Origin of the sequence: Reyranella sp. (assembly GCF_052439685.1) — a bacterium.
GTDB lineage: Bacteria > Pseudomonadota > Alphaproteobacteria > Reyranellales > Reyranellaceae > Reyranella.
Map to the genome: position 1 here is coordinate 110,152 of NZ_JBQVQG010000005.1, position 55,920 is coordinate 166,071.

Genomic DNA, 55,920 nt, shown 5'->3' on the forward strand with positions numbered 1-55,920 from the left:
ATGCATTTCACCTATCGCTTCTGGAATCCCATCAGGAAGAAATCCGGTTTCTCCTGGGAAGAGGCTGGCCGCGACGAAGACGACAGGTGGCCGTTGCGGGGATCGGTGCGCGCGGATTTCGCAACCCAGGATTCCGACGCCAGGGCATTCGTGGATACCGTTGTGCCCGTCGCCGAGGCATGCTTCCCAGAGCCTGCATAAGAGAGGAAGCGGATGCCACGCACGCGTTACCGCTGGTTCATCGTCTTCCTGCTGTTCGCGATCACGGTCGTGAACTACATCGACCGCGCCGCCCTCTCCTACGCCATCCCCATGATCCAGCGCGATCTCGGCCTGTCGCCGGCGGAGACCGGCGGGATCCTCGGCGCCTTCGGCCTGGGCTATGCCGTCACCACCCTGATCGGCGGCTTCGCCGTCGACCGCTATGGCGCCCGGCTGGTGCTCACGATTGCAGCCGTGCTGTGGAGTCTGTCCATCGGGGCGACCGCGCTGGCGACCAGTGTCACCATTCTCTACGCGGCCCGTGTGCTGCTGGGTGTCTCGGAAGGCCCCAACTTCCCCGCCCTGACCGGCGCGGTCAGCCACTGGCTGTCGCCGCATGAGCGGGCGACCGCGCTGGCGAATGCGCTGGTGGCCGTGCCTCTGGCACTGGCGATCGGCGGGCCGCTGGTGACGGTGCTTCTCGGCTGGCTCGACTGGCGCCTCACCTTCGCCGCCCTGTTCGTTCTGTCCGCCGGCTGGATCCCGCTCTGGTACTTCTTCTTCAGGGACGACCCGTCACAATCGCGCTTCGTGAACGCAGCCGAACTGGCCCATATCCGCAAGGCCGATCCCGGTGTCACGGCCGCGCCGCACGCCGTGCTGAAATCCTGGCCCGAGCCCGGCGTGCTGAAGGAACTGCTGACCAACCGCACGCTTCTCGCGAATTACTGGGCGTTCTTCGTCTTCGGCTACTTCCTGTTCTTCTTCATGAGCTGGCTGCCGAGCTACCTGGAGCGCAAGTACGGGCTGAACCTCGCCGCCGTCGGCCTGTTCTCGGTCCTGCCCTGGCTGTCCGCCGCGTTCCTGCTGTGGGCCATGGGTCGCTGGTCGGATCATCTGCTCAAGACCACGGGCAGCATGCGCATCTCACGCTCTTACCTGATCGCCGGAAGCCAGTTCGTGGCGGCCGTCGCGGTCATACCGGTGGCGCTCACCGACAACCTCACCGTCGCCATTGCCGGCATCACCCTGGCCGTCGCGGCCTCGATGGGCGCCAACGCGGCCTACTATGCGGTGAACGTCGACATCGTGCCGCAGCGGGCCGCGACGGCGCTCGGCATCATGGATTTCGCCTTCGCCATCGCCGGCTTCCTGGCGCCCGCCATCACCGGCTGGGTGCTGAACCTGCGCGGCTCCTTCGCCGACGGCTTCCTGCTGATGACCGCGCTCGCGCTTTCCTCGGTGATGGTGGTCCTTCTGTTTCACCATCCCGACCGCGACCGCGCCAGGGTCTGAGGATCAACCCTCGCGATACCAGTTCGCGAGGTCCCACGTGTTGTTGTCCCAGCCGCTGATCTCGAGCGCGAGGTCTGAGGCGGCAGCGGCGGCGTTGGGCCGCATGACCAACGGGATCACCACGTAGTTCTCGATCACCAGCTCGTTGCACCGGATGAGCAGGGCGGCCCGTTTCACCGGGTCGAGCTCGACCTGGGCCGCCTTGTGCGTCTCGTCGTATTCCTTGTTCTGCCAGCGCGTGATGTTACGGCCCTGCCACTTGTTGTCCTTCGTGGCGGCCTCCCAGGAGCAGAACTGGCGCAGGAAGACCTCGGGATCGGGCGCGTTCATGCCGTTGCTGTATTCCTGAAGGTCGGCATAGAACTTGGTGTAGGTGTCGGGATTGGCGACGTCGGAGGAGAAGAACACCGAGGCCGTCACCGACTTCAGCTCCATGTCGATGCCGGCCCGCTGCGCCGCCTGCTTGATGATCTGCTGCGTCTTCTGGCGCGGCTGGTTGATCGAGGTCTGGTAGACGAACTTCAGCCTCTTGCCGTCCTTGACCCGCACGCCGTCGGCGCCGCGCACCCAGCCGGCCTTGTCGAGCACGGCATTGGCCTTGTCGACGTTGAACTCGTAGGACGTCCTGGTCGAGCGGAAGCGCTCGGGGTTGTTGATGTAGTTGGCCGTCGCGATGCCGATGCGGCCGTAGATGTGGTCCTGGACCGACTTCTTGTCGACCACCAGCGAGAGCGCCTCGCGCACGGCGCGGTCCGACAGGACCGGATGCTTGGTCTTGAGGCTGGACCGCTCGCCGTCGACCTCGGTCCACGGATCGGTGGTGTTCAGCTGCATGTGCTCGATGCCGCCACCCAGGGTGACGATGACCCGTCCCTTGCCGCCCTTCTCCATGCGCACGAGGATCTCGTCCTCGACCTGCAGGTTCCAGGCGAAGTGATATTCGCCGGTCTGCAGCACCGCGCGCGCCGCCGACACCGCATCGCCGCCGCCCTTCATCTCGATCGCGTCGAAATGCGGCCGGTTGGGTTCGTGATAGTCGGTGTTGATCTCACCGGTGACGAGATCGCCCGGCTTGAAGTCCTTGAACTTGTACGGACCGGTTCCGACCGGCTTCAGGTTGGTCGGCGCCTCGCGCGATTTCGCACCCCTGTAATCGCCGAACAGATGCTTCGGGATGATGCAGCCGGCCCAGCCGACGAAGGTATCGGCCCAGAACGGGGTCGGCTGCTTGAACCTCACACGCACGGCATGGTCGTCGACCTTCTCGACCGTGACGTCGCGATAGGAGCCGTTCGACACCGTCGCCGTGGCCGGGTCGCTGGAATATTCCCAGGTGAAGACGACGTCGTCCGCGGTGAACGGCCTGCCGTCGTGCCAGCGCACGCCGCGCTTCAGCTTCCATACGACCCAGAGGCCATCCGCCGACAGCGTGCCGTCGGCGCGGTTGGGGATCGCGGCCGCGAGCTTCGGCCTCAGATTGCCGTCACGATCCCACGCCGCCAGCGGCTCGTAGAAGATCCGCGAAGCGTCCTGGTCCTTGGTGCCGACCGCGAAGTGCGGATTGAGGAGCGTCGGTCCCTGCCACCACATCACCTTGAGCAGGCCGCCGCCACCGCGCCTGGTGGGCTTGTAGACCGGCCTGGATTGCGCCACCGCCAGGCCGGAGAGCGCCAGCAGCTGGGTCGCCATCGGCGCGGTCAGGCCCGCCGCCGTCAGGCGCCGGATGAAGCCGCGGCGCGACAGGCGGCCGGCTTTCACCTTGTCGACGAGACTCCTCAAGCCACGCTCGTTCATCGATGCCTCCATCGCGATCGTCGAAGCTACCCTGGCGCTCCTGCTATGCTGCAAGATGCGTGCAATTCGATGGGAACAGCCGGAGCCGGCATCGTCAACCGCGATTGGGCAATCGAGGACACAACATGATCAATCCGACGAGGGCCATGAGCCTGTGCGCCGCTCTGGCCGCCACGCTCTCCAGCCTCGTGGCAACCGTGTCTCTCGCCGCGGACCCGCCCGCCAAGGACTGCAATCAGGAGCCGGACTACAAGGAAATGGTCGTGTGCCATACGCGTGACACGGAAACGAACATCGCCAAGGTCGCGCAAGCGTACGAACTGCTCATGAAAAGACTGGGCACCTCGCCCGCCGCGGAAACGCTCGGCCAATCCCAGAAGGCCTGGCTCGAATATCGATCCAGCTACTGTGACTTCATGGCCTTGGCGAACGAGGGCGGCAGCATCGTGCGGCTGACCCGAGTCAAATGTTACGGGGCCATTGCGAAGGCCCGCCTGCATGAGCTCGAATACCAGGTCGACTGCAAACAAGGTGACTTCGGCTGCTTCTGGCAGCGCTGAACGCCTTGATTACCCGTCAAGTCTGCGCGATACCCGCGCGCCCCTGGCCTTCCACCGGCGGGGTGCGCGGAGGTCCAAACCCCGCGCCATCGACCTGACCCGGAGTCCACATCCATGACCGACACGACGACCGCCGCCGCCGGCGCGCCCAACCCGCATCTCGCCGCTTACGAAGCGCGCGGCCTCAAGGGCCGGATCCTTTCGGGGGTGCAGCCCACCGGCAATCTCCATCTCGGCAACTATCTCGGCGCGATCCGCAACTTCGCGCGCCTGCAGAACGACTACGAATGCCTCTACTGCGTGGTCGACCAGCACGCGATCACCGTGTGGCAGGAGCCGGCCCAGCTCGCCGCGCAGACGCGCGAGATTGCCTCGGCCTTCCTCGCCGCCGGCGTCGATGGCACGAAGCAGATCGTGTTCAACCAGTCGATGGTGCCCGAGCACGCGCAACTCGCCTGGATCTTCAATTGCGTCGCCCGCATGGGCTGGATGAGCCGCATGACGCAGTTCAAGGAGAAGGCCGGCAAGGACCGCGAGAACGTGTCGCTCGGCCTGTTCGCCTATCCGGCGCTGATGGCGGCCGACATCCTGATCTACAAGGCCACGCACGTGCCGGTCGGCGAGGACCAGAAGCAGCATCTCGAGCTGACGCGCGACATCGCCATCAAGTTCAACAACGATTTCACCCAGCCCGACTTCTTCCCGATCACCGAGCCGCTGATCTTTGGCGCGGCGACGCGCGTCATGAGCCTGCGCGACGGCACCAAGAAGATGAGCAAATCCGATCCGTCGGATTACTCGCGCATCAACCTCACCGACGATGCCGACGCGATCGCCCAGAAGATCCGCCGCGCCAAGACCGATCCGCTTCCGATGCCCGACACGCTGGAAGATGCCGAGAAGCGGCCGGACGCCGACAATCTGCTGGGCATCTATGCTGCCCTCGCCGACCAGGAGAAGGACGCCGTGGTCGCCCAGTTCGCCGGCAAGCAGTTCTCCGAGTTCAAGACGGCGCTGACCGAGCTGGCGGTCGCCAAGCTCGGCCCGATCGGCGCGGAGATGCAGCGGCTGATGAAGGACCCCGGCCATGTCGACGGCGTGCTGCGCAACGGCGCCCAGCGCGCCCGCGCCATCGCCGCGCCGATCCTCGACGAGGTCTACCGCGCGGTCGGCTTCCTCAAGCCGTAATCGTCAGCCTTCCATGCGCGTGAGGGCCCACTTCACGGTGGTGCCCTCCGGTGGGACCTGGCCAACCAGAACGATCTGCTCGGTGCGGCGCACGCGGCCCTCCTCGCCGAGATAGATGCTCTCGGCCAGGCCGATGCCCGCGCCGGTCGCGCGCAGCCGCCAACCGCGACCGCTCGGCAGCCGCATCAGGACGGCCTGCCCGCTCTGAGCCAGGGTCGCCTTCACCGTCGGATGCAGGTGGAAACGCACGATGTAACGCCGGTCCGGCACGGTGACCGGCCGGCCCTCGTAGCCCAGGAACGAATCCTCGCCGCGCAGGTCGCCGCCGTCGGGCGACAGCCACAGGCGCCGGCGATGGATGATGCCGTAGAGCGAGCGGTAGCCGTCGTGGCACATGTCGAGCCACTGGGCGCCGGCATCGTCGGCCCGATCGATCAGCACGTTGCCCGCCCGATACTCGAGCGCGCCATGGTTGGTGATCTCGGTCGAATTGACGTCGTCGACCACCGCCGTCGAATGCGCAGCCGTGAAGCGCATGAAGTGCTGCCAGTCGCGCGGCGCACCGGGATAGGTGCCGCAGTTCACGACCAGCCGCTCGTGCGCGGCGCTCATCTCGAAACTGAGCGTGCCCGCATGGGCGATGCCGTCCATGCCGCGGCCGGGCGGACTGCCGGCATCGGCGATCACCAGCGAAGTGCCGGCGGCCAGCCGCTGAAAGCCGCTCGCCAGCGCCATCGCAGGCGCGACCTCGCCCGAGCCGGTGCGCGCCAGCGCGAGATCGATCAGGCGGCGGTCGCCCTCCCACGTGCCGTTGAAGAGGGCGAGACCCCCGTCGCCGTGGCGGAAGAAGCGCAGCATCGGCGCCATGCGGTCGATCGCGGCGACCAGTTCGGCCGGGGCTCGGCGCTCGGCCGAAGCGAGAGCCGCCCGCACGTCGATCAGGTGGCGCAGGACGGTCAACTGCAGGTGGGGGGCGCGTTCCGAGACGATGCCGTCGTGCAGCACATAGCGCTTCACGAACTTCGAAAGCCGCGTCAGCGACTGCTCGAGGCTCTTCTCGAAATGCTTACCGTCGCGGATGAAGGCCAGGTCGGCGTAAATCAGCGCCTTGTACACGGCGATCGCCTCGTGGCCGATCATGCCGCGGCGCGCGATGCGGCGCAGATGCACGCGCTGACGACCGAGCGAGAAGACGAAGCGAGCCGCGAAGCCAGGATCGGCCGCCGCCGCCATCCATTCGTAGTGCCGGATCCAGGCGACCATGCGCGCCGCCAGCACGTCGCGCTTCCAGGTCACCGGCGACCAGCGCCATTCGCGGTTGGTCCAGTCGTCGACCAGGCGCACCGCGAGCGTCGCACCGTGCGGATCGCCATTGTCGCGCAGGTCGCGCAGCCAGCCGAAGCCGTTCAGCGCATCGAGCCAGAGCGGGGCAGCACCGGCGCGCTGCCATGGCGGATCGTCCGAATCGGGCAGTACCGTGCCGGCGGTGCCGCCGGCCGCGAACTCGCCCGTTTGCAACAGGCGTTGCCCGGCCACCGGATCGCCCGGCCAGGAATCGGCGGCGACGGCGAAGAAACTGCGAGGAGTGGCGTAGCCTAGAGTCAGGGAATAGAGGGAGGAGCCGAGAAGCCAGCGGCCGAAGGCGCGGCGCTCCCCTTTCGCGCCGGCAGACGGGCGGGTCGGAACCGAGCGGATCGGGCGGGCGCCGGAGACCAGAGGTTCCCCGTGCCGTCGTGTGTCAGCGACCAAGGTCATCTTTTCGTTCTTTGGCCCGGGGACTCGAGCAGCCGGGCGGTGGAGGGGTTTGGGATATTTTAGCCCAGCCTGAGCCCTCTGGCGATGGCCCGGTGGGACTTGAACGCCGGCCCTTGCATCCCAAATTCATTCCAAGGGAAGGCCCGCATGGGATTCCCTGCCACTCGCTCCATGGGAGGGGGGTCATATGAGTCGCGTATCGATGTTCAATTCGCCCTTGTTACTGGGTTTCGACCAGCTCGAACGGACGCTCGATCGGCTGGCCAAGAATGCCGAAGGCTATCCGCCCTACAATATCGAGCGGATCGGTGAAAACGGTCTGCGGATCACCCTTGCCGTCGCCGGCTTCACGAGCGACGGGCTCACCATCGAACTCGTCGAGAACCAGCTGACCGTCCGCGGACGGCAGGCAGACGAGGGTGGCCGCGTCTATCTCCACCGGGGCATCGCCGCCCGCCAGTTCCAGCGATCCTTCATGCTGGCTGACGGAATCGAGGTAACGGGCGCCCGTCTCGACAACGGACTTTTGTCCATCGACCTGGTGCGACCGGTCCTCGAACCCCGCATTCGAACCATCCGCATCGACGCCGGCGGCCCGGCCGGCGGTGCGGACCAGACGATCGATATCACCGCGCGTCGCAGCCGCTGAGACGGAGCGCGTTGACGCTGCCAAGGAGGTAGCCATGGAAAACGATGTTGTGATGTTCACCCCTCTCGCCGACGAGGCGTTCCTCAGCCTGGGCGCCGAGCACATCGCCTATGTGAAGGAGATCAGCCTGCCCGATGGCGCCCACGCCATCGGCATCTTCTCCGCCGACGGCAAGCCGATGGCTTCTGCCCCGTCGGTCGAGATCGCGCAGGCGCTGATCCGCCAGCACGAACTGGAGCCCGCGCTCGTGCACTGAGGAGTGGCTTCGGAAATCTGAAGGACTGGCGGTTCAGGCCGCGCTCTGGGCCTGGACCGTCTCGATCAGCAGCGCGTAGAGCGCTTCGGGATTGTCCGTCGCCCGCAACTTCTCGACCAGGCTGCGGTCGCGCAGCAGGCGCGACACCCGCGCGAGGGCCTTGAGATGATCGGCCCCGGCGCCTTCGGGCGTCACCAGCAGGAACACGATGTCCACCGGACGCTCGTCGATCGCATCGAAATCGACGGGCTGGGCCATGCGGGCGAACAGGCCGAGGGGTTTCGTCATGGTCGACAGGCGACCGTGCGGAATGGCGATGCCGCCCCCGATGCCGGTCGATCCCAGACGCTCCCGTTCGAGCAGGCGGTCGAACAGCTTGCGCTCGTCGACGTTGAAAAGGCCAGACGCACGGCTGGCGAGTTCTGCCAGCAACGCCTTCTTCCCGGTTGCCTTGGCGCTGGCCAGGACGGCATCCGGGCCGGTCAGCAAATCGGCGATTTCCACAATGTCACCAATGGGTTAGCGAGCGCGAACTTTGGCGGCCCGGCGAGGGGTGCGCCCCTATAGGCGCCTCCCCCGACCGGGTCAAGCCGTGGTTCGGAAGCACGCTGGCCCGCCTGGCGGCCGTCAGTCGGCCGGACCCGTCATCGCCTGCGCAGCGATGGCGGCATTGGACAGGACCGAGGGGATCTGGCGGCTCATTCCCAGGCGGCCGAGGCGACGGCGCTCGGCCGACGAGGGAATGCGCATGGCCTCTCGGTACTTGGCGACCGTGCGGCGTGCGATCTCGATGCCCTCGCCCTTCAGCAGGTCGACGATGCGATCGTCGCTGAGCGGCTGGTGGGCATTCTCGCCGCCCACGAGAAGCCGGATGCGCGACCGCACCGATTCCGAGGAGACGACGACACCCGGCGTGCGCGCCGGCAGCGCCGAAGTGAAGAAGTACTTCAGCTCGAAGATGCCGCGCGGCGTGTTGATGTACTTGTTCGAGGTGACGCGGCTCACCGTGCTCTCGTGAAGCTCGGTGGCGATCGCGATGTCGCGCAGCACCAGCGGCTTGAGCGCGCTGACACCATGGCGGAAGAACCCGTCCTGCTGCCGCACGATCTCGCGCGCGACCTTGAGGATCGTGGTGGCCCGCTGCTCCAGCGTCTTCACCAGCCAGTTGGCCGTCTGGAACCGTTCGGCGACGAAGTCGCGGTCGGGCTTGCCGCGGGCGCCCTTCATCAGCGTGGCGTGGTAGTTGCGGTCCACCAGCACCTTGGGCAACGCATCGGTGTTGAGCTCGATGTGCCAGCCTTCCTCGCCGGTCTCGGGATCCTTGGCCGGCGTCAGGTAGAGATCGGGCTGCACCGGCTGGATCGGCTCGAAGTCGAAGGCCTGGCCGGGACGCGGGTCGAGCGTGCGCAGCTCGGACAGCATGTCGCGCAGATCCTCGTCGTCGACGCCGCAGCGGCGGCGCAGCTGGCCCAGCTCGCCCGCGGCGACCAGATCGAGATTGTCGAGCAGCGCCTTCATCGCCGGGTCGAGTCGATTGCGCTCGGCCAGCTGCGCCCCCAGACACTCGGCGACGGTGCGCGAGAACAGGCCAGCCGGCTCCATCTGACGCAGGCGCGCCCAGATCTTCTCCACGACCGCGATGTCGGTCGCGACGGCTTCGGCCACGGCGGCGGGCTCGATGCGGCAGTAGCCGGCCTCGTCGAGACCCTCCGCGATCTTCAGGGCGATGCGGCGCTCCGCCGGATCCTGGAACAGGATTTCGAGCTGCTCGAGCACATGGACCGCCATCGACCGCGGACGTTCGGCCACGAAATCGAGAGCGTCAGGCGCATCTTCGCGCTGGCCGACACGGCTCGCGGCGGCATCGCCGCCCCGGTCGGCATGTTCGCGGGACCAGCGATCGTCCGCCTCGGCGAGGGCCGGTGCCGCGGCCGCCAGGGCGTCCGCCGTATCTCCGCCGGCCTCCAGGACTGGAGCCTCGTATTCGGCCGCCGGGCCCTCGTCGGAAGCTCCCTCCGAGAGCAGCGGATTCTTTTCCAGCTCCTGTTGAATGAACGCCGCCAGCTCCAGGTGCGAAAATTGCAGCAGCTTGATGGCCTGCTGGAGCTGTGGCGTCATCGCCAGGGTCTGGCGTGACGCAAGGATTAGGCTCGGACCAATACGCATGACACCCCACCCCTGAAGGTCGCTGGACCTCCCCGATGGGCAATCTAGAGCAAGAACCGTGCCAATGTCAGCACGGGCGAGCTCTCAGTGCGCGAATATGTCGGTTTCAGGCCACCCGGCAACGTCCAGACGGGCGCGGGTGGGCAGGAAGGCGAAAGCGGCCTCCGCCAGTTCGCGACGCCCTTCGCGCTCCAGGAGCACGTCGAGCTTGGCCTTCAGCGCGTGCAAATGCAGAACATCTGAAGCGGCGTAGGCAAGTTGCTCGTCCGTGAGGCTGTCAGCGCCCCAGTCCGAGGTCTGCTGCTGCTTGGAGAGATCGACGCCGAGCAGTTCCCGGCACAATTCCTTCAGACCGAAACGATCGGTGAAGGTGCGGACCAGCTTGGCCGCGATCTTGGTGCAATAGACGGGCTCGCAGCGCACGCCCAGCGAATGCTCGAGCACGGCGATGTCGAAACGGCCGAAATGAAAGAGCTTGAGCACAGTCGGGTCGGCGATCAGGGCGGCGAGCCGCGGCGCCTTGGCAGCACCCTTCGGCGCCCCGCGCGGAATCTGGACCAGATGGGCATTGCCGTCACCGCCCGAAAGCTGAACCAGGCAGAGCCGGTCGCGATGGGGATTGAGACCCATGGTCTCGGTATCGATCGCTACCACCGGGCCAAACGAAACGTCCGCGGGAAGATCGCCGCGGTGAAGGCTGATCGCCATTATTGGGTGCTCCGACTGACCTGCATGGTGCCCAGGAGAAGACTCGAACTTCCACGCCTCGCGGCGCTAGTACCTGAAACTAGTGCGTCTACCAATTCCGCCACCTGGGCACGGCATGCGGTCTAGTGCGGGCGCTGAGTTAGGGCCGTGCCGCGCCGATGTCAACCTCGCAGGACGCTCCCGCTACACTTGCGAGCACGCTTCGCCCTTGAACCTTCATGGGTTTGGGCTATAGGCAGCATCCATGAGCATCAAGCAGGTCACGGTCTTTGGCGGCAGCGGCTTCGTCGGCCGCGCCATCGTGCGGGCACTGGCGCAGGACGGATACCAGATCCGCGTGGCCTGCCGGCGCATCGAGCTCGCGGAGCGGATCAAGACCGCGGGTGATGTCGGCCAGATCACCATCCTGCGCACCAACCTGCGCAATCCCGCCTCAGTCGCGGCCGCCGCCTCCGGCAGCCAGGCCGCGATCAACGCCTCCGGCATCGCCTTCCAGCGCGGCCGGCAGCGCTACGAGGCCGTCCATGTCGCGGGCGCGCGGGCGATCGCGGACGCCGCCAAGGCGGCGGGCGTGCAGCGCCTGGTGCACATTTCCGGCATCGGCGCGGACCAGCGCAATTCGACGAACAAGTATGTCCGCTCCAAGGTCGATGCCGAGGATGCGATCATTGCGGGCTTCCCGGATGCCACGATCCTGCGCCCGAGCGTGGTCTTCGGGCCGGAGGACGTGATGTTCAACCGCATGGCACAGATCGCCGCCAAGGCGCCGTTCGTGCCCGTGGTCGGCGACGGCTCGGCCAAGGTCCAGCCGGTCTATGTCGGCGATGTCGGCGCCGCTGCCGTGGCGGTGCTGGCGCGGCCCGAAACCGCCAAGACCGTGTTCGAACTCGGCGGCCCGCGCGTCTACACTTATCGCGAGATCGCCGCCCTCGTGCTGCGCGAGATCGACCGCCACAAGCGCATCGTCGGCGTCCCGGCCGGCCTGATGAAGATCGCGGGGTTCTTCGCGGAATTCCTGCCCGTACCGCCGCTCACCCACGACCAGGTCGACCTTCTGGTCGCCGACAACGTCGCCCGACCCGGCGCGCCTGGACTTGCCGAACTCGGCATCGCGCCGACCACCGCCGAGGCCATCCTGCCGATGTACCTCGACCGCTACCGCATCGGCGGCCGCTACAACCGCCACGCTCCCGCCTGACATCAAAATAAAGGCGTCATCGATGCCGTCTATGCTTGCCCAGAGCCATTAGTCCATTTTCGGTATCATTTACCTGCGGATCTCTCGGTAACATTCCAACGAAGGCGAATCTCTCACCGCACTACCGCTTATTAGGTCAATAATATTGACTAACGTTTCGCGGCATGATTTAACGTGTGCAAGAACGCAGCAAAGGCGCGGTCGGCGCGCTTCTTGCGTAATAAAATTTCACAATTTGTCCGAGGAGGCCGGGGATGGCCGAGAGGATGCTGAAGTTCGTCGGAACGCCGCAAGCCATGCCCGACAAGCGGCCGGCAGCCGAACGCCGCCGCGACTTCGACGAGATCTATGAGGGTTTCGCCAAGGAAAAGGCGGCCGAGCAGGCGGCGCGCTGCTCGCAATGCGGCGTGCCCTTCTGTCAGATCCATTGCCCGCTGCACAACAATATCCCCGACTGGCTGAAGCTCACGGCCGAAGGCCGGCTCGAAGAGGCCTACGAACTCTCCTCCGCGACCAACAATTTCCCGGAGATCTGCGGCCGCATCTGTCCGCAGGATCGGCTGTGCGAAGGCAATTGCGTCATCGAGAAGGGATTCGAAGCGGTCACGATCGGCTCGGTCGAGAAGTACATCACCGACACCGCCTGGCAGCGCGGTTGGGTGAAGCCGATCCAGCCGCGGCGCGAGCGCTCCGAGAGCATCGGCATCGTCGGCGCAGGCCCGGCCGGCCTCGCCGCGGCGGAGCAGCTTCGCCGCAAGGGCTACCAGGTCGCGATCTACGATCGCTACGACCGGGTCGGCGGGCTGCTGATCTACGGCATCCCGAACTTCAAGCTCGAGAAGGAGATCGTGCAGCGCCGCGAAACGCTGCTGCGCGACTCGAAGGTCACCTTCCACCTGAACTGCGAAGTCGGCCGCGACGTTTCGCTGGAGGAACTGCGCGCGCGTCACGGCGCCGTGCTGATCGCCACCGGCGTCTACAAGGCGCGCGACATTGCCGCCCCCGGCGTCGGCCTCGCGGGCATCGCCCCGGCGCTCGACTATCTCACGGCCTCGAACCGCCAGGGACTGGGCGACACCGTTCCCGCGTTCGAGTCGGGCACGCTGAATGCCGCCGGCAAGAACGTCGTCGTGATCGGCGGCGGCGACACGGCGATGGATTGCGTGCGCACGGCCGTGCGCCAGGGCGCCAAGTCGGTGAAATGCCTCTATCGCCGCGACCGCGCCAACATGCCGGGCTCGCAGCGCGAGGTGAAGCACGCCGAGGAGGAAGGCGTCGAGTTCGTCTGGCTGGCCGCGCCGCAGGCCTTCCTCGGCAAGGACAAGGTGAGCCACGTCCGCACCGTGCGCATCCATCTCGGCATGCCCGATGCCTCGGGCCGCCAGACCCCGCAGGAGATCCCCAACAGCCACGTCAACATCGAGGCCGACCTCGTGTTGATGGCGCTGGGCTTCGATCCCGAGGACCTGCCGGCGGCAATGAGCGCGCCGGACCTCGGCGTCACCGGATGGAACACGCTCAAGATCGACTGGAAGAGCATGATGACCAGCCTCGACGGCGTGTTCGCCGCCGGCGACATCGTGCGCGGCGCCTCGCTGGTCGTCTGGGCGGTGCGCGACGGCCGCGATGCCGCCGAGCGCATCCACGCTCACCTGACCACCAAGGCGCTGGCCGCTCAGCGCATCGCCGCGGAGTAGACCATGCCGAAGGTCTATGACTTCACCGGGTCGGGCAACGGCTACAAGGTGTGGCTGCTGATGTCGCAGCTCGGCGTGCCGTTCGAGCGCATCGAGTGCGATATCCTGAAGGGCGAGACGCGCACACCCGAATTCCTGGAGAAGAACCCGAACGGCCGCATCCCGACGCTCGAACTCGAGGACGGCACCTTCCTCTTCGAGTCCGGCGCGATCCTCTGGTATCTCGCCGAGGGCACGGCCTTCGCGCCTGCCGACCGGTTGTCGCGGGCGAAGACGCTGCAGTGGATGTTCTTCGAGCAGTACAGCCACGAGCCCTATATCGCCGTGGCGCGCTTCTGGAAGCACTTCCTCGACAAGCTGTCACCGCAGCAGGAAGCGAACCTGCCCGACATCATGAAGAAGGGCCATGCCGCGCTCGAGGTGATGGAGAAGCACCTCGCGACCCGCACGTTCTTCGTCGACGACCGCTATGGCCTCGCCGACATCGCGCTCTATGCCTACACGCATGTCGCCGACGAGGGCGGGTTCGACCTGGCGCGCTATCCGAACGTCACCGCCTGGCTGGCCCGCGTGAAGGCGCAGCCCGGTCATGTCGCGATCGATCACGAGTTCTAAATCGAGGGAGACGAAGAAAATGCCGATGATCAATGTCCAGATGTTCGAGGGCCGCACCATCGAACAGCGTCGCGCGCTGGCCAAGGAACTCACCGAGGGCACCTGCCGCGCGCTGGGCTGCACGCCCGACGCCGTGCAGATCATCCTGACCGACATCAAGAAAGAGAACTGGGCCGAAGCCGGCAAGCTGTTTTCCGACACGTAGTTTCTGTCATCCCGAGCGCAGCGAGGGACCCTTGTCGGGCGCCGCCCAAAGGTCCCTCGCTGCGCTCGGGATGACACCGATCTCCTGAGCTGGAGTTTTTCGTCATGTCCGCCACACCCTTCGATGCCGAGCAGTTCGTCCGCGACTATCAGAGCGGAACCGCCAAGCTCACCGCCGCCTATGGCTACAACCCCGCCGAGGGACTGGATTCCTGCGGCGTCGGTCTCGTGGTTGCGCTGGACGGCAAGCGACGCCGCGACGTGGTCGCGGCGGGTATCGATGCGCTGAAGGCCGTGTGGCACCGCGGCGCGGTCGACGCCGACGGCAAGACCGGCGACGGCGCGGGCCTCCACGTCGAGATCCCGCAGGACTTCTTCAAGGACTATGTCCGCGACTCGAGCGGCGAGGTCCCGCAGGTCGGCCGCATCGCGGTCGGCATGGTGTTCCTGCCGCGCACCGACCTCGGCGCGCAGGAGCGTTGCCGCACCATCGTCGAGACCGAGATCCTGCGCTTCGGTCACACGATCCTGGGCTGGCGGCAGGTGCCGGTCGACATCTCCGTCATCGGCGCCAAGGCCAACGAGACTCGGCCCGAGATCGAACAGATCCTGATCGGCCGCGGCGATGCGAAGCTCGACAACCGGGAATTCGAGAAGCAGCTCTATATCCTGCGCCGGCGCATGGAGAAGGCGGCGCTGGCCGAGAACATCGCCGAGTTCTACGTCTGCTCGCTCTCCTGCCGGTCGGTCGTCTACAAGGGCATGTTCCTCGCGGAGCATCTATCGGCCTTCTACCCCGACCTACTCGACGAGCGCTTCGTCTCGCGCTTCGCGATCTTCCACCAGCGCTATTCGACCAACACCTTCCCGCAATGGAAGCTGGCGCAGCCGTTCCGCGTGCTCGCCCACAACGGCGAGATCAACACCATCCTGGGCAACGTCAACTGGATGAAGAGCCACGAGGCGCGCCTCGAACACGAGACGTTCGGGCGTTTCATCGAGGACCTGAAGCCAATCGTGCAACCCGGCGCGTCGGACTCGTCGGCGCTCGACAACGTGTTCGAACTGCTGGTCCGCGGCCATCGCAACCTGCCGATGGTCAAGACGATGATGATTCCCGAAGCCTCGGCCACGAACCCCAACGTGCCGGCCGAGCATCGCGCCATGTACAATTACGTGAACGGCGTCATGGAGCCATGGGATGGTCCGGCCGCCATCGCGGCCGTCGCCGGCAAGTGGGCGCTGGTCGGCCTCGACCGCAACGGTCTGCGCCCCATGCGCTACGTCATGACGTCGGACAAGCTGCTGATCGCCGGCTCGGAGGCCGGCATGGTGCCGCAGGACGAGGCCAAGATCATCGAGAAGGGCCGGCTCGGCCCGGGCGAGATGCTGGCCGTCGATATGGACAAGCCCAAGGTCTACAAGGACCGCAAGCTGAAGGACAAGCTGGCCGCGACGCACGACTATGCGAGCTGGACACAGCGCACGGTCGAACTCGATTCGCTGATCCGCCAGGACGCGCCGGCGGCCGAGCACTTCCCCGCCGACGAGTTGCGGCGCCGTCAGTTCGCGGCCGGCTGGTCGATCGAGGACCTCGAGGCGATCCTCCACCCCATGGTCGAGGACGGCAAGGAGGCCGTCGGCTCGATGGGCGACGACGCACCGCTCGCGGTGCTGAGCGACACCTATCGCGGCATGCACCACTATTTCCGGCAGAACTTCAGCCAGGTGACGAACCCGCCGATCGACTCCTTGCGCGAGCGCAACGTGATGACGATCCGCACGCGGCTGGGCAATCTCGGCAACATCCTCGACGAGACGCCGGACCAGAGCGAGATGCTGTCGCTGCAGTCTCCGATCGTGCTCAACGCCGAGTTCGAGGCGATGCGCAAGTATATGGGCGATACGGTGGCCCGCATCGACTGCACCTTCGACCCGAAAGGTGGCCTCGACGCGATGCGCCAGTCCTTCGAGCGCATCTGCAAGGAGGCCGAGGACGCGGTGCGCAGCGGCTGCCTGCACATCGTGCTGACCGACGCCAATATCGGCCCCGACCGCGCAGCCCTGCCGATGATCCTGGCCGCCGGCGCCGTGCACTCCTACCTGGTGCGCCAGTCGCTGCGCACCTTCACGTCGCTGAACGTGCGCTCGGGCGAATGCCTCGACGTGCACTATGTCGCCGTCATCATCGGCGTCGGCGCGACGACGGTGAACCCCTATCTCGCCGAGGAGACGATCGCGGCCCGCCACGCGCGCGGCCTGTTCGGCAAGCTGTCACTCGGCCAGTGCCTCGCGAACTTCAAGAAGGCGCTGGACGAGGGCCTGCTCAAGGTGATGTCCAAGATGGGCATCTCGGTCCTGTCGTCCTATCGCGGCGGCTGCAACTTCGAGGCGGTCGGCCTGTCGCGCTCGCTGGTCGCCGAGTTCTTCCCCGGCATGCCCTCGCGCATCTCGGGCATCGGCCTGCGCGGCGTGCAGGAAGAGATCGCCGAGCAGCATGCGCGCGCCTTCGACGAGGACGTGATCGCGCTCCCGATCGGCGGCTTCTACAAGGCACGCCGCGGCGGCGACCGGCATAATTTCGAGGGCGCGCTGATCCACATGCTGCAGGATGCGGTGAACACCGAGTCCTATGCGAAGTACCGCAAGTACAGCGAGGCGGTGCGCCGCCAGCCGCCGATCAACCTGCGCGACCTGCTCGACTTCAAGCCCGACCGTACGCCGATCGCCCTCGACGACGTCGAGTCGATCACCGAGCTGCGCAAGCGGCTGGTGGCGCCCGGCATCTCGCTGGGTGCGCTGGGGCCGGAAGCGCACGAGACGCTGTCGATCGCCATGAACCGCATCGGCGCCAAGTCCGATTCGGGCGAAGGCGGCGAGGATGCCGCGCGCTACCGGCCGCGGCCGAACGGCGACAACGCCTCCTCGGCGATCAAGCAGGTGGCGTCCGGCCGGTTCGGCGTCACCGCCGAATACCTGAACAACTGCCGCGAGCTCGAGATCAAGGTGGCCCAGGGCGCCAAGCCCGGCGAGGGCGGCCAGCTTCCCGGCCTCAAGGTCACGGAGATGATCGCCAAGCTGCGTCACTCGACGCCGGGCGTGACCCTGATCAGCCCGCCGCCGCACCACGACATCTATTCGATCGAGGATTTGGCGCAGCTGATCTACGACCTGAAGCAGATCAACCCCGAGGCACGCGTGACCGTCAAGCTGGTCGCGCGCTCCGGCATCGGCACGATCGCGGCGGGCGTGGCCAAGGCAAAGGCCGACGTGATCCTGGTGTCGGGCCACAATGGCGGCACGGGCGCCTCTCCCCAGACCAGCATCAAGTATGCCGGCATCCCGTGGGAGATGGGCCTGTCGGAGACGCATCAGGTGCTGACCCTGAACCGGCTGCGGGACAAGGTGCTGCTGCGCACCGACGGCGGCATCAAGACCGGCCGCGACGTGGTGATCGCCGCCATGTTGGGCGCCGAAGAATACGGGCTCGGCACGGCCTCGCTGATCGCCATGGGCTGCATCATGGTGCGGCAGTGCCACTCCAACACCTGTCCGGTGGGAGTCTGTACCCAAGATCCCAAGTTGCGCGAAAAGTTCGAGGGCTCGCCGGAGAAGGTGGTGAACCTGTTCAGCTTCGTCGCCGAAGAGGTGCGCGAGATCCTGGCGCAGCTCGGCTACAAGTCGTTGCTCGAGATCGTCGGCCGCTCGGACCTGCTGAAGCAGGTCGGCCGCGGCGCGCGCCATCTCGACGATCTCGACCTCAACCCGCTGCTGACGCGGGCCGACGGCGGGCACGAGACCGTGCATTGCACGGTCGAGGGCCGCAACGAGGTGCCCGACACGCTCGACGCCCAGATGCTGCGCGACGTGCAGCCGCTCTTCACGCACCGCGAGAAGATGCAGCTTCAGTACAGCGTGCGGAACACCCATCGCGCCGTCGGCACGCGGCTGTCGGCCATGATCACGCGCAAGTACGGCATGACGGGCCTGCCGCCCGACACGGTGACGGTCCGCCTGCGCGGCACCGCCGGCCAGTCGCTCGGCGCCTTCGCCGTGCAGGGCATGAAACTCGAAGTGTTCGGCGACGCCAACGACTATGTCGGCAAGGGCTTGAGCGGCGGCACCATCGTGGTGAAGCCCACCATCTCCAGCCCGCTGGTGCCGGAAGCCAATGCCATCATCGGCAACACGGTCCTGTACGGCGCGACGGCCGGTAAGCTCTTCGCCTCCGGCCGCGCCGGCGAACGCTTCGCCGTGCGCAACTCGGGCGCCGATGCGGTGGTCGAGGGGCTGGGCTCCAACGGCTGCGAGTATATGACGGGCGGCACCGCGGTGATCCTGGGATCGATCGGCGTCAATTTCGGCGCCGGCATGACCGGGGGCATGGCCTTCCTCTACGACCCGGAGGATGCCTTCCAGCTCAAGGTCAATCCCGAGACGGTCACGTGGCAGTGCATCGACCATCCGCACTGGGAAGCCGTGCTCAAGGCCCTGGTGGCGGAACATGTCGCCGAGACCAAGTCGCCGCTGGGCGCGCGCCTGCTGAACGACTGGGATCGCGAGGTCGGGCATTTCTGGCAGGTCGTGCCGAAGGAGATGCTGACGCGCCTGCCGCAGCCGCTTACCGTCGCGCAGGAGAAGCGCGCATAGGCGAGATGATTTGGGTTCGACACCAAATCTTCCGTCGTCTCGGCCGAAGCGCGTAGCGCGAAGCAGAGAGACCTTCGTTCCACCAAAAGCCGGCAAATCGTGGAAAAAAGGTCTCTCCACTCCGCCTCGCTGCGCTCGGCTCCGGTCGAGACGACGAGTTCCATTGCGTCAACTTCAACTCATCGCACTCTGAACGCGCTCGGCAACAAGACAACCGGAGGAAACACCCCATGAGCGACGCGCGGCCCTCGCGCGTGGCGTGGCTGCAGCTCGGCCTCGTCGTCGTGCTGTTCGGTCTGGCCTGGCCGGTGATCCGGATCAGCCTCGGCGCCGGCACACCGATCTGGCTGGCGGCAGCGCGCGCCACCCTGTCGGCCGCGACAGCTTTCGTCCTGGTTGCGGCGCTGAAGCGACTTGCCTGGCCCGGTCGCGCCGACTGGCCGATCATCCTGTCGGTGGGCGCGCTGCAGCTCACCTGCTTCTTCGCCTTCGCCAATCTCGGCGTGCAGATCGTGCCGCCTGGCCGCTCCGGCGTGCTGGCCTACACGACCATGCTCTGGATGGTCCCGATGTCCTGGATGGTCGGCGAGAAGGTCGGCCGCCGCGCCTTCGCCGGCGCCGCGCTCGGCGTCGCGGGCATCCTCGTGCTGATCGATCCGCTGCGCTTCGACTGGAGCGACCGGCGAGTGATGCTGGGCCACAGCTGGCTGCTGGCCGCGGGCTTCACCTGGGCGCTGGCCATCCTGCATGCCCGGCGCCATTCGTGGCGCATGTCGCCGCTCGACGTACTGCCCTGGCAGATGGGCGTGGCGACCGTGCTGCTCTGGATCCTCGCCTTCATCCTCGAACCCGCCGGCCATCTCGACCTGCAGCAGCGGTCGCTGTGGATCGCCCTGCTCTATCTCGGCGTGCTGGCCGGCCCGACCGCGACCTGGGCCGCCGTCTCCGTCGCCCGCGCCCTGCCGCCGGTCACCGGCTCGCTCGGCATGCTGGGCGTGCCCTTGCTTGCCATCGCCAGCTCGGTCGTACTGGTGGGAGAGCCCGTCACCTGGCCGCTGGCGGTGGGCACGGCGCTGGTGATCGCGGGAATTGCCATCGTGATCCTCGACAGGAACAATTGAGCCCATGTCCCTGATCGAAATCGAACGGCGCGACGCCCCCACCGGCCCCATCGCCATCCTGCGTTTCAACAATCCGCCCAAGGGCTACATGAATGCCGCGATGGTCGGCGAGCTCGACGCCGCGGTCGACGGGCTGCTGGCCGACGACACGGTGCGCGTGCTGGTCTTCACCGGTGCGCTGAACGGCGTGTTCATCGAGCATTATGACGTGTCCGAGCTGCTCGCCCTCTCGGAAAAGCTGCGCGCCAAGGGAACGACCTTCTCGCTCGACCGGCCCTCGCCGGAGAGTGCCTTTCACAAGATCCTCACCCGCCTCGAAGGCGCGCCCAAGCCGGTGATCGCCGCGATCAACGGCACGGCGATGGGCGGCGGCTTCGAGTTCTGCATGGCCTGCGACATTCGCCTCGCCGAGCGCGGCCCCTATTGGCTGGGCCAGCCCGAGATCAACATCGGCATCCTGGCCGGGGCCGGCGGCACGCAGCGCCTCGTGCGCCTGGTCGGCGAGGCCCGGGCCCTCGAACTGTCGCTGCTGGGCCGCACCGTGTCGCCCGACGAGGCCGCCCGCCTCGGCATGGTTCATGCCGCGGTCGACGGGCCGGTGCTGGACCACGCGCTGGCCCTGGCGAAGCGGCTGGCGGCGCAGCCGCCGCGGGCGGTGGCGCACATCAAGCAGCTGGTCCGGTCGGCAACTGAAACCCCTTTGTCACAAGGCCTCGCCAACGAACGGACCCTGTTCATGGACCTCGCCGTGAGCGACGATGGACACCGGTTGATGGGGGAATTCGTCGCCGGAAAGCGGACAATTCGCGACTGATTGACAGGCAAGTCCGGGCCCTTCCATATGCCGGGACCCCCAGCGAGTACGGCAGGCGAGGACGGAACACAGCAATGGCAAACAAGGTCTACAAGGATGCGAAGTCGGCGCTCGACGGCCTGCTGCGCGACGATCTGATGCTGATGTGCGGCGGCTTCGGCCTGGTCGGCATTCCCGAGAAGCTGATCGGCGCGGTGCGCGAGTCCGGCGTGAAGGGCCTCACCTGCGTGTCGAACAATGCCGGCATCGACGGCGCGGGCCTCGGCCTGCTGCTCGAGACCGGGCAGGTCAAGAAGATGATCAGCTCCTACGTCGGCGAGAACAAGACCTTCGCGAAGCTCTACCTCGACGGCAAGCTCGAGCTCGAGTTTAACCCGCAGGGCACGCTGGCCGAGCGCTGCCGCGCCGGCGGTGCCGGCATCCCCGCCTTCTACACCAAGACCGGCGTCGGCACGCTGGTGGCCGAGGGCAAGGAGACCAAGGTCTTCGACGGCGAGGAATATGTCATGGAGCGCGGCCTGTTCGGCGACATCGCCCTGATCAAGGCCTGGAAGGGCGACACGTCCGGCAACCTGATCTACCGGAAGGCCGCGCGGAACTTCAATCCGATGATGGCGACCGCCGCGAAGATGTGCGTCGCCGAGGTCGAGGAGCTGGTGCCGGTCGGCGAGCTCGATCCCGACCACATCCACACGCCTGCCGTCTTCGTGAAGCGCATCTTCTGCGGTGCGCCCTACGACAAGCAGATCGAACAGCGCACCATTCGCAAGGCTTGAGGAGAGAACGATGGCCTGGACCCGCGATCAGATGGCGGCACGCGCCGCCAAGGAACTGAAGGACGGCTTCTACGTGAACCTCGGCATCGGTATCCCGACGCTGGTGTCGAACTATGTGCCGGAAGATGTCGACATCACGCTGCAGAGCGAGAACGGCATGCTGGGCGTCGGCCCCTTCCCCTACGACAACGAGGTCGATGCCGACATCATCAATGCCGGCAAGCAGACCGTGACCGAGGTCAAGGGCACGTCCTACTTCAGCTCGGCCGACAGCTTCGCGATGATCCGCGGCGGCCATATCGACCTGTCGATCCTGGGCGCCATGGAAGTGGCGGAAAATGGCGACCTCGCCAACTGGATGATCCCGGGCAAGATGGTGAAGGGCATGGGCGGCGCCATGGACCTGGTGGCCGGCGTGAAGCGCGTGATCGTCACCATGGAGCATGTCTCCAAGGACGGCGCGTCGAAGCTGCTGGGCGAATGCACCCTGCCGCTGACCGGCCGCCGGGTCGTCGACATGGTGATCTCCGAGCTGGGAGTCTTCACCGTCGACAAGAAGGGCGATGGCGGCGTCACGCTGATCGAACTCGCCGACGGCGTCACCGTCGACGAGGTCAAGGCGAAGACGAAAGCCAAGCTCTCGATCGCGGCGGATTTGAAGGTCGCTTAGACTCATTGGAGCGCGCAACTCCAGTTGCGCTCATGAATCATGATGCGCCACTGGAACTTCGCGCTCCCATGAGCCCGAAGGGCTGGCATTCCCGCGGATACCTGCCGCATTTCGACTCGCCCGAAACACTGCAGTTCGTGACGTTTCGGTTGGCCGATAGCCTCCCGGCGGACGCGATCGAAAAACTCCGGACTGCAGCTGGATCAATCACTGCTGCCGAACGCGACGCCTTCCTGGATGCAGGATCGGGCGCATGCTGGCTCGGACGGCGAGAGATTGCAGAAATCGTTGAGACGGCCCGTCTGTATTTCGATGACAAACGCTATCGGCTGATTGCCTGGACGATCATGCCCAATCACGTCCACGTCCTGATCGAACTCCTCGGGCAACACTCGCTCGGATCAATCGTCAGCTCGTGGAAGCGGTTCTCGGCGCGAGCGGCCAATCGCATGATCGGGCGGTCAGGACCGTTCTGGCAGGACGACTACTGGGACACGTACATCCGCGACGAGCGGCATTTCGAATCCACACTCGGCTACATCGAGAACAATCCGGTCAAGGCGGGACTCGTTGGCGCTGCCGAGAATTGGCCTTGGAGTCATGTCCGGCGTCGAGTGACAGCGCAGACATGAGCGCAACTGGAGTTGCGCGCTCCAATGACGACTTCAGATCACCATTTCGACAGATATTGCCTGAGCGGTTCGGCGCCCGGATTGGTGTAGCGGCGGTCGAGCACGACGCCCTTCGCGGTCGCGCCGCTGCCGTAATAGAGCGCGTTCCAGTCGTTGTCGGCGTCGATGTAGGAACCTTCGATCGAGGCGCCGGCGAACAGGCCCTGCGAGTTGGCGAAGGCCACGATGTCGGCGCCACCGGCCGCGGTCGAGGCGCCCTCGAGACCGATGCCGACCGCGACCATGGTCACGCCCGCTTCCGCCCCGAACTTGAACTTGTGGTCGAGGATGGCCTGCAGGCCCTTCTCGGTCCGGATGATGAACACGATCTCGGAAACCTTGCCGCCGACCTGCAAACCGACGCTGCCGGAGCCCATGAGGTAGAAGGCCGGGTAGCTCCAGTTGTTGGGCGAGGCTCGGCCCAGCAGAACGCCGCGCCCGCCGGCAGCGCCGAAGATGAACCCGCCCTGGACCAGTTCGGGAATGATCAGGACGCCGCGGGCATTGACCATCTGTCCGGCGGCGTCGGGGAAGTCCGGGCCGCCCAGGATCTTGCGGGCGGTGGCGAGGCAGGAATCGACCAGCGATTGGCGCTTGGCGTCGGCACGGGCCGGCATTGAGGTCAGGAACGGCGCGGCGAACGCGGCCGCGGCCCCCGAGAGGACGGTTCGGCGATCGAGCTTCATTTTGTGCTCCGTGTGGCTGGCGACCGACGCCGAGGGAGCGCCTGGATGGTCACAAGAGCTGAATCATAACACGTTTTGCGGCCGATTGGGCCGCTTCAGCGCGGCCGGGCCGGCCGGTCCTTCATCACCAGAGGCAGGCCCGCGGCCATCAGGATCACCCGGTCGGCACGCTCGGCAATACGCATATTCAGCCGGCCCATCGCGTCCCGGAAGGTGCGGCCGAGGGGCGTATCCGGCACCACGCCGAGGCCCACTTCGTTGCTGACGAAGACCACCGGCTGGTTGTGATCATCCAGTGACCCCACCAGATCGTCGGTCGCCTGGTCGACATCCTCGCCGGCGTGCATGAGGTTCGAGAGCCAGAGGGTGAGGCAGTCGACCAGCATCGGCTGGCCCCTGGCGGCCTCCCGCTCCAGTGTTTCGGCGAGCTTCAGCGGCTCCTCGATCGTGGTCCAGGCGACGCCGCGGCGGGCGCGGTGGGCCATGATCCGGGTCGCCATCTCGACGTCGCCTGCCTCGGCGGTCGCGATATAGACGGCCAGCCGCGGCGCCCCGCCGTGCAGGGTGCCCGTCACCAGCCGCTCGGCATGGGTGCTCTTGCCCGAGCGGGCGCCGCCCAGCACGAGAGTCACCGGCGGCAGCGGGAAGGTCGAGATATGCTCCATCAGCCGGGCGTCGCGCCGACCAGCCAGCAGCCGCCGGGCAGCGACACGCCGTCCTTCGTGGCGTGCGGCGCCAGCGCCTCGATGATCGCCGCCTTCGCCTGCGCGGCGGCGGCTGGATCGGCTTCGGCGAGCGGCCGAGCCAGCGGCCCGAAGCGGCCGGCATTGGCCACGACATCGGCCGGGTCGCGGCCCATCCAGATCTCGACGTCGAGCGGCTCGATCGCCAGATCGCTGAAGCCCGCCCCTTTGAGGATCCGTTCGACCCGCGCACGGTCGCCGAAGGCGAACTGGCCGGGATCTTCCGGACCGGGCCGGGGCGGCAGCGTCAGGAACGGCGCCGCCGCCTTCACCGGCGTGAGGCTCCAGGGATTGTCCTGCGCGCTGCGCCAGCAGACGAAGGCGAGCCGTCCCGACGGCTTCAGCGCACGCCGCAGGTTGGCAAAGGCCGCCACCGGATCGCCGAAGAACATGACGCCGAAGCGTGAGAAGATCAGGTCCGCCGAACCGGCCTCGAACGGATGGGCGCCGGCATCGGCCACGACGAAGGTCGCGTTGGAAAGCCGTCGCGTCGCCGCCGCGTCGATCAACACTCGAGAGATGTCGACGCCGAGCACGTGACCCTCGGGTCCGACCGCGGCCGCCAGGGCCGCCGTCGTGGTGCCGGGACCGCAGCCGACGTCGATCGCCGTCTCACCGGGTTGAACATTTGCCAGCGCCAGCGCGTGGCGCGTGATCCCGGCCATCAGATGGTCGAGACGCGCCTGCGCCTTCAGCCAGTTCTGCCCGCCCGCACCGTTCCAGTGGGCGGCCTGGTCCGCCGCCAGTTCCGCGGTTGACTTGCCGGTCGACGGGGCGGCCGCCGTCACGCAGGCCCGCCGGCATGGGCGAGGACGATTTCGCGCGGCATGTAGTTCACGAACGACACGCGCCAGGCGTGGAGCGGATCGGCCTGCTCGAAATGCTCGATCAGCGTGATCGAGACATTGTCGATCTCGAAGCGCACCGCCGCCTCGGGATGCAGGTCGAAGGCATGGGCCAGCGCCGCGCGGATCGTGCCGCCATGCGCCGTCGCCACGATGTCGCGGCCCTTATGTTCGGCGGTCAGCCGGTCGATGCTGCGCACCGTGCGCTCGCGCAGGTCGACGAAGCTCTCGCCGCCATCGGGCCGGAATTCCGGCGGTCCCAGCCAGAAGAGATGGTTGTTGGCGTGGTTCTCGGCGATCTCGACATAGGTGAGCCCCTGCCACGAGCCGAAATGCTGCTCGGCGAGGTCGGGGTCGATGTTCAGCGTGTCCATCTCGGCACCCGCCTTCGCGAGCGTTTCGGCCGTCTTGCGGGCGCGCAGCAGGTTGGAGGCGTACCAGACCGCGCCCTTGGGCAGCAGCTTCGCCTGGTGCCGGAACAGCGCCTCGTTGCTCACGTCGCAATCCATGTCCGACTGGCCGTAGCAGCGCCGTTCCGGATTGGGCACCGGCGCATGCCGCACCCACCACCACCGCGTGACCGCTCCCGTGATCTTGGCGCCCGTCGCCATGCTCTTCCTCCGCTGGATTCTTAAGCGGCCGCCTTCTTAGCCGCCGATGAACAGCGCCGCCACCACGAGAAAGACGACCTCGGCCTTCTGCTGCACGGCGCCCAGCGTGTCCCCGGTGTAGCCGCCGAGCCGCCTGGCGATCCAGTGCGAGGCGAACCAGGCCGAGGCCAGGGCGGCGAGCGGCGCCAGGAGGGCCACGAACAGGCCCTTGCCCAACATCAGCAGGAAGGCCAGCCCGGCGCCGATGCCGATTGTGATCCAGACGTCGTTGTCGGTCGGCTTGCCCACCGTCGCGCCCAGACCGTCGGCATGGACCGGCGAAAAGGCCAGCAGCGGATAGGCCAGCACGGCGCGCGACAAAGCGTGGGCCGAAATGAGCACCACGAGCCCGGTGGCGGCGCCGAACTGCGCCAGGCAGGCCACCTTGATCAGCACCGTGAGGGCCAGCGCCAGCACGCCGAACGTGCCGTTGCGACTGTCGCGCATGATCTCGAGTCGGCGCGCCGGCTCCAGCGCGTGCGGCCCCAGCCCGTCGGCGGTATCGGCAAGCCCGTCTTCATGCAGGGCGCGCGTCAGAACGATCGCCGCGCCGACCGCCAGGACGGCCGCCAGCCAGCCCGGCCCAGCGATGCCGCGCACGATGGCGAAGACCAGCCCGGAGGCCAGCCCGATCGCCGCGCCCACCGCCGGCAGGACCGGCAGCACGTCGGCGAGTTGCCAGCGCGGTAGCCCGACATCGAGCTTCAGGCCGGTAAAGAACGTCATTTGTTCCTTGAAGGCCTGCAGCCATTCGTCGAACGACGCGGGGCGCGGGGCGCTGCTGCCCCCGCCACTGAACGAAGACGAAGAAGAGGAAGGCTCGTGGGGACTGGTCATGATCCCGCGAATATAGGATGGTCCGGCCCCTTCCTGAATGCCCCCGGACAAACAATGTCGGCTGCCTCCTTCGATGAAATGCGCCGGATCCTGCGCGAACTGCCGGGACCCGATCTCACCGCCCAGACCGAGGTGGTCCGCCGCCAGGCCGAGCTGACCAAGCCGCCGGGCTCGCTCGGCCGGCTGGAGGAGATCGCCGAATGGCTGGCCTGCTGGCAGGGCCGCGCCCAGCCGCGGGTCGAACGGCCGCGCATCGCGGTGTTCGCCGGCACCCATGGCGTCGCCGCGCGCGGCGTCTCGGCCTATCCGCCCGCAGTCACCCAACAGATGGTGAAGAACTTCCAGAACGGGGGCGCCGCCATCAACCAGCTCGCCACCATCATCGACGCCGACCTGCGCATCTACGAACTCGACCTTGAGCATCCCACCGCCGACTTCACGCAAGGGCCGGCGATGGACGAGACCCGCGCCGCCAACGCCATGGCCTACGGCATGATGGCCGCCGAACCCGGCATCGACGTGCTGTGCCTCGGTGAAATGGGCATCGCCAACACGACGGCGGCCTCGACGCTCTGCGCCGCCCTCTATGGCGGCACCGGCGCCGACTGGGCCGGGCCGGGCACCGGCGTCTCCGGCAAGGCGCTCGCGCACAAGATCGCGGTGATCGACGAGGCGCTGGCCTTCCACAAGGACGCGATCGCCCGCCGCGATCCGCTCGAACTGCTGGCCGCCGTGGGGGGCGAGGAATTCGCCGCCCTCACCGGCGCCATCGTCGCCGCCCGCATGGGCCGCATCCCGGTGCTGCTCGACGGCTTTGCCTGCACCGCCGCCGCCGCGGTGCTGCGCACCATCGACCGCCGCGCGCTCGACCATTGCCTGGTCGCACACCGCTCGGCCGAGCCCGGCCACACGCGCCTGCTTGCCGAGATCGGCGTGCGCCCGCTGTTCGACCTCGACATGCGCCTGGGCGAAGCCTCGGCCGCCGCGCTCGCCGTGCCGCTGCTCAAGGCCGCCGCCGCCTGCCACAACGGCATGGCGACCTTCGCCGAGGCCGGCGTATCCTCGAAGGATGCGTAGACGCACCCTGCTCGCGGGTCTCCCGCTTCTCGCTCTGGCCCCTGAGGCCCTCGCCCACCCGCCGCGCCAGCCCGACGCGGCGGAAGCCAAGAAATTCATCCAGGAAGTGACCGACTTCCGCGCGAAGCTTGCGAAGGCCGTGCTCGCAAAAGACTTCGCCGCGATGCGCCCGCTCTACGCCGACAGCTTCACGCACACGCACGGCTCCGGGAAACTCGACAACAAGGACGCGCGCCTCGCCGCCGCGATGGCCGGCGATCCCATGATCGAAACCGCCCCCGCCACCGACCTCAGCTTCCGCGTCTTCACCGGCCCGACCGTGATCGTCACCGGCAGGAGCCCGATCCTGAACGTGAAGGAACAGAAAACCTACGCCTTCCGCTGGGTGAGCGTGTACGTGACCGCGCAGGATGGGTGGCAGTTGGCGGTCAGTCAGGCGACGCGGCTGTCCTGACGGTAGACGCTCGCACGGTTACCCAGCAGAGTTGCAGCGTGATAAACATTGCAAGAACACTATGTGTGCTGGTGGGCATCACCGTGATGGCGGCATGTGCGCCGAAGCCACCGCCACAGATCGAGGCGTTGAAGACACCGCAGAGCCCGTTGCAACTTGTCGCGGCAATTTGGCAGTTGAGCGACTCGGGTCAAATCTTGAATTCGCGACTCTACACAGTCGTCAACTTGAAGCGCGCCTTCGGCGGCTCAGCCGTAGATTTGAAGGTCGGCAAGTCAGATGTCCTCATTGGCTCATATTGGGCAAGCATTCGTGATTTCCCGTTTGGACCATCTCTTCGGAATCATACGTCGTTGAGCATCGACAGACTCACTCTGCATCCGGATGGCGAGCTCCGGGCCAAAATCCGATTGGATTTCGAACGACCTTTTACGGATATAGATCTAACAACGATTGAAGAAAGATTTGGCAGATCGTGGACCGAGGAAGAAGCTGTGTTACCTCCACATCCGATCCCGATGTCAATCGGAAGAAAGATCACCTATCAAGCAGGCAACGACAAATTTGGGCGAACCGTTTCCTTCGTCTTTCAACGAGATGGAACACTTGGGACCATGTTTGTGGAAGTGAATCGTCCAAAGCCATGACCGACTCAAGGACCTTGGCGCCGACCACCTTGCGGAAAGCATCCGACTACATCGGTTGACACCACCTCGCCCCGCCCCCTTCCATCGACGCAACGAATAATGTCGGGCGGAAACAATGGATCTTCTCAGCACCCTGTCGCCATCGGGTGACTTCGCGACGCCGATCGTCGATGCGCATCATCACCTGTGGGACCTGAAGGCCGGGCACTATCCGACCAAGACGGACCAGTACGACAAGAATTTCTTCCTCGGCGACTATCGCGCGATCTGCCGCGACTACATGCCGTCAGACTATGTCGAGGCGCTGAAGGGCTTTCGTGTCATCGGCAGCGTCCATATCCAGGCGGCGCGCGCGATAGACGAGCAGGTGGCCGAGACCGAATGGCTGGAGACGATGAACGAGCAGTTCGGCCTGCCCTCCGTCGTGGTGGGCCACGTTTCGTTCATTCAGCCCGATTGCGCCGCGATCCTCAGAGGCCATGCGAAGTCGCCGCTGATGCGCGGCATTCGCTCGCGGCCCACGACGTCGCCAGGGCCGGGCGCGTCGGTCGCGGGTGCGCCGGGCACCATGCAGGACGATCACTGGCGGCGGAACTTCGCACTGCTGGAGACGCACGGCATGTCGTGGGACATGCGCATCCCCTACTGGCATCTTGAGGAAGGCGCCGAGGTCGCGCGCGCCTTTCCCGGCATCCCGATGGTGGTCAACCACACCGGCCTGCCGCTCGACCGCTCGGAGGACGGGCTCGCGATCTGGCGCAAGGGACTGGCGGCGCTGGCCGATTGTCCCAACGTGGTGATGAAGATCTCGGAGCTCGGTCTACCGCACGGCACGTGGGACGTGCCGAGCAATGTCCGCGTGGTGCGCGAAGCGGCGTCGATCTTCGGGCCGGATCGCATCATCTTCGCCAGCAATCTTCCGGTAGCGAGCCTCAGCACGAACTTCGGCGGCATCGTCGCGGTCATGCGCGAGGCGCTGGCCAAAGAGACACCGGAGACGATGGCCAAGTTCTTCGCCCGCAACGCCATCCGCTTCTATCGCATTCCCATCCAACTGCCCTGAGAGGCAGGTCGACACAACAACGACCAACCGGAGGACGAGCGATGAGCCAACGAGTGACGAGGCGTAACCTGCTGGCCGCCACGGCGGGCGGCCTCTTGGCGACGGCCGTGCCGTTTGCCGACGCGAGCGCCAACGAGCCCTGGCCGACCAAGCCGATCAAGGTGATCATGCCGTTCGGCGCCGGCGGCTCGATGGACACGCTGTCCCGACTGCTCGCGCCGATCGTGTCGGAGTCGTTGGGGCAACAGGTCATCGTCGAGAACCGGCCGGGCGCCACCGGCACGGTGACGATGGCGGCAGTGGCCTCGGCGCCGGCCGATGGCTACACGCTGATGTTCACGGGCAGCAGCTATTCCATCATCGCGCTGCTGATGCCCAACCTTCCCTTCAAGATGGATGCCTTCACGCCGCTGTCGCGGCTCACTGTCGGACCAACGCTGATGGCGGTGCCGGCGCAGCTCGGCATCAAGACCATGGCGGAGTTTGTCGCGGCGGCGAAGAAGCAGCCGGGCAAATGGTCGTACGGCAGCTCGGGCATCGGCACGTCGGTGCATTTGGGCGGCGAGTTGTTCAAGATGGCCGCCGGCGTCGACCTGGTCCACGTGCCCTATCGAGGCACCCCGGCGATCGTCGCCGACCTGCTGGAGAACCGCCTGCAGATGTCGGTGCTCGGCGTGGCCGACTGCCGGCAGTACGTCGCCTCGGGACAGTTGCGCGCGCTGGCCGTCAGCTACACGGAGCGGATGCCGGAATTCCCCGACGTCCCGACCTTCGCGGAAGTGGGCTATCCGAGCGTCCGCGCGAGCAACGACTTCGGTATCGCCATCCGCGCCGGCACGCCGGCGCCGATCAAGGCGCGGCTGGAGGAAGCCTACCGGGCGGCCGTGCGCCGGCCGGAGATCGTGCAGCGGCTGAAGGATTTCGGCCTGATCGTCGTGGCGACCTCGTCGGCCGACTTCGCCCGCGACCTCGCCGACGATGCGGTGCGCTACAGCGAGGTCATTCGGGCGGCGAATGTAAAGCTGGAGTGAAAAACACTCCGTTGTCTCGACCGTAGCCTCGCGAAGCGAGGCGAAGTGGAGAGAACTTCTCTCCACCAAAATCCGGCTATTCGACGAAAGAAGATCTCTCCGCTTCGCGCTGCGCGCTCCGGTCGAGATGACGGAGTTAAAAAGCCCGCCGCGGCTCTCGCCGGGCGGGCTTTCCGATTCATGTGACGCAGCTCAGGCGTGGAGGTCGAAGCGGTCGAGGTTCATGACCTTGGTCCAGGCGGCGACGAAGTCCTTCACGAACTTCTCCTTGGCGTCGGACTGGGCATAGACCTCGGCCAGCGCGCGGAGCTGGCTGTGCGAGCCGAAGATCAGGTCGACGCGCGTGCCGGTCCACTTCACGGCGCCGGACTTGCGGTCGCGGCCTTCGTAGACGCCGTCTTCGCCGGCGACCGGCTGCCACTCGGTCGCCATGTCGAGCAGGTTGACGAAGAAGTCGTTGCCAAGCGTCTCCGTCTTGTCGGTGAAGACGCCGTGCTTCGACTGACCGACGTTGGCGCCCAGCATGCGCAGGCCGCCGACCAGGACCGTCATCTCGGGGGCCGTCAGGGTGAGGCGCTGGGCGTGATCAACCAAGCGCTCCTCCGGCGACTGCGGGACCTTCGTGCCGACGAAGTTGCGGAAGCCGTCGGCGGTCGGCTCGAGCGGCGCGAAGGAATGCGCGTCGGTCTGTTCCTGGGAGGCGTCCATGCGGCCCGGCGTGAAGGGGACCTTCACGTCATGGCCGGCGGCCTTCGCCGCCTTCTCGACGGCAGCGACGCCGCCCAGCACGATCAGGTCGGCCAGCGAGACCTTCTTGCCGCCCGCGGCCGAGGCGTTGAACTCAGCCTGGATCGCTTCGAGCTTCTGCAGGACCGTCGCCAGTTCGGCGGGCTGGTTGACCGCCCAGTCCTTCTGCGGCGCGAGGCGGAGGCGCGCGCCGTTGGCGCCGCCGCGCTTGTCGGCGCCGCGGAAGGTCGCGGCCGAGGCCCAGGCCGTCGTCACGAGCTGCCACACGGTGAGGCCCGAGGCCAGCAGCTTGGCCTTGAGCGCCGCGATTTCGGCGTCGCCGACCAGCGGATGGTCGACCGCGGGGATCGGGTCCTGCCAGACGAGATGCTCCTTCGCCACGAGCGGGCCCAGGTAGCGCGCGATCGGCCCCATGTCGCGATGCGTGAGCTTGTACCAGGCCCGCGCGAAGGCATCGGCGAACTGGTCGGGGTTCTCGTAGAAGCGGCGCGAGATTTTCTCGTAGGCCGGGTCGAAGCGCAGCGCGAGGTCCGTCGTCAGCATCGTCGGCGCATGACGCTTGTTCTTGTCGAAGGCGTCCGGGATCGAATCGGCGCCGGCACCGTTCTTCGGCCGCCACTGATGGGCGCCGGCCGGGCTCTTGGTCAGCTCCCAGTCGTAGCCGAACAGGTTCCAGAAGAAGTTGCTGCTCCACTTGGTGGGCGTCGAGGTCCAGGTGACTTCGAGGCCACTGCCGATCGCGTCATGTCCCTTGCCGGTGCCGAAGCTGCTCTTCCAGCCCAGGCCCTGCTGCTCGATCGGCGCGGCTTCCGGCTCCGGCCCGACCAGGGCGGCATCGCCGGCACCGTGTGTCTTGCCGAAGGTGTGGCCGCCGGCGATCAGCGCCACCGTCTCCTCGTCGTCCATCGCCATGCGCGCGAAAGTCTCGCGGATGTCGCGCGCCGCCGCGATCGGATCGGGGTTGCCGTTGGGGCCCTCGGGATTGACGTAGATCAGGCCCATCTGCACGGCGCCCAGCGAGCCCTGGAGCTGGCGGTCGCCGCTGTAGCGCTCGTCGGCCAGCCACTTGCCCTCGGGACCCCAGTAGATGTCCTGCTCGGGCTCCCAGGTGTCGACCCGGCCGGCGCCGAAGCCGAAGGTCTTGAAGCCCATCGATTCGAGCGCGACGTTGCCGGTGAGGATCAGCAGGTCGGCCCACGAGATCTTCGCGCCGTACTTCTGCTTGATCGGCCACAGCAGGCGGCGCGCCTTGTCGAGATTGACGTTGTCGGGCCACGAATTCAGCGGGGCGAAGCGCTGCTGGCCGCCACCAGCGCCGCCTCTTCCGTCACCGACGCGATAGGTGCCGGCGCTGTGCCAGGCCATGCGGATGAAGAACGGGCCGTAATGGCCGAAATCGGCCGGCCACCAGTCCTGCGAATCGGTCATCAGGGCGCGCAGGTCGGCGATCACGGAATCGAGGTCGAGGCTCTTGAAGGCCTTGGCGTAGTCGAAGGCCTCGCCCATCGGATTGGAGAGCGGGGAATGCTGGTGCAGCACCTGAAGGTCGAGCTGGTTGGGCCACCAGTCACGGTTCGTATGGCCCTTGGGTGCACCGCTGAAGGGGCATTTGCTCTCGGTCGTCATCGTCCATCCCTCATGTTCCAGGCTAACGGCCTAAATTAGAACGATTCTAAAATAGAAGTCACGTTCTTTGTCGAACGGAGGCACTTTCGAACGGGCGGGACGGGGGCGCCACCTATCCTTTGGCATGGTTCTGGCGTCCACACGGACAACGACCACAAGGAAAACAGGGGCCTTCGTCATGATCTTCGCCAAGAAAGCGGTACTGGGGACCGTCGCCCTGCTGGCATCGCTGGCCGTGACGCCAGTCCTGGCGCAGGGCACCCTGCGCATCGGCATGACCGCCTCGGACATTCCGCTGACCACCGGCCAGACCGACCAAGGCGGCGAGGGCATGCGGTTCATGGGCTACACGGTCTATGACGGGCTGATCAATTGGGACCTGTCCTCGGCCGACAAGGCCTCGGGCCTGGTGCCGGGCCTCGCCACCTCGTGGGAAGTCGACAAGGCCGACCCGACGCGCTGGGTGTTCAAGCTGCGCGACGGCGTGAAATTCCACGACGGCAGCGACTTCACCGCCGACGCGGTGATCTGGAACATCGAGAAGCTGCTCAACGACAAGTCGCCGCAATACGACAGCAAGCAGGCCGCCCAGGGCCGCTCGCGCATTCCCGCCGTCGCCTCCTACAAGGCGCTCGATCCCAAGACGGTCGAGATAAGGACCAAGACGCCCGACGCCTTCCTGCCCTATCAGATCTCCTGGGTGATGATGTCGAGCCCGGCGCAATGGGAGAAGCTCGGCAAGGACTGGAACAAGTTCGCGCAGACACCGTCGGGCACCGGCCCGTGGAAGGTGACGGCGTTCCAGCCGCAGACGCGCGCCGAACTGTCGCCCAACAAGGACTATTGGGACAAGGCGCGCGTGCCGAAGCTGGACAAGATGGTGCTGCTGCCGATCCCCGAGACCGCGACGCGGACCGCGGCGCTGCGCTCGGGCCAGGTCGACTGGATCGAATCGCCCTCGCCCGACGCGGTGCCAAGCCTTGAGAAAGCCGGCCTCAAGATCGTGAGCAACGCCTATCCGCACAACTGGACCTGGCACCTCAGCATGGTCGAAGGCTCGCCGTGGACCGACATCCGCGTGCGCAAGGCGGCCAACCTCGCGGTCGATCGCGACGGACTCAAGGTCCTGCTGAACGGGCTGATGATCCCGGCCAAGGGCTTCGTGACGCCGGGCAGCCCGTGGTTCGGCAAGCCCACGTTCGACGTGAAGTTCGATCCGGAGGCGGCGAAGAAGCTGTTGGCCGAGGCCGGCTTCAGCAAGGCCAAGCCGGTGACCGCCAAGATCCTGATCTCGAGCTCGGGCTCGGGCCAGATGCAGCCGCTGGCGATGAACGAATACATCCAGCAGAACCTCGCCGACGTCGGCATCAAGGTCGAGTTCGAGGTCGCCGAGTGGAACACGCTGATCAACCTGTGGCGGGCCGGCGCCAAGTCCGACCTCGCCAAGGGCGGCAACGGCATCAACTTCACCTACTTCATCCAGGACCCGTTCACCGCCTTCATCCGTCATCTCGATTCGAAGCTGGTGGCGCCCAACGGCACCAACTGGGGCTACTACCAGAACCCCGAGATGGACGCGCTGCTCGAGAAGGCGCGCACGACCTTCGACGCCAGGGAGCAGGACGCGGTGCTGCAGAAGATCCACGAGAAGATCGTCAACGACGCGCTGTTCCTGTTCGTGACCCACGACGTGGCGCCGCGCGCCATGTCGCCCAAGGTGACCGGCTTCGTGCAGGCCCAGAACTGGTTCCAGGACTTCTCACCGATCACGATGAAGTAGCGACGCAAGAGGAGCGTCACTCGATCACCCGACCTCATCCTGAGGAGGTCGCCCCTCGAGTACCTCGGGGTAAACTCCACGACCGTCTCGAAGGATGGGCAGCAGACGTGGTGCTCGTGCCGACCCTTCGAGACGCACCGCTACGCGGTGCTCCTCAGGGTGAGGCTTTATTCTGTTTGAACTGCCTCAAGCCCGCATCCGGTCCCACCAGTCGCGCGTGCGGTACCAGGCGCCGACGAAGGGCAGCACCCATTCGGGGTTGCCGCTGTAGAAGGGGACGGTCGGGAAATCCTGGCCGTCGAAGGCATTGACAGGCGCGTTCGAGCCGCCGGCGATCTTCCGCGCGGTCTGGTAGCCGAGATAGGACATCATCGCGACGCCCGAGCCGTTGCAGGCCATCAGATAGTGCATGCCCTGCTCGATGCCCATGTGCGGCAGGAAGTCGAAGGCGAAGGCCACGTTGCCCGTCCAGGCATGGGTCACCTTCACGCCCTTGAGCTGCGGCCAGCGCTCCAGCATGTAGCCGTGCAGCACCGGCGCGCTGACCTCGGGCGTCACCTGGGTGAAGCGGGCGCGGCCGCCGAAGATCACGCGCTTGTTGTCCGGTGACTGACGGTAGTAGCAGAGCACGCGCTTGGTATCGGAGACGACGCGGTTCTTCGGGATCAGGCTTTTGACCAGATCCTCCGGCAGCTCCTCGGTGGCGATGATGTGGCTGGCCACCGGCACCAGCTTGCGCCGCAGGGTCGGCGTCAACTCGGTCGTATAGCCGTTGGTCGCGATCACCACCTCGCGCGCCTCGATCAGGCCCTTGCTGGTCAGCACGCGGAACCCGCCCCCTGCGCCTTGGGCCTTGCGTTCGATCTTTTCGGCATCGCAGTTGGCGCAGAGCTTCGCCCCGGCACGATGGGCGGCCTTCAGCAGGCCGCCGTAATAGAGCGCGGGATGGAGCTGGCCGGTGCGCTCCACGACCATGCCGCCATAGTAATAGTCGGAGGCGATCTCCTCACGCTGGCGCTCGCGCGAAACCATGTAGGTGCCGAGTGCCGCCTGCTCGTTGTAGGTCGCGACCTTGGCCTGCTGTTCGGCGAAGTGGCGCGGCGTGTAGGCGCCACTGAAGCGGCCGTTCATGCGCCAATGGCACTCGATGCCCTCGCGCTGGATCACGGTCTCGACCTGGCTGAGCGAATCGGCGGCGTCGCTCAACATGCGCGCCATCACCTTCTTCCAGGCCTCGGGGTCGCCGCCGACGCCCTTGCCGGAGAAGCCCTTGCCCATGGTCGTGCCGCCGCTGACGCCGCCGCCGTTGCGCGTCGAGGCGCCGACACCGAAATCGCCACGCTCCAGCACGGTGACGTCGACGCCGGAGCGCGCCAGCTCCAGCCCGGTCGACAGGCCGCCATAACCCGCACCGACCACGAGCACGTCGGTCTTGAGCGGCGGGTCCTGGCTCAGCTCGTTGGAGGGATGCCACCATTCCCACCACCACGGCGTCGCCTTGAAATCCTTGTGGAAGATGCTGTCGGCCATCCTACTCTCCTAACGCGCACTATCCTTGAGGCCCCGGCCGAAGCGGCCGATCAGCACCAGCACGATCGACACCAGCAGGATCTGCATCACCGACACCGCGGCGATGGTCGGGTCGATCTCCATCATGATGTTGTCGAACATCTTCTTCGGCAGGGTCATGTTGGCGCCGGCCAGGAACAGCGCCACGACGACCTCGTCGAACGAGGAGATGAACGCCAGCAGGCCGGCCGAGACGAGACTGGGCCGCAGCAACGGCAGGGTGACGCGCGAGAGCGTGCGCCAGCGGCTGGCGCCCAGCCCTTCGGCCGCCTGTTCCAGCGAGCGATCGAAATCGCGCAGACCGGCCACGATCACCAGTACCACGAAGGGCAGAGCCAACACCGTGTGAGCCACGACCAGTCCGTACCAGGTACCGATCAGCTTCAGCTTGGCGAACAGCCCATAGACCGCCACCGAGAGGATGATGGTCGGCACGATCACGGGGGCGAGCGCCAGCCGGTCGATCAGGATGCGGCCGAAGAATTTTCCCCGCACCAGCGCGAAGGCAAGCGGCACGCCCAGCATCAGGGCGAAGACCGCCGTCGCGCTCCCGATGTAGAGCGAGCGCCAGGTCGCATCGATCCATTGCGGATCGTCGAGGTAGCGCTCGTACCACTGCCACGACAGGCCGGGCGGCGGGAACTGCATGTAGGGCGCCGACGACAGCGAGATCGGGAAAACGACCAGCAGCGGCAACATCAAGAAGAAGTAGATCAGCCCGCAGGACAGGACGAGAAGCCGACGACTCATCGCGCCGCCTCCGTTCGGGTGAAGCGCTGGGCCAGGGCGTAGACGGCGAAGGTGAAGACCAGCAACACGGCGGAGAGCGCCGCGGCAAACGGCCAGTTCAGCGCCTCGCGCACCTGCTGCTCGATCAGCACGGCGATCATCATGACGCGGCCGCCGCCCAGCAGCGCCGGCGTGATGAAGAAACCCAGCGACAGCACGAACACCAGAACCGAGCCCGCGAAGATGCCGTTCAGGGTGAGGGGCAGGTAGATGCGCCGGAAGATGGCGAAGCTCGACGCGCCGAGCCCCGCGGCAGCCGCCGGAATGGCGGGGTCGACCTTGCGGACGGCGCCGTAGACCGGCAGCACCATGTAGGGCAGCAGCACATGCACCATGCCGATCAGCACGCCGGTGAAATTGTGCAGGAGCGGAATCGGATCGCTGATGATGCCCGCTTCCATCAGGGTCCGATTGAAGACGCCGTTACGGCCGAGCAGCACCATCCAGGCATAGGTGCGCACCAGCACCGAGGTCCACAGCGGCAGCAGGACGAAGATGAAGCCCACGGTCGCCCAGAAGGGCGTGGTGGTGGCCATCAGGAAGCCCAGCGGATAGCCGAGCAGAAGGCAGAAGAAAGTGACGAGCAGCGCGATCTCGAAAGTGTTCCAGAAGACGCGGAGATAGAGCTGCTCGCCCAGCGCCTTGGCGTACCAGTCGAGCGTCCCGCCCTCGAGGCTGAAGCCCAGCATGCGCACGACCGGAAACAGGAAGAAGACGAAGAGCAGGATCAGTGCCGGCAGCGCCGGGAGGAAGCCGCGGGACTTCACGACAGGGCCCTCGTCCTGAGGAGGCGCGCGGCGCCGTCTCGAAGGATGGGACCGAGCACCGCGCCTGCGGCCCATCCTTCGAGACGCATCGCTGCGCGACGCTCCTCAGGATGAGGTCGGAGGGGTTCACTCTCAGAACACATGGATCGACTCGGGGTCGATACCGACCGTCACGCGCGTGCCGGCGGTGGGTAGCGCGCCGCGCGCGGGCTGGCGCACCAGCAATTCGAGCCCGCCCTCGCAGGCGAGCCGAAGCTTGAACGACGTGCCGAGATAGACCGACTCGACGACCTCGCCGGTGAAGGCGTTCGCGCCCGACGGCGCGAAGCGTTCGGGGCGCATCAGGACGCCGACCTTGCTTCCGGCCGGCTTCTCGCCGCGCACGTGGAGCGTCCGCCCGCCTTCAAGCGTGACCGTATTCGACTCGCTCATCGTGCCGTGGAAGATGTTGCTCTCGCCCACGAAGTCGGCGACGAAATCGTTGGCTGGGCGCTCGTAGATCTCCGTCGTCGTGGCGACCTGCTGGATCGTGCCCCTGTTCATCACCGCGATGCGGTCGGAGAGGACCAGCGCCTCCTCCTGGTCATGGGTGATGAAGATGGTGGTGAGGCCGAGGCGGCGCTGCAGGCGGCGCACTTCGAGCTGCATCGTTTCCCGCAGCTTGCGGTCGAGTGCCCCGAAGGGTTCGTCCAACAGCAGGAGCCGCGGGTTGAACACGATGGCGCGCGCCAGCGCGACACGCTGCTGCTGGCCACCGGAAAGCTGCCGCGGCAGGCGCGCCTCGTAGCCTTTGAGTTCCACCATCGACAGGGCCTCGGCGACGCGCCGCTCGATCTCCGGCTTGGCGACGTTGCGCATCTCCAGCGGGAAGGCGACGTTGGCCGCGACGCTGAGATGCGGAAACAACGCATAGTTCTGGAACACCATGCCGATGTCCCGCCTGGCCGGCGGCAGCGAGGTGATGTCGGCGCCGCCTACCTTCACGGTGCCGCCGTCAGGCGTCTCGAAACCCGCAATGACTTTCAGCAACGTGGTCTTGCCCGAGCCGCTGGGCCCCAGAATGGTCAGCAGCTCGCCCTGCGCCACCTGCAGGGAGACATGGTCGAGCGCGACCACGTCGCCATAACGCTTGCCGACCCCCTCGACGAGAAGGTCGGCCGATCCCCCGCTTGCACTCAAGGGAGGTCAGGCCTTCTTCAGCATCCAGGCGTTCCACAGTTCGGCCGCTTTGGTGCCGTTCTCGGCGTACCACGCGTCGCTGACCCAGAACTGCTGATCGAGATAAGCGGTCGGCAGGAAGGGTTTCACCTTCGGATCGACGAAGTTCAGCGATTCGAGATTGAGGCCGGGATAGCCGAGCTCCGAGGCATAGACGGCCTGCTGCTGCGGCACGGCGAGTTCGGCCAGCATCTTGTTGGCCCAATAGGGGCTCTTGGCGCCGCGCGGGATGGCGAAGCTGCCCTGCTTCAGCGCGCCCTCGTTCCATTCGATGCCGACCGGCGCGCCCTTCTTGATGATGTCGTAGAAGCGGCCGTTCCAGCCGGTCGCCAGCACGACCTCCTTGTCGAGCAGGAGCTGGGCAGGCTGCTGGCCGGTCGACCACCATACGGTGATGTGCGGCTTGATCTGGTCGAGCTTCTTGAAGGCCCGGTCGAAGTCGATCGGATAGAGCTTGTCCTTCGGCACGCCGTCGGCGATCAGCGCGAATTCGAGATTGTCGGTCGGGTGGTTGCGCATCGAGCGCGCGCCGGGGAACTTCTTCACGTCCCACCAGTCGGCCCAGCTCTTGGGCTGGGTGCCGTTCTTGAACACGTCGTTCCGGAACCCGATGATGGTCGTATAGACCGACGAAGCGAAGACATAAGGGTTCTGCGCCGAGGCCGGATACTTGGAGCGATCGACGATCTTGGGATCGATCTTCTCCAGCAGGTTGGCCTTGCCGGCGCGGATCGCGTCCTGGCCGCCGATCTCGGTCAGGTCCCATTCGACATTGCCGGAATCGACCATCGCGCGGAGCTTGCCGAAATCGACCGGGCTCGTCTCCACGACCTTGATCCCGTACTTCTTCTCGAAGCCGTTGAAGAAGGCCTTGCGCATCGCCGAGCCCATCGACCCGCCGGAATGATTGACCACGAGCTGGGCGGGCTTGGCCGGTTCCGTCTGCGCGAAGGCGGGCCCGGCGGCACCGACCGCAGCGGCGCCTCCCAACAGAGAAAGAGCGTGACGGCGATGCAGGCGCTTGATGTCCATGACGTATCCCCTCCGAAATCCCCATGCGACTGTAGAAGCGGTATCTGCATGGAGCAACACCCAACGCCATAACCTTTGGGAATGATCAGACAGGACGAATGAATTTCTCCCGCGCTGCGGGATGCGCCTAACGTCGTCAAAACGGGACAACGGCGGGGGCCAGCGATGATGAACCGATTGAAGGCGTTGATGTGCGGTGCCGTTCTGGCCTGTGCGGGCGCGGCCGGTGGCGCGGGTAGCGCATCTGCCCAGGAACTCACCATGGCGGTATGGGGCGGCGGCGGCGCCAACACCTGGCGCGAGGCTTTCATCAAGCAGTTCAACCCGGGCAACGGCTCCACCATCAAGATGGTCGAGGTGCCGAACCCGGCCGGCGCGCTTCGCTCTCCCGCCGCGGCCGGGCAGTATAACCTCGCACTGGTCACCTATTTCGAGGCGATCGCGCTCTCCAATGCCGGCCTGATCGAGAGTTTCGACGACAAGCAGCTTCCGGGGATCGCCGACGTCGATCCGAAGTTCCTGACCAAGGACAAGGCCGGCCGTCATGTCGGCCTGCCGGCCTACTTCACCTACTACGGGATCGCCTACAACACCGATCTGGCCAAAGCCCAGGACTTCGCCTCCTGGCAGGGACTCGCCGATCCGAAATGGAAGGGCAAGCTGTCGCTGACCCGGCCGGTCTATCTCGCCCCCTACGACGCCGTCATCATGGCCAAGGCGATGGGCGGCAGCGAGAAGGACATCGATCCGGGCTTCAAGCTGCTCGAAAAGATCGTGCCGAACGTGCTGGCGACCTACACGTCGCTCGCACACATGAATACGCTGCTGACGCGCGGCGAGGTGGCTGCGGTGCCGTTCTATGCCTCGCGCGTCTGGTCTCTGCGCCGCCAGGGTGCATCCAACGTCGGGATCGTAATTCCCAAAGAGGGCGCGCTGATGTTGCCCTATGTCGTGGTGATTCCGAAGGGGGCCAAGAACCAGGACAAGGCGCTGGTCTGGATGAACTACATCGCCGGCGCCGAGCCGCAGCTGCGCGCCGCCCTGCTCGACGGCTGGCTGCCGATGAACTCCAAGGTCAAACTGCCCGAGGATCTGCAGAAGACCCTGGGCCAGCCCTACGAGCAGATCGTGAAGTCGCTCTACTCGCCCGACTGGCGCATCGTCGTGGAGCACAACGAGGCGCGGGTCGACCGCGCCGAGAAGCTGATGTCCGGCGTCAAGCAGTGAGCCGGGGATCGATCTCGATCACGGGTGTCGGCAAGGAGTTTGGCACCGCGACGGTCCTCGACGGCGTGGATCTCGCGATCGAGGGCGGCAGCTTCGTCACCCTGCTCGGCCCCTCGGGCTGCGGCAAGACCACCCTGCTGCGCCTGATCGCGGGCTTCCTCGCCCCCAGCCGCGGCACCATCGCCATCGACGGCGCGCCCATGCAGGGCGTGCCGCCGCGGCGCCGGCCGCTCGGCATGGTGTTCCAGAACCTGGCGCTGTTCCCGCATCTCGACGTCTTCGAGAACGTGGCCTACGGGATGCGGATCCGGGGCAGCGCGTCATCCGAAATTGCCGCCCGCGTCTCGCGCTTCCTGGGACTCGTGGGCCTGGCCGGATTCGAACGGCGGCGCATCGGCCAGCTCTCCGGCGGCCAGAAGCAGCGCGTGGCGCTGGCGCGCTCGCTGGCGCTCGAACCCGCGATCCTGCTGCTCGACGAGCCGCTGAGCGCGCTCGATCTGCAGCTTCGGCGCCAGTTGCAGGTGGAACTCAAGTCGATCCAGCGCCAGCTCGCCACGACCTTCGTGTTCGTCACGCACGACCAGGAAGAAGCGACGATGCTCTCCGACACGATCGTCGTGATGAACGGCGGGCACGTGCAGCAGGTCGGCACACCCGGCGAAATCTATCGCCGCCCCGCTTCGCCCTTCGTCGCGCGCTTCGTCGGCGACATCAACATGTTGGACGGCCGCATCGAGGCGGTGGATGCCATGTCGGTCGCGGTCTCCGTCGGCGGCAGGACGATCTCCCTTCCCCGCTCTTCCGTCGTCGGCACCGCATCGGCCGGCCGCGCCTGCCAGCTCGCCTGCCGCCCCGAGTCGGTCCGGCTGGGAGAAACACAAGCGGACGCGCTGTCGATCGAGGTCCGCGTGTCGGCATTGCATCGCCTCGGCCCCACCGTGAAGGCCGTGCTCGACACGCCGCTGGGACCGCTCACGGCGCTCGCCATGGCCGACACGCCGCACGTTGCGGAACTCGCCGAAGGAAAGACGGCGCACCTCTCCGTGCCGTCGGACACATTCACCCTCTTCGCTTCAACCTGAAAGATCGATCAATGCCCGCTCAGGATTTCGCCGGCCGCACCGTCGCCGACCATGTAGAAGCCTTCACCTCCGGCAAGGTTGCCGCACGCGACATCGTCGAGGGGCTGCTGGAGCGCACGAAGAGGGCCGAGCCCTTCAATCCCATCGCGACGCTCGACGCCGAGGGCGCGCGCGCTGCCGCCGACGCCCTCGACGCGCGGCGCAAGGCGGGTGGGTCTTTCGGAGCGCTGGCCGCCGTGCCGGTCTCGGCCAAGGACCTGATCCTGACCAAGGGCCTGCGCACTGCCTTCGCCTCCGTCACCATGAAGGACAACGTGCCGTCGATCGACGCCGAGGCCATTGCCCAGTGGCGCGGCGCCGATGCCGTCCTGTTCGCCAAGACCACGACGCCGGAGTTCGGCCACAAGGTGCTGACCGACAGCCCCCTGCATGGCATCACGCGCAACCCGTGGAACCGCGAGCATACGAGTGGCGGGTCGAGTGGCGGCGCGGCCGTCTCGGTGGCGCTGGGTCTCGGCCCGATCGCCATGTCGACCGACGGGGCGGGCTCGGGCCGCATTCCCGCCGCCTGCTGTGGCGTCTACGGCCTGAAGGCGACGCTGGGTCGCGTGCCGCACGAAGTGCCGCCCGACCAGTTCGGCCAGCTCACTTATCTCGGTGTCATGGCGCGCCATCCCGGCGATCTCGGCGCCGGCCTGGCCTCGATGTCGCGCGGTCATCGCGACGATCCCTGGACGTTGGCCATCGGCCGCGAGCCGTTCGCCTGGCCCGACGACTCCGGCGAGCATCCGATCGCCGGCCGGCGCATCACCGTCATCCGCCGCATGACCGGCGGTTATCTCGATCCCGACACCGAGGCCCGCCTCGACGCGGCGCTCGCCTTCCTCGACAAGAAGGGCGCCCACATCAAGGAGATGGACGGGCGCGAGATCGATTGGAAGCTGGACGTCGCACGCATCATCCTGCGCGCCAACCAGATCGAACGCTTCGCCGACATCCTGAAGAACCGGCGCGACGATCTCGATCCGTCCTTCGCCCGGACACTGGAGGAGGGCAATGCCGTCGACGTCGTGGCGCTGCGCCGCGCGCTGGTCGATCGCACCACGGCCTTCAAGTCGGTGCAGCGCCTGTTCGCCGACTGCGACCTGCTGCTCACCCCGACCGTGGCCACGCCGGCGCCGCTCGCCAGCCAGAACCAGTTCGAGCCGCTGGTGGTCGACGGCAAGCCGCTCGGCGACCTGCGGGCCGCCTGGTACACCTACACGATCCCCTTCAACATGACCGGCCATCCGGCGATCTCGATTCCGTTCGGCCGTTCGAAGGCGGGCCTGCCGATCGGAATCCACTTCGTGGCGCCGTGGTACGCCGAGGCGCATCTCATCAAGCTTGCCCAGGCCTTCGATGCCGAGACCGGGGCCTCGGCCGAGTTCCCGCCGGGCTTCGCGGCCGGCGCCTGAGATGCGCAGCGCCACCTCCGCACCGAAAGGCCTGGGCTGGCTGCTGCTGCCGGCGCTGCTGGTGCTCGCCCTGTTCCTGGGCTCGGTGGCGCTGCTCCTCTTCCATGCCTTCTGGGGCAAGGATGGCTTCTCCCTGAACTATTTCCGGCAGATCCTCGAACGCGCCGACTATCACGACGTCTTCCTGCGCACGGTGTCGATCGCCGCCATCGTGGCGGTCGCCGCAGCCGTGCTGGCCTACCCGATCGCGTGGCTGCTGTGGCGCCTGCCGCGCTGGCGCAATCTCCTGCTGGTGATCGTGCTGGTGCCGTGGCTCGTCAGCCTCGTGGTGCGCACCTATGGCTGGCTGGTGATCCTGGGCCCCAAGGGCTTCCTCAACGAGACGCTGAAATGGGCGGGCGTCATCCAGTCGCCGCTGCCGCTGATCTTCAACGATCTCGGCGTGGTGATCGGCCTCACCCACGTGCTGATGCCCTTTTCGGTGATCGCCACCCTCTCGGTCCTGCTGCAGATCGACAACCGCCTGGAGGAGGCGAGCGAATCGCTGGGCGCCGGCGGCTTCGAGACCTGGCGCCGCGTGGTGCTGCCGCTCTCCCTGCCCGGCGTCTTCACCGGGCTCAGCATCACCTTCCTCACCTCGATGGGCGCCATCGTGACGCCGATCCTGCTGGGCGGCATCCGCCAGAAGATGGCGGGCACGCAGATCTATCAAGAGGTCGTCTACAACTTCAACATGAGCAAGGCTTCGGCCTGGGCGATCTGCCTGCTGCTGCTGAGCGGGCTGGGACTCGCCCTCCTGCGCCTGCTCGAGGCGGCCCTGGTGCCGAAGGCCGACCGATGAACACTCCGATCGTGAGACTGGGTCGCGCCGCGTCGTTCGCGCTGCTGCTGTTCCTGCCGTTGCCCATCGTGGTGATCGGCGCGACCTCGTTCGCCGCCGCCGGCTATCTCAGGTTCCCACCGGGCGAACTCAGCCTGCGCTGGTATGCTGAGGCCGCCACCGATCCGCGCTGGATCGAGGCCTTCGCCACCAGCCTCGGGATCGCGGCCGTGGTGTCCGTGCTCGTCACCGCCATTGCCTTCGCGGGCGCCTATGCCTGTCATCGGCTGCGGCCGCGCTGGCTGCCGGCCTTCGAGCTGGCGGTCATGTCGCCGCTCTTCTTCCCGCATGCCGCCCTGGGCGTGGCCCTCGTGAACGTGCTCGCGATGGCGGGTTATCTCGGCTCGGCCACCGGCATCGTGGTCGCCCATATCGTCTGCACGCTTCCCTTCGCGTGGCGTCCGATCGTCGTCGCCCTGCAGCGCATCGATGGCGAGATCGTCGAGGCGGCGTCACTGCTGGGTGCGGACGAGCGCCGCATCGCGCTCGGCATCGCCCTGCCGCTCGCGCGCTCCGGCCTCGTCACCGCACTGCTCTTCTCGTTCATCATCTCCTTCGACGAGGTGACGATCACGATGTTCCTCACCGGACCTCAGGTCACGACGCTGCCGGTCCAGATCTATGCCTTCATCCAGGAAAACGCGTCGCCGGTGCTCGCGGCAATCTCGACCGCGACCGTCTTGGTGACGCTGGTGGTGGTCATGCTGCTGGAGCGGCTGATCGGCCTCGAATTCTTCGTGGCCCATGACCCGGCCTAGCTTGCCGCGCGAGACGGAATCGTCCGCCCCACGGGCCGAGCTTCGCTCGACCCTACCAGCCCTTGGCCTTCATATGGACCTTCACGGTATCGAGGAACGCGTCGGCCAGTCGCGAAGGCTTGCGATGGCGCGGCCGCATGGCGCGGAAGAGATAGCGGATGCGCGGCTCGAACGGCACTACCGCGATGCCGGCGCCGAGATAGTCTCGGGCAGTGAACGGATCGACGATCGAGACGCCGAGGCCGCGCGCCGCGAGCGCGCAGGCATCGGCCGACGAGTAGACGTCGATCTGCAGCTGCCGCTCGATCCGCTCCTGCTCGAAGGCGGCGTCGATCAGGTGACGCATGCGCCCGTCGAGCGGGAAGGACAGGAAGCGCTCGCCGCGCAGGTCGGCGGGGCGAATGACCTTGCGGCGCGCCAGCCGATGGTTGCCCGGCAGCACGCAGACGGCGGCGGCTCGGCTCAACTCCTCCGTCACCATCGCGGGATGCTCGAACGGCATCATCGAGAATCCGAGGTCGATCTGCTGGTCGATCATCTTCTGGTTGATATAGGTCGAGCTGCGGACCTGGAAGACGATGTGCGCCTTGGCGTGACGCTTCATGAAGGTGGCCATGACGTCCGGCAGGACGCTGCGGCCGAGCGCCGGCGTCGAATAGATCAGCAGGTCGCCGATCTGCCGCTCGCGAATCTCCCGCGCCACCTCCGTCACGCGCTCGAGGCTGTGATAGAGCCGGGTCACTTCCTGTTCGAGAAGCCTCGCCTCGCTGGTCGGCGCCAGACGGCGCTTGATGCGGGTGAACAGCGGATAGCCGATCTCGTGTTCCAGCCCCGCCAGGATTTTGCTCACCGCCGGCTGCGAGACACCCAGTCTCTCCGCGGCCGCTGTCACCGTCCCGTGCGCCATGATGGCGCGAAAGGCTTCGAGTTGGCGCGACGTGATCATCATAACCTCGAGGACTTAACCTCGTCGGACAATGACTTTGACGGTCCCGTGGCTCAAGCCTTTACTCATTCCTGTCAACGTTTTGTGTGTGAGCCTCTTCATGCCTGCGGTTAATCAATCGATCTTCTCCAGCGACTTCAGGGACGAGCCCTACTGGTGGGAGGCATTCCGGCCGCAGACCATCACCGCGCCTTCGCTGCCCGGTCGCACCGACGTCGTGATCGTGGGCGGCGGCTATGCCGGCCTCGCGACGGCGCGGGCGCTGGCGGATGGCGGCGTGCAGAGCGTCGTGCTGGAAGCCGACGAATTCGGCGCGGGCGCCTCGACGCGCAGCGGTGGCGCCTTGAGCGCCGGCCTGTCGATCGGCAAGAGCTTCACCGGCCGCACGCTCGACTATTCGCCCGACCTGGTGCGCGACGTGGTGGGCTGGGCGATCGATGCCTATCGCGCCCTGATCGAGCTGGTCGAGCAGGAGAAGATCGACTGCCATCTCGAGCAGCGCGGCCGTTTCCTCGGCGCCTGCGCGGCCTCGCATTATGAGGGGCTGCGCACGCGCTTCGCCAAACTGCGCGACGGCGGCGCCACCGACTGCCGCCTGATCACCCGCGAGGAGCAGCGCGAGGAGATCGGCAGCGACTTCTATCATGGCGGCATGGTCTTCGAGGCGGCGGGCAAGCTGCATCCCGCCCTGTTCTATGGCGGCCTGCTGGCGGCGGTGCGCCGGCGCAATTCGGTGACCCTGGCGGGCCATTGCCGGGCCACCGGCCTCGCCCGCGATGGCGAGGGCTGGCGGGTCAGCACCAGCATGGGCGAGGTGCGCGCGCGCCACGTCGTCGTCGCCACCAACGGATATACGTCCGACGTCACGCCGCGACTACAGAAGCGGCTGGTGCCCATCGCCAGCCACATCATCGCGACCGAAGAGTTGCCTGCGGATCTGATCCGCGAAATCTGCCCGAAGGGGCGCACGTTTTCCGAGACGCGGCGCGTGCTGCACTATTACCGGATCTCGCCCGACGGAAAGCGCGTGATCTTCGGCGGTCGCGCCCGCTTCACCGAGATCGCCGCCGAACTCCGCGCGCAACTCCTGCACCAGGCGCTCGTCGAGCGACTGCCGCAGCTCGCCGACACCAAGGTCACCCATACCTGGCAGGGCAACGTCGCCTTCACCTACGACGCGCTGCCGCATGCCGGCGAGCTCGACGGGCTGCACTTCGTCCTGGGTTGCAACGGCTCTGGCGTGTCGATGATGCCGTTCCTCGGCAACGCGATGGGGCAATCGATCGCCGGGCGCCTGCATGGCAAGGTGCCCTTCGCCGAGACGGAACTGCCGCCCATTCCGCTCTACTCCGGCAAGCCCTGGTTCCTGCCGGTGATCGGCGGCGCCTTTCGCACCCTGGACTACATCGACGAGAAGGTCAGATGAGCGCTTCGTTTTTCTCCGCCGCCTACGGCGAGGCCCGTCAACGCTTCCTGGAAGCCGCGGCCAAGGCCGGCGCCGCCGTTCAGCATCACGTCCATCCGCTGAAGGGCGCGGCGGGTGAGGAGATCGGCACCGACACCGCGCTTATCGGCCCGGGCGACGTGGCCAGGCTGTTCATCGTCACCTCGGGCACGCACGGACCCGAAGGTTTCTCCGGCTCGGCCTGCCAGCTCGCGCTGCTGAACGACGAGTTGGCGAAGCGGGCGGCCGATCGGGGAATCGCGTTGCTGCTGATCCATGCGGTCAATCCGTACGGCTTCTCCCATTTGAAGCGGACGAATGAGGACAATATCGACCTCAATCGGAATTTCGGAGATTTCTCGCAGCCCTATCCCGACAACCCGGTCTACGAGCAGATCCACGACCTGCTGGTGCCGGCGACCTGGCCGCCCTCCGCCGACAACGAGGAGCGCCTGAATGCCTCGATGACGCGCCTTGCAGGGCAACGCGATCCCGGCGTGTCGAGCGGCCAGGCGAAGCATGCGGACGGCCTCTTCTACAGCGGCACGGCGCCAGCCTGGAGCAACCGCACGATCCGCTCGATCCTGCGCAGCCATGGCACGAACAAGCGGCACATCGCCTGGATCGACGTCCACACCGGTCTCGGCCCCTATGGTCATGGCGAGAAGATCTTCGGCCGGCATTCGGCGGAGACCACGAAACGCGCGAAAGCCTGGTGGGGCGGCGACCTGATCGTCAGCACGGCGACCGAGTCGGTTTCGCCACGCACGATCGGCCACATCACGGGCTGTGCACCGGAGGAATGCCCGGGCGCGGCGATCACGCCGACGACGCTGGAGTACGGCACCGTGCCCAATCCCGTCGTGCGGCATGCACTGCGCGGCGAGGCCTGGCTGGCGGGCCATCCGGACGCGCCCGCGCCTCTCGTGAAGGACATCCGGCGGGCGGTGCGCGACGCCTTCTTCGTCGATGCCGACGACTGGAAAGGCATGATCCTCGGCCAATTCCGGGCCCAGGCCCTGCAAACGATAAACGGGCTCGCAAACGAACAAATCTAGGGAGGAACCATGAACTTCAGGACCCTGCTGGGCGCCGTCGCCGGTCTCGCGCTCGCGATGCCGGCTGCCGCGCAGTCGACACTCAAGATCGTCATGCACTCCGATCTCAAGATCCTCGATCCGATCTGGGCATCGGCGCAGATCAGCCGCACGCACGGCTATCTCGTCTACGATACGCTGTTCGGCCTCGACGGCGATCTCAAGCCGCAGCCGCAGATGGTGGGCAACTGGACCGTCGATCCGGCCGGGCTGATCTACAGCTTCACCCTGCGCGACGGGCTGAAGTGGCACGACGGGGCGCCGGTGACCGCCGAGGACTGCGTCGCTTCGCTCAAGCGCTGGGGCAGCCGCGACCCGGTCGGTCTCAAGCTGATGGCCAACGTCAAGAACCTCTCCGCATCCGATGCGAAGACGATCCGTCTCGAACTTTCCCGGCCCTATGGCCTCGTGATCGATTCGCTGGCCAAGCCGGCCGGTGTCGTGCCCTTCATGATGCCCAAGCGCGTCGCCGAGGCGCCGGCGACCCAGCAGATCAAGGACCCGACCGGCTCCGGCCCGTTCATGTTCAAGGCCGACGAATGGCGGCCTGGCGACCGCGTCGTGTACGTGAAGAACCCTAACTACGTGCCACGCAGCGAGCCGCCGGCCAATTTTTCCGGCGGCAAGGTGGCAAAAGTCGATCGGGTAGAATGGGTGTCGATCGCCGATCCTCAGACCGCGGTGAACGCGCTGCAGAACGGCGAGGTCGATGCACTCGAGTCGGTGGCGCACGACCTGCTGCCGCTGGTCGAGAAGCAGCGTGGCATCGACGTTCAGCGCGGCGCCTATGCCAGCCAGTATGCGCTCCGCCCCAACTGGCTCCATCCGCCCTTCAACGATCCGCGGATGCGCCTCGCGCTGGGCTACGCCATCGACCAGAAAGGCTTTCTCGACGCCGCCGTCGGCGACCCCAAGTACTGGCGTCTCTGCAAAACCTACTATGGCTGCGGCACGCCGCTCGCCTCCGACAAGGGCACGCAGGGCCTGCTCGAAGGCAATGTCGAGAAGGCCAAGGCGCTTCTCAAGGAGGCGGGCTACGACGGGCGGCCGATCGTGCTGCTGCAGGTGACCGACCTCGCCTCGCTCGCCAATCTCGGTCCCGTCGCCAAGGCGCAGCTCGAGCGGGTCGGCTTCAAGGTCGACATGCGTCCGGCCGACTGGCAGACGCACCTTGCGCGCGTCATGCGCAAGGAGCCACCTGAAGACCGTGGCTGGAACGTCACCCTGTCGAGCACCGGCGTGATCGACGTCGCGAACCCGATCACGTCGCTGTTCCTGAACTCGGCCTGCGACAAGGCTTCCGCCGGCTGGTCGTGCGACGCACGGATCGAGGCGATGCGCGAGGCGTTTACGCTGGAGCCCGATGTGGCGAAGCGCAAGGCCATCGCCGAGGAGATCCAGGAACGCGCCCTGCAGATCGGCACGCACTATCCGCTCGGCGAATGGTACAGCGCCTCGGCCGTCAGCGCCCGCACGAAGGGCTGGATCCGCCCTCCCTCGACGACCGTCTTCTGGAACGTCGAGATCGCGAAGCGCTGAAGGCTTCGGGTTCTACTTCTTCTGGGCGCCCGGCAGGAAGTCGTCGAGCGGCACGCCGAAGCTGTTGAGCGCCCAGGAGACGAGATTGTACTGGCCGACCGTGAACACGGCGTCCATGAGCTGCTCGGTCGAGTAGGTCTTCGAGAGCGTCGCCCAGGTCTCGTCGGACGCGACCGAGTTCTCGAAGAGATCGTCGGCGAGCTGCATCAGCGCCGCCTCGTGCTCGTTCCAGCCCTTGGCCTTGGGTCCTTCCTTGAGGTTGGCGATGTCGGCATCGCTGACGCCGCCCCTCTTGGCGATCAGCTCGTGCTGCGCGAATTCGTATTCGGCCTGGTTCAGCCAGCCGATGCGCAGGATCAGCAGCTCGCGATCGCGGAAGGGCAGGGTCTGTTTGGAGAGGATGTGGCCGGCGAACGGCGTCCAGCGCTTCGTCAGCGCGGGGTGATTGGCCATCACCTTGAAGATGTTGAACACCTGGCCGTTCAGGGCGTTCTTCTCGATGGCCTCGCGATCCTCCGCCTTCATGGTCGAGAGGTCGCGAATCGGAATACGCTGCTTGCGCTTGATCACCAATTTCCTCCGTTGTCGGTCGTGATGTGGACTAGCGTCCCCTCGGGCGACCGACAAGGCGAAAGGACCTACTCCACACGTGCGCTTTCGCCCGGCGGCTGGAGCTTGGCTGCAGCAAGCCGCGCCTGGCCCGGCGTGTTGAACTGGTGACCGTCGAGTTCGAAAAAGGGACGGGCGAAGGCATGGAAACGAAACGCATTGCCTTCCTTGAGGACGACGCCGGCGGGCTTTCCCCAGATTTCGACGACGAAGGGCTCGGGCATGGCGCGGTCTCCTTCAGGCTGAGATGTCTGCGATCGGTTCTGAGATGGGAGCGACATGGGAGAAGACAATGGCCAGAACTGTCGAAACAACAGACGGTCACAGAAGAACCTTCGCGTACGGCATCAATATGGCGCCGCGCCTTCCACGCTGGTGTAATGGCCATCATTGCTGAACAATGACATTGCAATGTCACGTGACTTCACCCGCTCCCGCTTCCTGCGCAGCGCCAGTGTCACGGCCGCCATGCTCGCCGCCGCTCCGTCGAGCGCGCAGTCGCGACGCGAAGAACAAGTCCTCATCAGCGACATCGAGACTGCAACGATCGACGGCCGCGACTGGGACAGGCCGATAGCCGGCGGCCGCACGGTCGACGCCGTACATCGCTCCGTCCTTCTCCGCTTTCCCGGCGGGGCCGACGCCATCGCCCTTCACCTGCTGCACGGCCGCGTGCTGGCAAAGGCCGAGCTGGTGCTGGACTATGGCGGCTACGAGATCGTGCCCGTAGGCTATACCTGCCGCGAGGGCCTGGGCCGCAAGCTCTGGACCGACGATCCGCCGAGCTGGCATGTGGTGGCGTGGCCGTTGCGTCAGCCCTGGGTCGCCGATGCCACAATCGGACCGACCTTCAATGCAAGCCTCAACGGCAGGCGTTACTGGGCCCGCTGGGGCGCGACCGATCCGACACACGACCGCTTCGACGGGCTGCTCGACCCTCAGGAGCTTTCGCAGCAGCGGCGGACCGCTCGTTTCGACATCACGCGCTTCTTCTCGACGGACATCCTCACGCGCAAGCCGGCGAGCCGAATGCTGATGCCCGAGCGCTGCGGCTTCCTCCTGCGCAAGCTCGAGACCTACGACACGCGCTATCGCGAACCTGGCAATGCCTACGAGTGGGCGATGCCGATCGGCGGACACGGGCTGGCGTTCAAGGCCGCCCACCTCCAGCTCACGCTTCGTCCCCTTGCCAGCGGCGGCAAGGTCGCGATCAGCGTGCCACTTGCTGCTGACCGCGTCCTGCCGCGCACCGCCGACAGCAGCCAGCCGACGGCCCGTCTGCTGCCGATCGAAGAGATTGCCGCGCGCGCACGTGCCGCCACCCGCGCGCGCGGGAATCGCCCCGAATGGCAGGTCGAGCGTATCTGCCAACTGCAGCGCGTCGGCGGCGACAATGTCAGCCCCTGGGCGGAAGTCGTCGGACCGGACGCACGTCGCGTCTACGCGAGCCGGCTCAGCGAACTGCTCGCCATGCCGCCGCGCTACTGGATGGGCTGGGAGATCGCCGACCTGCTGCTCATCTGGCATCTGTTCCGTGAGCTGCTGCCGGAACCGGTACAGGACCACCTGAAGGCCTACTGGACCGCCTGGCTGCAGCCCGAGCTGCCGACCAGCGCTTTCGTCTCACCGCAGGGCCCCGAAGCCATCGACTACTGGCGCCGCAACAGGGATTGGCGCGGGCGCGCGTCGTTCTTCCGCGACGGCTACAACTACGCCGTCAGCACGCAGAATTTCAATCACACCGCCGCCATGGGCGCCCTGCTCGGCGGCGCGATGATCGGCTCGTCTCATGCCATGGGCGACGGGCGGCACGGTCTCGAGAACCTGCCGCTGCGCTTCTGGGGTTTCCTCGACGGCAGCACGCAGGAGATGCTCGACCCCTATTACCTGTCGATCACCCTGAGTGCCCTCAAGCTGTTCAGGGACCATGGACCGACGCCGCTCGACCGGCTGATGGGTCGCGTGCTGGTCGATCGCACGCTGGAGCTGCTCATCAGCGTCTATCATCCCGCCCTGCGCCGTTTCGTCTGTTCGGGCACCCGTGTCCGCCTCTCGGGCGTGCTCGCCGAACAGGATGGCATCTATGGCGCGCTTCATACCGTATCGAAGGCTGGCGTGGTCAATCACCTCGACATGGATTCGACGGGCACGACGCACGGTATGCCGGCCTGGGGCTACGACTTCCCGCCGGGCCGCGTCGCGATGCAGAGCCTCGCGGCCCCGTGGGCGCCCGACTGGGTGTCCGGCCCGATCGACGACCGCGCGCACCCCTGCGAGGAGACCTCCGCCGAGACGACGCGCGGCATCTACAAGCCGCCGCTCTGGAAGCGAACCTATCTCGGGCGCTGGCACGGGCTTGCGAGCCAGGACATGCGCGGCGGCACGGTCGATCTCGTCGGCCAGTGGGTCCGCGTGCCGCAGACCGCCACGGGTCCGGCGGAACGCGGCATGCTGACCGCCCGCTATTCGGTCAATACGCCGAACCTCACCACCACGCGCGAAGGGCTGATCCCGCAGGCCGGCTTGTTGCTCACCTTCCAGAGCCGCAACCGCGCCATCGTCTTCGCGACACCGCACTGCAACCGCCAGCGCTTCCTCGACGCCGCCACCGACGGAATCGCCTCGCTGGCAACGGTGATCGGGCTGTGGAACTTCGCCCCGTCGCCCGGCTGGGAACTCCATGCGGGCGATCGCCGTCTCGAGTCGTTTCCGCAGAAGCTGCCGGCCGGACAGGGCCTGTTCATTCGCGACGGCGTGACCTATCTCGCGATCCTGCCGCTGCCCACGACCGATCTTGGCCGCGACATCGGCATCGAGATCGCGCCGGGGATTGCGGCAAAGGCCGAACCCAACGGCGCCATGGTAGGGCCTGCCCTCACCATCTCCTTGTTCAATCTGCGCCGTGCGCAGCCGGTGCCGGTGTCGTCGCTCGATTTACGTGAAATCCTGTCCCGCACCCATGGCGGCTTCGTGCTCGAGATGGGCGACGAGGCGCAGCATGGCAGCTTCGATGCCTTCCGCCGCCATATCGCGGCCGCCGAGCTGAAGGCGGACTGGAACGCCTCCAGACGCATCATGGATGTCAGCTATCGCAGCGGGAGCGATCTCATGGAGGCGGGCTTCTCGACGGAGTTCGCCCAACCTTCGGAGATCAACTATCCGCTGGAAGGCGGCGCGCAGCAGAAGGCGATCCCCTATCGTCGGCTGAACGGCGTCTGGCCTTACCTGCCGCCGGGAATCGATCGCGACAGTTTCTGGGCGCAGCAGGGCACGACCGGCCGGTTGGAAAAGGCCGGCGCGGTACTGACGACCGAAGCCGGGCGCAAGGCGTACCTGATCGCCGATCGGTCGAGCGGTGCGGTGGTCGCCTACAATCCGCTGCCCGACCCACAGGATTTCGCGCTTGCGACACGCGACGGCGCCACCTTCCGCGCCGACGGAAAGGTCGGCCTGATGCGGCTCGAGTACCGGCCGTGGGCGCACGAGGTCGAAATCGATCATACGCCCAAACCCGGCCAGGACGGCTTGGCCCCGACGATCACGGTCTCGGGACTTGCCAGCGAGCCGAAGGTCACGGTCAATGGCCACCCTGTCGATCCAGGCCGAATCGGTGGGGTTTTTCAGATACCATTGGCCTGATGATCATTGAAAAAGTAGAGGTCGCGGAGAGGTTCATGCGCCTGACCCGTTCAGCCCTGCTCGGCCTCGCCGGCGCCAGCGTCCTTGCAGGACAAACCGCCGCCCAGCCAGGAGCACGCATGCACCAGCGCAAAATCCCGTCCTCGGGCGAGATGCTGCCCGTGGTCGGCGTCGGCACATGGCGCACCTTCGATGTCGGCGCCCAGCCGGCGGGCCGTGCGCCGCTGGCAGAGGTGCTGCGCCTGCTGTTCGACGCCGGCGGATCGATGATCGACACCTCACCGATGTACGGATCGGCCGAGGCCGTCGTCGGCGACCTGCTGTCCGCGGCCGATTCGCGCGCCAAGGCCTTTATCGCCACGAAAGTCTGGACCACCGGCCGCGACAACGGGATCGCGCAGATGCGTACCTCGATGCGGCTTCTCAAGACCGACCGCATCGACCTGATGCAGATTCACAATCTCGTCGACTGGCGCGCCCATCTGCCGACCCTGCGCGCCTGGAAGGCGGAGGGCCGCATCCGCTATCTCGGCATCACCCACTACACCGAGAGCGCCCACGACGAGCTGGAAAGCGTGATGCGGGCGGAGAAGTGGGACTTCGTGCAGGTCAACTACGCGCTCGACGATCGCGCCGTCGAGCGCACGCTCCTGCCGCTCGCTGCCGAACGCGGCATCGCGGTTATCGTGAAC

The 55,920-nt window shown here is 66.5% G+C and carries 51 protein-coding genes and 1 tRNA gene (2 of these 52 cut by a window edge); 32 read left to right on the forward strand and 20 right to left on the reverse strand.

All coding sequences use genetic code 11. The features are described from left to right. Together ACT6UX_RS09035 and ACT6UX_RS09040 are read left to right on the forward strand one after the other, a co-directional pair. On the forward strand, window positions 1-201 hold the final stretch of the coding sequence (locus ACT6UX_RS09035; protein WP_444774817.1) for a hypothetical protein. Its footprint begins 627 nt before the window's first position; 201 of the gene's 828 nt are visible here — the last part of the coding sequence; its start codon lies off the left edge, out of view; the stop codon is at window positions 199-201. 12 nt (window positions 202-213) lie between these two features. Next, complete coding sequence (locus ACT6UX_RS09040; RefSeq protein ID WP_444774818.1) at window positions 214-1,497, forward strand: MFS transporter; 1,284 nt, start codon at window positions 214-216, stop codon at window positions 1,495-1,497. 3 nt (window positions 1,498-1,500) lie between these two features. On the opposite strand, the gene ACT6UX_RS09045 is transcribed toward ACT6UX_RS09040, so the two are convergent. Continuing rightward, a complete protein-coding gene (locus ACT6UX_RS09045) occupies window positions 1,501-3,291 on the reverse strand; it encodes a peptide ABC transporter substrate-binding protein (RefSeq protein WP_444774819.1) in 1,791 nt (596 codons plus the stop codon). A 125-nt stretch (window positions 3,292-3,416) separates the two neighbouring features. Here ACT6UX_RS09045 and ACT6UX_RS09050 point away from each other — a divergent pair, with 125 nt between their 5' ends. Both ACT6UX_RS09050 and trpS read left to right on the forward strand, forming a co-directional pair. Further along, entirely contained in the window at window positions 3,417-3,851 is a 435-nt protein-coding gene (locus ACT6UX_RS09050) for a lysozyme inhibitor LprI family protein (RefSeq protein ID WP_444774820.1), read from the forward strand. A 114-nt stretch (window positions 3,852-3,965) separates the two neighbouring features. After that, window positions 3,966-5,039 (forward strand): tryptophan--tRNA ligase, encoded by a 1,074-nt coding sequence (gene trpS / locus ACT6UX_RS09055; RefSeq protein ID WP_444774821.1) that lies wholly within the window; start codon window positions 3,966-3,968, stop codon window positions 5,037-5,039. A gap of 3 nt (window positions 5,040-5,042) precedes the next feature. Here trpS and ACT6UX_RS09060 read toward each other — a convergent pair whose 3' ends face one another. Continuing rightward, window positions 5,043-6,794 carry a heparinase II/III family protein gene (locus ACT6UX_RS09060; protein ID WP_444774822.1) on the reverse strand — a complete coding sequence of 584 codons (1,752 nt, stop codon included), beginning with the start codon at window positions 6,792-6,794 and terminating at the stop codon, window positions 5,043-5,045. A 187-nt stretch (window positions 6,795-6,981) separates the two neighbouring features. On the opposite strand from ACT6UX_RS09060, the gene ACT6UX_RS09065 reads away from it, so the two are divergent. Together ACT6UX_RS09065 and ACT6UX_RS09070 are read left to right on the forward strand one after the other, a co-directional pair. Next, a complete protein-coding gene (locus ACT6UX_RS09065) occupies window positions 6,982-7,443 on the forward strand; it encodes an Hsp20 family protein (protein WP_444774823.1) in 462 nt (153 codons plus the stop codon). 34 nt (window positions 7,444-7,477) lie between these two features. Further along, window positions 7,478-7,699, forward strand: coding sequence for a hypothetical protein (locus ACT6UX_RS09070; protein ID WP_422008793.1), 222 nt, complete (start codon window positions 7,478-7,480; stop codon window positions 7,697-7,699). A gap of 33 nt (window positions 7,700-7,732) precedes the next feature. On the opposite strand, the gene ACT6UX_RS09075 is transcribed toward ACT6UX_RS09070, so the two are convergent. The 4 genes from ACT6UX_RS09075 to ACT6UX_RS09090 form a co-directional block, all read right to left on the reverse strand. Further along, window positions 7,733-8,203, reverse strand: a complete 471-nt coding sequence (locus ACT6UX_RS09075; protein ID WP_444774824.1) for a PTS sugar transporter subunit IIA — start codon at window positions 8,201-8,203, stop codon at window positions 7,733-7,735. Window positions 8,204-8,326: 123 nt separating this feature from the next. After that, window positions 8,327-9,865, reverse strand: a complete 1,539-nt coding sequence (rpoN, locus tag ACT6UX_RS09080; protein ID WP_444774825.1) for an RNA polymerase factor sigma-54 — start codon at window positions 9,863-9,865, stop codon at window positions 8,327-8,329. Between the two features lie 84 nt (window positions 9,866-9,949). After that, window positions 9,950-10,573 carry a ribonuclease D gene (locus ACT6UX_RS09085; protein ID WP_444774826.1) on the reverse strand — a complete coding sequence of 208 codons (624 nt, stop codon included), beginning with the start codon at window positions 10,571-10,573 and terminating at the stop codon, window positions 9,950-9,952. 25 nt (window positions 10,574-10,598) lie between these two features. Then, a tRNA-Leu gene (locus ACT6UX_RS09090) sits at window positions 10,599-10,683 on the reverse strand. Between the two features lie 134 nt (window positions 10,684-10,817). Between ACT6UX_RS09090 and ACT6UX_RS09095 the strand changes: the two genes are divergently transcribed. The 10 genes from ACT6UX_RS09095 (at window position 10,818) to ACT6UX_RS09140 (ending at window position 22,950) form a co-directional block, all read left to right on the forward strand. Beyond that, a complete protein-coding gene (locus ACT6UX_RS09095; protein WP_444774827.1) occupies window positions 10,818-11,771 on the forward strand; it encodes a complex I NDUFA9 subunit family protein in 954 nt (317 codons plus the stop codon). A gap of 254 nt (window positions 11,772-12,025) precedes the next feature. After that, on the forward strand, window positions 12,026-13,468 hold the full coding sequence (locus ACT6UX_RS09100) for an NAD(P)-dependent oxidoreductase (RefSeq protein WP_444774828.1): 1,443 nt from the start codon (window positions 12,026-12,028) through the stop codon (window positions 13,466-13,468). A gap of 3 nt (window positions 13,469-13,471) precedes the next feature. Next, a complete protein-coding gene (locus ACT6UX_RS09105) occupies window positions 13,472-14,083 on the forward strand; it encodes a glutathione S-transferase family protein (RefSeq protein ID WP_444774829.1) in 612 nt (203 codons plus the stop codon). Beyond that, window positions 14,058-14,288: a 4-oxalocrotonate tautomerase gene (locus tag ACT6UX_RS09110; protein WP_444774830.1), complete on the forward strand. Its 231-nt coding sequence runs from the start codon at window positions 14,058-14,060 to the stop codon at window positions 14,286-14,288. The genes ACT6UX_RS09105 and ACT6UX_RS09110 overlap by 26 nt, the downstream gene beginning before the upstream one ends. A 104-nt stretch (window positions 14,289-14,392) precedes the next feature. Next, window positions 14,393-18,937, forward strand: a complete 4,545-nt coding sequence (gene gltB / locus ACT6UX_RS09115) for a glutamate synthase large subunit (protein WP_444774831.1) — start codon at window positions 14,393-14,395, stop codon at window positions 18,935-18,937. 230 nt (window positions 18,938-19,167) lie between these two features. Next, a complete protein-coding gene (locus ACT6UX_RS09120) occupies window positions 19,168-20,058 on the forward strand; it encodes a DMT family transporter (RefSeq protein ID WP_444774832.1) in 891 nt (296 codons plus the stop codon). Window positions 20,059-20,062: 4 nt separating this feature from the next. Next, a complete protein-coding gene (locus ACT6UX_RS09125) occupies window positions 20,063-20,872 on the forward strand; it encodes an enoyl-CoA hydratase/isomerase family protein (protein ID WP_444774833.1) in 810 nt (269 codons plus the stop codon). 74 nt (window positions 20,873-20,946) lie between these two features. Next, window positions 20,947-21,648, forward strand: coding sequence for a CoA transferase subunit A (locus ACT6UX_RS09130; RefSeq protein ID WP_444774834.1), 702 nt, complete (start codon window positions 20,947-20,949; stop codon window positions 21,646-21,648). Between the two features lie 10 nt (window positions 21,649-21,658). Then, on the forward strand, window positions 21,659-22,318 hold the full coding sequence (locus ACT6UX_RS09135; RefSeq protein WP_444774835.1) for a CoA transferase subunit B: 660 nt from the start codon (window positions 21,659-21,661) through the stop codon (window positions 22,316-22,318). Between the two features lie 68 nt (window positions 22,319-22,386). Next, the gene (locus ACT6UX_RS09140; RefSeq protein WP_444774836.1) at window positions 22,387-22,950 is read left to right on the forward strand and encodes an REP-associated tyrosine transposase; all 564 of its coding nucleotides are present in this window, start codon (window positions 22,387-22,389) and stop codon (window positions 22,948-22,950) included. A 38-nt stretch (window positions 22,951-22,988) separates the two neighbouring features. Here the strand turns inward: ACT6UX_RS09140 and ACT6UX_RS09145 are convergent, their stop codons facing one another. The 5 genes from ACT6UX_RS09145 to cobS all read right to left on the reverse strand — a co-directional run bounded on the left by ACT6UX_RS09145 (window position 22,989) and on the right by cobS (window position 26,750). Further along, complete coding sequence (locus ACT6UX_RS09145; protein WP_444774837.1) at window positions 22,989-23,675, reverse strand: lipid-binding SYLF domain-containing protein; 687 nt, start codon at window positions 23,673-23,675, stop codon at window positions 22,989-22,991. 95 nt (window positions 23,676-23,770) lie between these two features. Continuing rightward, complete coding sequence (cobU, locus tag ACT6UX_RS09150; RefSeq protein ID WP_444774838.1) at window positions 23,771-24,340, reverse strand: bifunctional adenosylcobinamide kinase/adenosylcobinamide-phosphate guanylyltransferase; 570 nt, start codon at window positions 24,338-24,340, stop codon at window positions 23,771-23,773. Continuing rightward, entirely contained in the window at window positions 24,340-25,206 is an 867-nt protein-coding gene (locus tag ACT6UX_RS09155) for a class I SAM-dependent methyltransferase (protein WP_444774839.1), read from the reverse strand. Before ACT6UX_RS09155 ends, cobU begins: the two co-directional genes overlap by 1 nt. Further along, window positions 25,203-25,874, reverse strand: coding sequence for a histidine phosphatase family protein (locus ACT6UX_RS09160; RefSeq protein ID WP_444774840.1), 672 nt, complete (start codon window positions 25,872-25,874; stop codon window positions 25,203-25,205). The genes ACT6UX_RS09155 and ACT6UX_RS09160 overlap by 4 nt, the downstream gene beginning before the upstream one ends. Before the next feature lie 36 nt (window positions 25,875-25,910). Further along, on the reverse strand, window positions 25,911-26,750 hold the full coding sequence (gene cobS, locus ACT6UX_RS09165) for an adenosylcobinamide-GDP ribazoletransferase (protein ID WP_444774841.1): 840 nt from the start codon (window positions 26,748-26,750) through the stop codon (window positions 25,911-25,913). A gap of 54 nt (window positions 26,751-26,804) precedes the next feature. On the opposite strand from cobS, the gene cobT reads away from it, so the two are divergent. From cobT to ACT6UX_RS09190, 5 genes are all read left to right on the forward strand, one after another. Beyond that, the gene (cobT, locus tag ACT6UX_RS09170; RefSeq protein WP_444774842.1) at window positions 26,805-27,827 is read left to right on the forward strand and encodes a nicotinate-nucleotide--dimethylbenzimidazole phosphoribosyltransferase; all 1,023 of its coding nucleotides are present in this window, start codon (window positions 26,805-26,807) and stop codon (window positions 27,825-27,827) included. Next, a complete protein-coding gene (locus ACT6UX_RS09175) occupies window positions 27,820-28,281 on the forward strand; it encodes a nuclear transport factor 2 family protein (RefSeq protein WP_444774843.1) in 462 nt (153 codons plus the stop codon). The genes cobT and ACT6UX_RS09175 overlap by 8 nt, the downstream gene beginning before the upstream one ends. Window positions 28,282-28,346: 65 nt before the next feature. Further along, window positions 28,347-28,928: a hypothetical protein gene (locus ACT6UX_RS09180; protein WP_444774844.1), complete on the forward strand. Its 582-nt coding sequence runs from the start codon at window positions 28,347-28,349 to the stop codon at window positions 28,926-28,928. A gap of 115 nt (window positions 28,929-29,043) precedes the next feature. Then, on the forward strand, window positions 29,044-29,991 hold the full coding sequence (locus ACT6UX_RS09185; protein WP_444774845.1) for an amidohydrolase family protein: 948 nt from the start codon (window positions 29,044-29,046) through the stop codon (window positions 29,989-29,991). A gap of 53 nt (window positions 29,992-30,044) precedes the next feature. Further along, the gene (locus ACT6UX_RS09190; protein WP_444774846.1) at window positions 30,045-31,022 is read left to right on the forward strand and encodes a Bug family tripartite tricarboxylate transporter substrate binding protein; all 978 of its coding nucleotides are present in this window, start codon (window positions 30,045-30,047) and stop codon (window positions 31,020-31,022) included. A gap of 192 nt (window positions 31,023-31,214) precedes the next feature. On the opposite strand, the gene katG is transcribed toward ACT6UX_RS09190, so the two are convergent. Continuing rightward, on the reverse strand, window positions 31,215-33,395 hold the full coding sequence (gene katG, locus ACT6UX_RS09195) for a catalase/peroxidase HPI (protein ID WP_444774847.1): 2,181 nt from the start codon (window positions 33,393-33,395) through the stop codon (window positions 31,215-31,217). A gap of 178 nt (window positions 33,396-33,573) precedes the next feature. Here katG and ACT6UX_RS09200 point away from each other — a divergent pair, with 178 nt between their 5' ends. Continuing rightward, window positions 33,574-35,175, forward strand: coding sequence for an ABC transporter substrate-binding protein (locus tag ACT6UX_RS09200; protein ID WP_444774848.1), 1,602 nt, complete (start codon window positions 33,574-33,576; stop codon window positions 35,173-35,175). Window positions 35,176-35,361: 186 nt separating this feature from the next. Here the strand turns inward: ACT6UX_RS09200 and ACT6UX_RS09205 are convergent, their stop codons facing one another. The 5 genes from ACT6UX_RS09205 to ACT6UX_RS09225 all read right to left on the reverse strand — a co-directional run bounded on the left by ACT6UX_RS09205 (window position 35,362) and on the right by ACT6UX_RS09225 (window position 40,550). Next, complete coding sequence (locus tag ACT6UX_RS09205) at window positions 35,362-36,705, reverse strand: NAD(P)/FAD-dependent oxidoreductase (protein WP_444774849.1); 1,344 nt, start codon at window positions 36,703-36,705, stop codon at window positions 35,362-35,364. 9 nt (window positions 36,706-36,714) lie between these two features. Further along, on the reverse strand, window positions 36,715-37,494 hold the full coding sequence (locus ACT6UX_RS09210) for an ABC transporter permease (RefSeq protein WP_444774850.1): 780 nt from the start codon (window positions 37,492-37,494) through the stop codon (window positions 36,715-36,717). Next, window positions 37,491-38,300 (reverse strand): ABC transporter permease, encoded by an 810-nt coding sequence (locus tag ACT6UX_RS09215; RefSeq protein WP_444774851.1) that lies wholly within the window; start codon window positions 38,298-38,300, stop codon window positions 37,491-37,493. Before ACT6UX_RS09215 ends, ACT6UX_RS09210 begins: the two co-directional genes overlap by 4 nt. A 132-nt stretch (window positions 38,301-38,432) precedes the next feature. Beyond that, on the reverse strand, window positions 38,433-39,479 hold the full coding sequence (locus ACT6UX_RS09220) for an ABC transporter ATP-binding protein (protein ID WP_444774852.1): 1,047 nt from the start codon (window positions 39,477-39,479) through the stop codon (window positions 38,433-38,435). 6 nt (window positions 39,480-39,485) lie between these two features. Continuing rightward, on the reverse strand, window positions 39,486-40,550 hold the full coding sequence (locus ACT6UX_RS09225) for an ABC transporter substrate-binding protein (protein WP_444774853.1): 1,065 nt from the start codon (window positions 40,548-40,550) through the stop codon (window positions 39,486-39,488). 165 nt (window positions 40,551-40,715) lie between these two features. On the opposite strand from ACT6UX_RS09225, the gene ACT6UX_RS09230 reads away from it, so the two are divergent. The 5 genes from ACT6UX_RS09230 to ACT6UX_RS09250 are packed head-to-tail and all read left to right on the forward strand — an operon-like array spanning window position 40,716 to window position 45,954. Beyond that, entirely contained in the window at window positions 40,716-41,777 is a 1,062-nt protein-coding gene (locus tag ACT6UX_RS09230; RefSeq protein WP_444774854.1) for an extracellular solute-binding protein, read from the forward strand. Further along, window positions 41,774-42,859 carry an ABC transporter ATP-binding protein gene (locus tag ACT6UX_RS09235; RefSeq protein WP_444774855.1) on the forward strand — a complete coding sequence of 362 codons (1,086 nt, stop codon included), beginning with the start codon at window positions 41,774-41,776 and terminating at the stop codon, window positions 42,857-42,859. The genes ACT6UX_RS09230 and ACT6UX_RS09235 overlap by 4 nt, the downstream gene beginning before the upstream one ends. Window positions 42,860-42,870: 11 nt before the next feature. After that, a complete protein-coding gene (locus ACT6UX_RS09240; protein WP_444774856.1) occupies window positions 42,871-44,316 on the forward strand; it encodes an amidase in 1,446 nt (481 codons plus the stop codon). A gap of 1 nt (window position 44,317) precedes the next feature. Beyond that, complete coding sequence (locus ACT6UX_RS09245; RefSeq protein ID WP_444774857.1) at window positions 44,318-45,157, forward strand: ABC transporter permease; 840 nt, start codon at window positions 44,318-44,320, stop codon at window positions 45,155-45,157. Then, window positions 45,154-45,954 (forward strand): ABC transporter permease, encoded by an 801-nt coding sequence (locus tag ACT6UX_RS09250; protein WP_444774858.1) that lies wholly within the window; start codon window positions 45,154-45,156, stop codon window positions 45,952-45,954. The genes ACT6UX_RS09245 and ACT6UX_RS09250 overlap by 4 nt, the downstream gene beginning before the upstream one ends. Before the next feature lie 52 nt (window positions 45,955-46,006). Here ACT6UX_RS09250 and ACT6UX_RS09255 read toward each other — a convergent pair whose 3' ends face one another. Then, window positions 46,007-46,900, reverse strand: coding sequence for a LysR substrate-binding domain-containing protein (locus tag ACT6UX_RS09255; RefSeq protein WP_444774859.1), 894 nt, complete (start codon window positions 46,898-46,900; stop codon window positions 46,007-46,009). Window positions 46,901-47,000: 100 nt separating this feature from the next. Between ACT6UX_RS09255 and ACT6UX_RS09260 the strand changes: the two genes are divergently transcribed. From ACT6UX_RS09260 to ACT6UX_RS09270, 3 genes are read left to right on the forward strand one after another with little or no spacing between them, the layout of a single operon-like run. After that, window positions 47,001-48,326, forward strand: coding sequence for an NAD(P)/FAD-dependent oxidoreductase (locus ACT6UX_RS09260; RefSeq protein WP_444774860.1), 1,326 nt, complete (start codon window positions 47,001-47,003; stop codon window positions 48,324-48,326). Beyond that, a complete protein-coding gene (locus ACT6UX_RS09265; protein WP_444774861.1) occupies window positions 48,323-49,402 on the forward strand; it encodes a M14 family metallopeptidase in 1,080 nt (359 codons plus the stop codon). The genes ACT6UX_RS09260 and ACT6UX_RS09265 overlap by 4 nt, the downstream gene beginning before the upstream one ends. A gap of 9 nt (window positions 49,403-49,411) precedes the next feature. After that, complete coding sequence (locus tag ACT6UX_RS09270; protein WP_444774862.1) at window positions 49,412-50,980, forward strand: ABC transporter substrate-binding protein; 1,569 nt, start codon at window positions 49,412-49,414, stop codon at window positions 50,978-50,980. A 12-nt stretch (window positions 50,981-50,992) separates the two neighbouring features. On the opposite strand, the gene ACT6UX_RS09275 is transcribed toward ACT6UX_RS09270, so the two are convergent. Continuing rightward, window positions 50,993-51,550 (reverse strand): carboxymuconolactone decarboxylase family protein, encoded by a 558-nt coding sequence (locus ACT6UX_RS09275; RefSeq protein ID WP_444774863.1) that lies wholly within the window; start codon window positions 51,548-51,550, stop codon window positions 50,993-50,995. A 68-nt stretch (window positions 51,551-51,618) separates the two neighbouring features. Next, window positions 51,619-51,813: a hypothetical protein gene (locus ACT6UX_RS09280; protein WP_444774864.1), complete on the reverse strand. Its 195-nt coding sequence runs from the start codon at window positions 51,811-51,813 to the stop codon at window positions 51,619-51,621. A gap of 187 nt (window positions 51,814-52,000) precedes the next feature. Between ACT6UX_RS09280 and ACT6UX_RS09285 the strand changes: the two genes are divergently transcribed. Both ACT6UX_RS09285 and ACT6UX_RS09290 read left to right on the forward strand, forming a co-directional pair. After that, window positions 52,001-55,228, forward strand: coding sequence for a hypothetical protein (locus ACT6UX_RS09285; protein WP_444774865.1), 3,228 nt, complete (start codon window positions 52,001-52,003; stop codon window positions 55,226-55,228). A gap of 35 nt (window positions 55,229-55,263) precedes the next feature. Next, window positions 55,264-55,920: the 5' portion of an aldo/keto reductase gene (locus ACT6UX_RS09290; protein WP_444774866.1), read on the forward strand. It continues 249 nt past the right edge of the window; 657 of the gene's 906 nt are visible here — the first part of the coding sequence; its start codon is at window positions 55,264-55,266; its stop codon lies off the right edge, out of view.

What these genes read in the sequence shown, in the direction of transcription:
- ACT6UX_RS09040 (WP_444774818.1), top strand. Translation starts at nt 214, where the DNA reads ATGCCACGCACGCGTTACCGCTGGTTCATCGTCTTCCTGCTGTTCGCG.
- ACT6UX_RS09045 (WP_444774819.1), bottom strand. Translation starts at nt 3,291, where the DNA reads ATGAACGAGCGTGGCTTGAGGAGTCTCGTCGACAAGGTGAAAGCCGGC.
- ACT6UX_RS09050 (WP_444774820.1), top strand. Translation starts at nt 3,417, where the DNA reads ATGATCAATCCGACGAGGGCCATGAGCCTGTGCGCCGCTCTGGCCGCC.
- trpS (WP_444774821.1), top strand. Translation starts at nt 3,966, where the DNA reads ATGACCGACACGACGACCGCCGCCGCCGGCGCGCCCAACCCGCATCTC.
- ACT6UX_RS09060 (WP_444774822.1), bottom strand. Translation starts at nt 6,794, where the DNA reads ATGACCTTGGTCGCTGACACACGACGGCACGGGGAACCTCTGGTCTCC.
- ACT6UX_RS09065 (WP_444774823.1), top strand. Translation starts at nt 6,982, where the DNA reads ATGAGTCGCGTATCGATGTTCAATTCGCCCTTGTTACTGGGTTTCGAC.
- ACT6UX_RS09070 (WP_422008793.1), top strand. Translation starts at nt 7,478, where the DNA reads ATGGAAAACGATGTTGTGATGTTCACCCCTCTCGCCGACGAGGCGTTC.
- rpoN (WP_444774825.1), bottom strand. Translation starts at nt 9,865, where the DNA reads ATGCGTATTGGTCCGAGCCTAATCCTTGCGTCACGCCAGACCCTGGCG.
- ACT6UX_RS09085 (WP_444774826.1), bottom strand. Translation starts at nt 10,573, where the DNA reads ATGGCGATCAGCCTTCACCGCGGCGATCTTCCCGCGGACGTTTCGTTT.
- ACT6UX_RS09095 (WP_444774827.1), top strand. Translation starts at nt 10,818, where the DNA reads ATGAGCATCAAGCAGGTCACGGTCTTTGGCGGCAGCGGCTTCGTCGGC.
- ACT6UX_RS09100 (WP_444774828.1), top strand. Translation starts at nt 12,026, where the DNA reads ATGGCCGAGAGGATGCTGAAGTTCGTCGGAACGCCGCAAGCCATGCCC.
- ACT6UX_RS09105 (WP_444774829.1), top strand. Translation starts at nt 13,472, where the DNA reads ATGCCGAAGGTCTATGACTTCACCGGGTCGGGCAACGGCTACAAGGTG.
- ACT6UX_RS09110 (WP_444774830.1), top strand. Translation starts at nt 14,058, where the DNA reads ATGTCGCGATCGATCACGAGTTCTAAATCGAGGGAGACGAAGAAAATG.
- gltB (WP_444774831.1), top strand. Translation starts at nt 14,393, where the DNA reads ATGTCCGCCACACCCTTCGATGCCGAGCAGTTCGTCCGCGACTATCAG.
- ACT6UX_RS09120 (WP_444774832.1), top strand. Translation starts at nt 19,168, where the DNA reads ATGAGCGACGCGCGGCCCTCGCGCGTGGCGTGGCTGCAGCTCGGCCTC.
- ACT6UX_RS09125 (WP_444774833.1), top strand. Translation starts at nt 20,063, where the DNA reads ATGTCCCTGATCGAAATCGAACGGCGCGACGCCCCCACCGGCCCCATC.
- ACT6UX_RS09130 (WP_444774834.1), top strand. Translation starts at nt 20,947, where the DNA reads ATGGCAAACAAGGTCTACAAGGATGCGAAGTCGGCGCTCGACGGCCTG.
- ACT6UX_RS09135 (WP_444774835.1), top strand. Translation starts at nt 21,659, where the DNA reads ATGGCCTGGACCCGCGATCAGATGGCGGCACGCGCCGCCAAGGAACTG.
- ACT6UX_RS09140 (WP_444774836.1), top strand. Translation starts at nt 22,387, where the DNA reads ATGAGCCCGAAGGGCTGGCATTCCCGCGGATACCTGCCGCATTTCGAC.
- ACT6UX_RS09145 (WP_444774837.1), bottom strand. Translation starts at nt 23,675, where the DNA reads ATGAAGCTCGATCGCCGAACCGTCCTCTCGGGGGCCGCGGCCGCGTTC.
- cobU (WP_444774838.1), bottom strand. Translation starts at nt 24,340, where the DNA reads ATGGAGCATATCTCGACCTTCCCGCTGCCGCCGGTGACTCTCGTGCTG.
- ACT6UX_RS09160 (WP_444774840.1), bottom strand. Translation starts at nt 25,874, where the DNA reads ATGGCGACGGGCGCCAAGATCACGGGAGCGGTCACGCGGTGGTGGTGG.
- cobS (WP_444774841.1), bottom strand. Translation starts at nt 26,750, where the DNA reads ATGACCAGTCCCCACGAGCCTTCCTCTTCTTCGTCTTCGTTCAGTGGC.
- cobT (WP_444774842.1), top strand. Translation starts at nt 26,805, where the DNA reads ATGTCGGCTGCCTCCTTCGATGAAATGCGCCGGATCCTGCGCGAACTG.
- ACT6UX_RS09175 (WP_444774843.1), top strand. Translation starts at nt 27,820, where the DNA reads ATGCGTAGACGCACCCTGCTCGCGGGTCTCCCGCTTCTCGCTCTGGCC.
- ACT6UX_RS09185 (WP_444774845.1), top strand. Translation starts at nt 29,044, where the DNA reads ATGGATCTTCTCAGCACCCTGTCGCCATCGGGTGACTTCGCGACGCCG.
- katG (WP_444774847.1), bottom strand. Translation starts at nt 33,395, where the DNA reads ATGACGACCGAGAGCAAATGCCCCTTCAGCGGTGCACCCAAGGGCCAT.
- ACT6UX_RS09200 (WP_444774848.1), top strand. Translation starts at nt 33,574, where the DNA reads ATGATCTTCGCCAAGAAAGCGGTACTGGGGACCGTCGCCCTGCTGGCA.
- ACT6UX_RS09205 (WP_444774849.1), bottom strand. Translation starts at nt 36,705, where the DNA reads ATGGCCGACAGCATCTTCCACAAGGATTTCAAGGCGACGCCGTGGTGG.
- ACT6UX_RS09210 (WP_444774850.1), bottom strand. Translation starts at nt 37,494, where the DNA reads ATGAGTCGTCGGCTTCTCGTCCTGTCCTGCGGGCTGATCTACTTCTTC.
- ACT6UX_RS09225 (WP_444774853.1), bottom strand. Translation starts at nt 40,550, where the DNA reads ATGGACATCAAGCGCCTGCATCGCCGTCACGCTCTTTCTCTGTTGGGA.
- ACT6UX_RS09230 (WP_444774854.1), top strand. Translation starts at nt 40,716, where the DNA reads ATGATGAACCGATTGAAGGCGTTGATGTGCGGTGCCGTTCTGGCCTGT.
- ACT6UX_RS09240 (WP_444774856.1), top strand. Translation starts at nt 42,871, where the DNA reads ATGCCCGCTCAGGATTTCGCCGGCCGCACCGTCGCCGACCATGTAGAA.
- ACT6UX_RS09245 (WP_444774857.1), top strand. Translation starts at nt 44,318, where the DNA reads ATGCGCAGCGCCACCTCCGCACCGAAAGGCCTGGGCTGGCTGCTGCTG.
- ACT6UX_RS09250 (WP_444774858.1), top strand. Translation starts at nt 45,154, where the DNA reads ATGAACACTCCGATCGTGAGACTGGGTCGCGCCGCGTCGTTCGCGCTG.
- ACT6UX_RS09255 (WP_444774859.1), bottom strand. Translation starts at nt 46,900, where the DNA reads ATGATCACGTCGCGCCAACTCGAAGCCTTTCGCGCCATCATGGCGCAC.
- ACT6UX_RS09260 (WP_444774860.1), top strand. Translation starts at nt 47,001, where the DNA reads ATGCCTGCGGTTAATCAATCGATCTTCTCCAGCGACTTCAGGGACGAG.
- ACT6UX_RS09265 (WP_444774861.1), top strand. Translation starts at nt 48,323, where the DNA reads ATGAGCGCTTCGTTTTTCTCCGCCGCCTACGGCGAGGCCCGTCAACGC.
- ACT6UX_RS09270 (WP_444774862.1), top strand. Translation starts at nt 49,412, where the DNA reads ATGAACTTCAGGACCCTGCTGGGCGCCGTCGCCGGTCTCGCGCTCGCG.
- ACT6UX_RS09280 (WP_444774864.1), bottom strand. Translation starts at nt 51,813, where the DNA reads ATGCCCGAGCCCTTCGTCGTCGAAATCTGGGGAAAGCCCGCCGGCGTC.
- ACT6UX_RS09285 (WP_444774865.1), top strand. Translation starts at nt 52,001, where the DNA reads ATGTCACGTGACTTCACCCGCTCCCGCTTCCTGCGCAGCGCCAGTGTC.